The organism is Corynebacterium phoceense (assembly GCF_900092335.1).
Lineage (GTDB): Bacteria > Actinomycetota > Actinomycetes > Mycobacteriales > Mycobacteriaceae > Corynebacterium > Corynebacterium phoceense.
Map to the genome: position 1 here is coordinate 1564364 of NZ_LT596208.1, position 57316 is coordinate 1621679.

Below are 57316 nucleotides of genomic sequence, written 5' to 3' on the forward strand. Positions count from 1 at the left end.
ACCATCTGAAACAGACAAAAATAAAAAGTACATTGGCACACTATTGAGTTCTCAAACATCATCCGTACACTCAATCACAACCCTTAACGAGTTGCTCTCAAGCGACTTGTTCAAACTTAGTGATTGGCTTTGACTCTGTCAAATCCGAATCAACGGAGTTTGCGTTGCCGCCTCGCTGGCGACTCGGATAAATATAGGCCCGGACCTAGATTCAAACAAATCGCGAGGTCAGGGCCTTAAAAATCTAGTGGTAGCACGCCATCAAACCATTGGGTCCTTCGATGACTTGGATGGGGGTTTCGAAGATATCGGTGAGGATGTCGTCTTTCATGATGGACTCGGTGGGTCCGAACTCCACGATCTGCCCGTCCTTGCACGCGCAGACATAGTCCGCATAGCGCGCGGCGAAGTTGATGTCGTGGAGGACGACGATGATGGTGCGGCCGAGGTCGCGGGCGGCGACCTGAAGGTGCTTCATCATCTCCACGGAGTGCGCGATATCCAAGTTATTGAGTGGCTCGTCGAGGAGGACGTAGTCAGTCTCCTGGCAGAGCACCATGGCGACGTAGGCGCGCTGGCGCTGGCCACCAGAGAGCTGGTCGAGGTAACGGTCCTGGAGTTCTTCCAAGTGGAGGAAGCGGATGTACTTGGAGATGATCTCCTCGTCGCCGGCGGTAATGCGCCCCTGCGTATACGGGAAGCGGCCAAAGCCCACGAGCTGGCGCACGGTGAGTTTGGTGACGAAGTGGTTCTCCTGGCGCAGGATGGACAGCACCTTGGCCAGTTCCTTGGACTTGGTCGAGGTGACGTCGTGGCCGCCCACGGAGATGGAACCGGCGTCCATGTCGAGAAGGCGACCAATCATGGTGAGCATCGTCGACTTGCCGGCGCCGTTGGGCCCCACGAGGGCGGTGATGCCGCCGGAGGGGATCTCCAGATCGAGGGGTCCGATGGTGAGCGACGAAGAGTAGGACTTCGTCACGTTCTTTAAAGAAATCACAGTCTGCCCTTTCGCAATATGACGAACAGGAATACGGAGCCGCCCACGAGCTCGATGATGATGGAGACCACGCCTTGGGCACGGAGCACGTGGTTCATGATGAAGTAGGCACCGGTAAGCACGAGGAAGCCAAGACCGATGGCCATCGGGAAGATATAGCGGTGATCGTAGGTGTCCACGAACTGGTACGCCAGGGTGGCCACGAGGAAGCCGAGGAAGGTCATCGGACCGACCAGCGCGGTGGTCGTCGCCATGAGCATGGAGACAAGGATGAGCGTGTAGATTGCGTTGTACTTGTGGTTCACTCCGAGGTTCTGCGAGACGTCTGCACCCAAGGCGATGACGTTCAGGCGCCGCGCGTTGAGGAACAACAGGACTGTCGCGACGATCACGATGGGAATGGCCACCGAGTAGTACTCGGTGGACGCGTTGTTCACGGAGCCAAAGAGACGCGCGGTGAGCACGTCGAACTCGGAGGGCGTAAGCAGGCGCTGCATGAAGGTGGAGAGCGACCCCAGTCCCCCGCCGATGACCACACCCACGAGCAGCATGGCGTGAAGGTTCTTCTCCGCACCGGTGAGCAGCCAGGAGTAGAGCAGGAGGGACAGCAGAATCATGATGCCCATCTGCATGAGGAACGTCCCGAAGTTGCGCGAGGCCGTGAGCCCCGCGGCGCCCAGGAAGAAAACGGTCGCCGTGTTGATGACGCGGTAGAGCGCCTCGAAGCCCATGATGGACGGGGTGAGGATGCGGTTATTCGTTACCGTGTGGAAGGCGACGGTGGCCATGGCTTGGCACACGGCGACGATGGCCATGGCGGTGACGGCATCGGCGCGGCGCTCGGCGATGAGCCAGAACTTGCGGGTGCCGAATGGCATGGGGTTGTCCCAGGCGAGCAGGCCGAAGGCAAAAACTAAAGNGGCGCTGCATGAAGGGGGAGAGCGCCCCCAGCCCCCCGCCGATGACCACACCCACGAGCAGCATGGCGTGAAGGTTCTTCTCCGCACCGGTGAGCAGCCAGGAGTAGAGCAGGAGGGACAGCAGAATCATGATGCCCATCTGCATGAGGAACGTCCCGAAGTTGCGCGAGGCCGTGAGCCCCGCGGCGCCCAGGAAGAAAACGGTCGCCGTGTTGATGACGCGGTAGAGCGCCTCGAAGCCCATGATGGACGGGGTGAGGATGCGGTTATTCGTTACCGTGTGGAAGGCGACGGTGGCCATGGCTTGGCACACGGCGACGATGGCCATGGCGGTGACGGCATCGGCGCGGCGCTCGGCGATGAGCCAGAACTTGCGGGTGCCGAATGGCATGGGGTTGTCCCAGGCGAGCAGGCCGAAGGCAAAAACTAAAGCCAGACCCCAAACGACGGACAGCGTTATCCAGTATTTCTTAGTGACCACGGTTGCTCCTCACGATGACGACGACGAAGACGACGGCGCCGATGATGCCGAGGATGACGGAGACGGGCATCTCGAAGGGCGAGATGATGACGCGGCCCACGAGGTCGCAGAGCGTGACAATGCCGATACCGAGGACGCAGACCCACGGCAGGTTGGAGCGCAGGTCGTCGCCGCGGATCATGGATACGACGTTGGGCACGATGAGGCCGAGGAACGGCAGGGAGCCGACGACGACGGTGACGACGCCGGTCGCGATCGCGATAAGGCCGGTGCCGATGAGCAGCAGACGGTTGTAGTTGAGACCGACGTTCGTGGCGACGTCCTCGCCGAGGCCGACGACGGTGAGGCGGTCGGCGAAGAGGAAGACGACGATGAGCACGATGAGCACGATCCAGAGGACCTCGTACTGCCCCGAGTAAACCGAGGTAAACGAGCCCATGAACCAGATGCCGAGCTGTTGGAGCATGTCCGTTTCCAGCGCGAAGAAGGTCGAGACGGCGGAGACGACGGAGCCGAGCATGATGCCGATGATCGGCACAATGAGCGAGGAGCGCAGGGTCACGCGGCGCAGGAAGAGGAAGAAGACCATCGTGCCGATGAAGGCGAAGGCCACGGAACCGACCATGCGCACAAGGATGGTCGAGCCAGGAAAGACGACCATCGTGAAGAGTAGGCCGAGGCCGGCCCACTCGGTGGTGCCCGTCGTAGACGGCTCGGTGAAGCGGTTTTGCGTGAGCAGCTGCATCACGAGGCCGCTCATGGCCATGGCGGCGCCAGCGAGCACGAGCGCGATGGTGCGCGGCACGCGCGTGGTCATAAACATGTCAAAGCCGTCGCCGTGCGAGAACAGGTCGTACTCCCCCGTCGCCAGCGAGGCGAGCAAGAGCGCGAGCACGCCGATGCCCCCAAGCACCAGCTTCCAGTCCCACAGGCGCCGGCGGGTCCGCGGCGCCTCGAGTGTGTCAGTCATGAAAAATCCTTAAAACCGGAGGGGCAACGCGGCCGCTCCGGTGAAGGGGTCTAGCAGGGATTACTTAGCCGACTCAAAAGCGTCAGCGATCTGGTTGAGAACCTCGGTGTAGGTGATGATGTTCTCGTTGGTGTAGGTATCCTCCGGGGCCGTGATGATATGGCCGTCCTTGACGGCGGCGACGTTCTGCAGCGCGGCGTTGTCCTTGATAAGCGCCTCGCCGTGGAGCTGGCCGTCCTTGGCGCCGATGGCACCGTCGCGGTCCATGATGAAGATCCAGTCCGGGTTGGACTCGGCGATGGCCTCGACGGAGATGTCGTCGCCCTCGTGGTTGTTCGAGCCGTTTTCCACCTCGAGGGACGGCGTGAGGCCGAGCATGTCGAAGTACGGGCCGAAGAAGCGGCCTTCGTGCGGAGCGATGTAGCCGATCTCGCCGCCGGAGGTGTTCACGGCCATGATCTTCTTGGACGGATCGTAGGCCTTCTTCGCGCGCTCGAGTGCCTTGTTGAAGTCGTCGACGAGCTTCGCGGCATCCTCCTCGTGGCCGAAGATCTGGCCCAGGGCCCCAGTCTGGCGGATGAGCTCGGCCGGCAGGTCCTTGCCGTCGCGCGGCTCGAAGTCGAGCACCGGCACCTCGTCGCCCACGAGCTCCTGGAGGTCCTCTTGGTACTGCTCGAAGCGCTGGCCGTTGATGACGATCTGCGGGTCCGCGGCGACGAGCGCCTCAAGGTCCGGCTCCTTGTGGCTGCCCAGGTTGGCCTCGACGGTATCGGCGTTGATCTTGTCCGAAAGCGTCTTCGGCACGAGCTTGATCGGCGCCGCCACGATGTTGACGCCCCAGTCAGCGAGGATTTCGAAGGAACGGTTATCCGTCACGGCCACGCGATCATATGGGAGGGTGAGCTCGTGGGAGCCGATGTTGTCTTCGATGGTGAGCGTGGTGGCATCGGCAGCAGTGGCCGAGGTCTCCATGGACTGAGAGGACTCCGTGGAGGAGCAGGACGCGAGCAGCGCGGCGGCGGTCACGGTAGCAACGGAGGCAACAAGAGTGCGACGAATCGTCATTGCGAGATAGATCCTTTTCATTTCCCGCCCAGAGCGAGATTAGGAGAGCGTATGTTTACGAAAGGTACCCTAACCAAACTTAGGCAAGACACGCAAGGGGGTACCCCCATCCATCGAAAGATGGAGTCCACCCCACGCAGCAGAACTCTCGGACGGGCTTTCTCTCCTCGGCCTNCCCGGAGCCTGGTCACCGGGCCGCCCACCTCCCCCGCCCCGTCGCCGTGGCCGCCCGCCCCGCCATCCGCCTGCGCCGGCGCATGTACCTGCAAAGGATCGTCGCCGACCTCGAGGACGCGGACGAGGAAGGCTCCTACTACTAAGCCTTATTTACCTGCGGGCACCGTAATCACGTGCACGCCCAGCTCGCGAATCTGCGCGAGAATGTCCGCTGGCGCGTCCGTGGTCGTGACCAGCTGATGCAAATCCTCGATATCGCCAAACCGAAACGTCGAGACATGATTAAGCTTGCGCGGCGCCACGGCCAAGATGCGTCGCGTTGCCGCGCGCATCGCGGCGCGTTTATTCTCCGCATCGTCATACGTTGTCGTCGCCAGCCCGTGTTCCAGCGACGTCGAACACGACCCCAGCACCACCACGTCTGCGCGAAATTCCCGCAAGGCGCTCGCCACCGCGACGCTGGACAACGCCAGCGTGTCCGGTTCGACCTGCCCACCCGGCACAAAGATATTCGCTCCCGGCTTCGCCCCGAGCGCCGCCGCGGAATGCAGGCTCAGACACATTGCCGTAATGGGCCGGCCAGCCAGCCGCTGCGCAATGGCCTGCACCGTCGTGCCGTTATCAAAAATCACCGCGTCATCATCTGCAATTAACTCCGATGCCGCCCGCGCAATCGCCGCCTTCGCCTCCGGGTCTTCTGCCTGCCGCGCCCGGAAAGGCTTGGGCGTTCCGCACCGCTCGACCCGGCGCGCCCCACCATGCGTGCGCACGAGCAACGACAAAACACAACTTTCACCCCACATAGCCAGCATCCCCCTGGCAGAGGTCAGGCCAGACATGGTGAAACAATCCCAGAAGCGATAGCCCCGGACGAGGACCGCATTAACCGAAAAATTCGGCAAATGCTTCAGGTGCGAAAGCATTCTCCATGTCTTTGGGGAAAGGTACGACAGCGCGATCGATTGAGGCAGCCAATTCGTTGAGCTTCAGCTGCGTCGCAGCCAGAGTGCGCGGTCCTGCCCACGACGACAGAATTTCCACTTGCTGCTCCTGAGTCGCTGGTTCAGAAAGCATATAAACGCCCCGTACCGCAGCAACGATGTCCGCGTCATCTCCAGTACGATTCACGCAGACCTCGAGTCCAATTGCATCGTCTGCGAGATGTACTCCGAAAGTCATCGTTACGTTGATGGGAATCTCTTCCCCATTGCTGCTGAAGCTTTTTGCTTCAGCGCTGACTTTCGCTACGGAATATGATTCGGAGATTATCAGCTCCGTCCCCTCACCCATGCACCTTGCTCCTTGTTGTCGTTCTAAAAGACGGTCCGCGGCGCGGAGAGAACTCCGATGTTAACGGATCCCCAGTAGCGATAACCTTCATCTGAAAATGGGTCGTACTCGGGGGCGAGGGAGAATGCACCGCGGACGGTTCAACTTCTTGGAAGCTGTGAACCCAGGCCGACATGGAGAGCTCAGCCCCACGGCCTTGGCATACCGCCGAAGAGTAGACATCGTAAAATTCGATTCGCCTTGCTCAAAAGCAACAATTACGTCGCTTTCTACTCTGAGCGCGGCCGCCACCTCGTCGATAGTTCGACCGCTATCTTGGCGAATTGCTCGCAAGTCATCAACCAGTTTAAGTTGAGCACGGGCATTGACCCGCCCGAGCGAGTTTCGACTTCTCATGGGACACCACCTCTCCGTCTACATAGCCTTCGGTCCCCACATAGCTTTTAGTCTGAGTATAAATTAGCTTTCGCGCAGGTACCTAAGACTAAATTGCTTATGGTCGCGAGTCCAGCGTCGCGCCTCATCAATCGCACCCTTGATGTGGGAATCTTGCTTGCCGCGTTTCACTTTCTTTTTGCGCACCTTTTTCCCACGCAGGCTGGAGAACAAGACATCATCGGTCGGCTCACTGGTTTCGGCATCATTCAAATCATGGAAATAGGATCGCCAGAGAATTCCGTCTTCTTCGTTGAAGGAGGGGCCTGACCCCTGGAAAGTAGACACGTCGGGGGTTAGCTATGCTGCTTGGGTCAGTGTAGCTGATGTGAGTGCTTCGAAGTCATCGGGGGCTAGAAGGTTGCACCAGGAGTGTCGTCTGCGTGTGTTGTAGCGCATGCACCATCGGAAGACTTCCTGCCGGCAGATAATGGGATTATCAAAGACTTTCCGATCACGTAGCACTTCACGTTTTAAGGTGGCGTTAAATGACTCTGCCAGGGCATTATCGGCACTAGTTCCCACCGCGCCCATGGATTGGCGCACACCAAGTTGGGCGCAGTGGTCCCTAAACGCCTGTGAGGTGTACACACTTCCATGATCAGAATGGAAAATAGCCCCGTCAAGGCTTCCGCGGACTGTGCTGGCATGGGACAAAGCCTCGATGACCAGTGAGACACGCATGTGGTCTGCGAGTGCATAACCTGCAAGTTTTCGTGAATAGGTGTCAATGACCGTGGCAAGGTACATGTTCTTACCGCCCTTACACGGCAGGTAGGTAATGTCGCCGACATACACACGGTTCGGCTCGTCAGCGGTGAATGTACGGCCTACTAAATCTGGCATGACACGGTGACCAGGCTTACGCCTAGTGGTGATGCATCGACGCCGTTTGCTAAAGCCTTTTAGCCCCATGGATTTCATGATGCGTGCGACCTTCTTATGGTTGATCGGGCCGAAGTCCGTATCGTCGTTGAGGCTTGCAGCGATGCGTTTAGCACCATAAAGCCCGTTCTCATCATCGAAGATGGCCTTGATTCTTGCACCAATAAGGGCATCGGAATACATCTTTAACCTGCGATTTTCGCGGGTGTTGACCCATTTATAAAACGAGGAGCGATTGAGCTTTAACACATGGCACATCCGCTTGACCGAATACTCGGTTCGGTGGTCATAGACAAACTGGAAGCGGATCACCAGCGTGTCTCTTCGGCAAAATATTTCGCGGCCTTGCGCAGAATATCGCGTTCTTCGCGCAGCTTCGCGTTCTCTTTTTCTAGCTGGCGGATTCGCTCGGAATCAGTCGTCTCCTTGGCGTTGTCGCGCATGGCCTTCGTGCGGGCACGTTTGCCGGTGCCGTATTGCTGAAGCCAGGAGAAAAGCGAGGAACGATTGACTCCAAGCTCTGCTGAAGCCGCGTGAAGTGAAAGGTCCTCATTGTTTTCATAGAGGGCCACAGCATCACGTTTGAACTGTTCGGAGTACCTAGGCATGGTGGTAGATTACCTTTCTTCCCAACCCAACCGGGCTGGATATCAGGTGTCCACCAAACAGGGGTCAGGTCCGAGCTTCCTTGAAAACGAATTTCTCCGTACCACGGGATTTGCCCACTTGCTGCACGCCAACGACGCAGTGTTCTTTCCCCCACCGGACAACGATAACTCCCACGTCCACGACCAGTCTCCGCATTGTCAGCAACCGGAAGTCCACGTTGAACCGCTCGATCGAGAAGCTCATCATACAAATCAGCCGCAGCTTCATCGTTTTCGCACAGCTGCTCGTATTCAGATTGATAGCGAGGCGCCTCATGTACTCGGGCACCCGGCTCATTCAAGCGGCACAGTTCATCATCCATGTAACGGTCCTCTTCTAATTCCAAAGGTCTTGAATTGTGATAGTTAATTTTAAACGGCGCACTCGACATGAGCGCCTGCCCTTGAATCCCCGTTACGCACCCAGGTCCGTCAGGAATTCACCCCTGAAGCCTCACCGCAATCCGTCCCCAACGTTCATGCCAATCTCGTCCTCAGCTCACAGCTGCGCAGCGCTCGTTCCACTGCCCCACTTTTGTCAGCCTTTCACAAGGCACTCTCACAGCGATTATCTTCGTTAACGTTAAAGCGCGCCCCGCTCCAATGCCGAAGTCACTGAAAGACGAGCCCTCCCGCGCCCTCACAGCAGCTCTTGTATGGACCATCAGGAAAACCTATGCCCACGAATAGAGCCGCCCGTACGCTACTTCGACTAAACGCCTTCTCCTTGGCCAGAAACAAGCTCACATCGACACCAGTTCTTGTTATTCTCACCTCATCATGACCGCGTCCCACTCACCCCAGGCCTCCAGCCCAAACAACACCGAACTCGACGCACTACGCCTCCGCGTCGAAGGGCTGGAACGTGCCCTCCTCGCCCTCGCCGGTGTTTCCTCCGTCGAGGAACTCCTTGAGCAGCACGCAATTCCTGATGCACCAATCAACCTTGCGCAGCCCACGGAATCTCTACCCGACGTCCCTGTTTCACCAACACCAGCCGCCCGCACTCGGATGTCAGGCGAAGTAACAAAAGACTCCTCCACCGCGGAGAAAATGGCGCTCTACATGTCGCGCTTCCGCGGCCGCCAGGACATCCACGCCATCGCGTGGACGAGCAAGGACGGCCAGAAGAAGGCCTGGTTCCCCGCCACGCGTCACACGAAGTTCAAGGATGACCCATCACCGGAGAACCTCCGCCCACTCGACGCGTCGGTCATCACCAAGCATCTCACCCGCACCGAGTTCTTCGCCGGACTCTACCCCTTGCTTCCCGATGACACCTGCTATCTCCTCGCCTGTGACTTCGACGACGGCGACTTCCAACAAGACGCCCTCGCCTACGCCGAACAATGCCGAGCCCACGGACTCGATCCGCTCATCGAGGTCTCTCGCTCCGGCGCCGGCGCCCATGTCTGGATCTTCTTTGAGACCGCGGTTCCCGCGCAGCTCGCCCGCCAGGTTGGTCTCGGTTTACTCGCAAGCTCTCCACGTCCCGTGAAGTTCTCGAGCTACGACCGCTTCTTCCCTGCCCAAGATCGGCTGCCCGTCAACGCGCGCGGCCAGGCCCAGCTGGGCAACCTCATCGCCCTCCCGCTGCAGGGCAACCATCGCCAGAAAGGCACTACCGTCTTCGTCGACGACGATTTCCATCCCTTCGACGATCAATTCGCCGTTCTTTCCTGCACCCGCCTCGCCACGCAGCACCAACTTCAGAAGATCCGCGATGCGCTCTACACCGACCACGATCCCGAGAAACTCCCCTCTCCACCCTGCAAGCAACAGTTAAAGAAAATCGCCAAGACCAACAAAGCCAAAAGCGACAAAGACCGGAAGGCCTCCGTCACCCACGACGCCCTCGTCCACATCGCCACCGCCAACCTCGACACCGCCACGCTCAATGCCCTGCGCCACCTGGGTGTCTTCCCCAACCCCGAGTTCTACAAGCTCCAAAATCAGCGCTTTTCCACATGGGGCAAGCCCCGCGTCATCGTCCGCTATCAGGAAGACGCCAGCCCACACGGCAAGCACGAGCTCCTCCTCGACCGTGGTCTCCTCGAGCCAGCCATCGACATTCTCAAAGAAGCTGGCTACACCATCACCCGGCGCGGCCACACGCCCAAGCCGCCGAAGATTGACGCCACCTTCACCGGCGAGCTCACCCCGCCGCAGAAGAAGGCACTCAACGACATTTCAGCCCACCACACTGGTGTCCTCGTCGCCCCACCCGGCACCGGTAAGACCGTCATCGCCTGTGCACTCATCGCGCGCCGCCGCGTTCCCACCGCCGTCATCGTCAAAACCAAGGAACTCGCCGCGCAGTGGCACGATCGCCTCACACGTTTCCTCGACGTCTTACCTGGCACCAAAGCCAAGCCCACCCACGTCGTGGACATCGTCAGCGCCGTCGCGCTCGGCCGCAAGGACACAGACGCTTCTTTTCTCGAAAAGTACGGTCACGTCATCGTCGATGAGTGCCACGGCGTCGCAGCACCGGGACTGACCGCTGCACTGAGCAAGCTCAACATCCGCTATTGGACGGGGCTGACCGCCACGCCCTACCGTTCCGATGGTCTCGATCGCCTCATCACCATGCTGCTCGGACCCATCCGCCACACCATCGCGCCCCAGCGCACCACCCGGCGCGAGTACCACCCTCACCTCACCGAGTTCACCCACGAGATCCTCGGCCCTGTCGACATGACGGAGATCTACAACGCCCTTGCTGCCGATGCCGCCCGCAACGCCCTTGTCATCTCCGTCACCGCCGCCACAGCGCAGGCTGGCCACAACGTCCTCGTCCTGTCCAACCGCCGCGCCCACGTCGCCGCGCTCACGGAGGAACTTCGCCACCAGCTCCCCGATGCCAACGTCTTCTCCCTCACCGGCGGCCTCACCCCCGCCGAGCGCCACGACCTCCACGCCCAACTCGACGCCTCGACACACTTCGTCCTCGTCGCCATGGACAAAGTCGCCGGCGAGGGCTTTGACCTCCCCACCATCGACGCCCTCGTCCTCGCCTCCCCCATCTCTTTCAAGGGCAACATCATCCAGCGCATCGGCCGAGTGACCCGCGGCGAGACCAACGCCACCGCCACCGTCCACGACTTCAACGACTACAACTGCCCTCCCCTGGCCACAATGTTCAAACGCCGCCAACGCGTCATCAAAAACGAAGGCTTCGACATTATCCCCGTCACCGGCACCCCGGACACACCGCTTCCGCTCTCGCCTGCCGACGTCTCCGCCCCCAGGACCGCAGGTAGCTGAGACACCGAATGCACTACGGAGCGTGACATTTTCTCCGCTAATTGCCCAATGGTAGCTTCGGCAATGCAGCATACAGCGCCTCGCACTGCGGACATGCCGGCAGCGAGTCTGCGTCTTGTGTGGGAACGAAATAGACTCCACACAAGGAACGCACACCAGTCCCATCTATGATCTTACTTGCTAAATGTTCACGGTGTGTGAAATGTGCGACGGCCCCGAGTTCTACCTCCGCGAGGGTGCGCATCACATCATGCGTTTCTAGCTCGGAAATGCGCTTGTCGAGACTCCCCGGCTCTTCCATTTGATGAAACGCGTCCCCAACACGATCCCAGCCTTGTGCGGGCGGGTAGACCGAAGCCAATACACGAACGATGAGCTGCCAATAGAGCTCCTCGTTGAAGTTGACTCCACGCTGCGGAAAGAACTCAACGATGACTTCATCTGCGGCGATGCGGTCCTCGCCCCGCACCAATTCCACGTACAACTCGACGGTCGCGAACCTCCCCAATCGCGCTAGCGGATGGTTCACGTCAAAGCGCGCTATCCCACCGCCACAAATCTCCTGCAACGCAACCAGCACCTCACGCTGGATATTGAGTTCCCACTCCGTACGAATACGCGCCGCCGTCTCCAACTTCAGCAAACGTTTATCGTCTTCCGTCGGCAATAGCCGAGTAATAGTACCGTTGTGCTCCTCACGCTCCACAAATTTATAGAAGTCGTCATTGTCCTCATGACCACCTTTTGCACGCCCTGCAGCAACCAGCCAGCACACTCCTGTTCCAGGATCGGTCCACACCCCGCCTCGCCACTGAGACTGCTTTATCTCCAGCAGACGAATGGAGACAGCACTCCCAATAGCGCCCACGTAGTTATCGGCGGACGCTGTGTCGGTGAACGATTCGGCGGTCTTCCTTATGATCGGATGTGCGAGCTCGCTTAACGGCAATAAATCTTCGTAACGCTCATCACCCACCGCACGCATGACGAACGATTCTTGCCAGCCGTCCCTCAAGTCCTCTTTAAGTACTCGAAGCGTGGGACGCCCGCGTCTACTATGCATAGCCCTTTTCGTACCGCAGAACCAAAACTAGAGCAAGTCCGCAATCGTTGCATCTACTGCACGCGTGGTTTGCTGCTGGCGTGCCAGACGCTGTGCCAGTTCAATACGATCCGAATCGCGCTGCTGCTCGAATAGGGCGAGGTCGACTACACGAATGCGTCGATGCGTGCCTACCTTAAAGTAGGGAATTTTTCCCTGATCGAGAAGGCGATTGAGAAATGTACGGCTCATACCGAGCTGCTTAGCTGCCTCATTCGGCGACAACGCAGCATCTTCCTCTGCGCTCAGCAGATTGCCACCGTTACGAAGCACCTCTGCAATGTTCTGCATAAGAGTACGTACAACCGGCGATTCGCTCGCTTTCGCAAGCGCGTCAAACTCCTCCAGCTGCTGAGGAGTCATCTTTTCGTCCTGGAGAATACGCATGGTCAACCTCTGCTTCAACACAACATAGTGTGTAGCAATCTCACTACACCATCTGTCGTAAGTGACACTACCGTTAAGACGGGAAAGTGTAAAGCAGTTTGACATGACACTCCCTGTGACATTTAAACCCTGATACCTGTTCGAACGCTTCGGCATCCCATGCCGGTCGCGTCCGCTAGCGTGGTGTAACAACGTCCCGCCCTAACAAGGCCGTCATGACGGCATCCCAATCCGGCTTGGATGACGACACTGTGGAGTTCTTCGTCGACGGCGAGGGCTTCAGCTTCGCGGATGTAAACCCGGACGAGGATTCCTCACATACTTTCACCAAGATCTCCAGCAAGACTTTCAAGTTCGGTGATCCCTCCGAGGCCGTCGCGGCGTCCACGTTCACGAACAACGTCGTCGATACCCCGGAGCTGACCATCCATATTCACGACCACCGCGTCGTTCCCGCCGGCGAGCCTGGCAAGGACCAGGGCTCGGCTCCCATCATCCTGTTCGAGTTCACCGCCACCAATAAAACGAACGAGCCGCACATGCTGCTCCTACTCTCCGGCTACTTCCGCGCCCTGCAATCAGAGCAGTTTGCCGGTGCCCCTTCCTCACCAAGACTCCATCGGCTCACTTGTCAACGAGGTCCCCATGGGCGAAAGCGTCGAAAGCGCCATGGCGTTCGTCCGCGAGGACACCACCAGGCCCGTCGAGCTCATCGTCCACGACCGCCTCTGCACCAGGGCGCTCGGCCGAGCCGCCTATCCGGTCAGCTAGCCTCAGCTTTCCGATGCCCCCTTACCCCAGCCCGGCACTCCCCTCACCGCTTGTCATCATCGCTGCTCCACCGCGAAGCACATCGCCGGGTATCCGTTGGCCCCGCTCTTAGTTGCCTAGACCCCAAAACAAAAAGAGGAAGCGCCGCAATCGAAGCGTTTCCTCTTTATCTATCTGTCGGCTTTCCGCCTCACTTGGCTTCGCAGCCCCGAGGTATCAAGCCAGCAATCTAGTGCTTATTCACACGCAACACCATCGTTGTCGCGGTCGAGAGCCGAACGGTACCCCGGCTCGCCGCGGTACAGCGGAGCCTGGCCAGCAGCCCGCACGGCCGCACAGTTTCGGTAGTACGTCGACGCCGGTGCAGGAGCCGGCGCCGGAGCGTTATGCACGCGAGCCGGGACCGGCGCAGGTGCGGGAGCCGGTGCAGGCGCTGGCGCAGGGGCCGGTTTGGGAGCCGGAGCCGGTTTGGGAGTGGGGGCCGGTGCAGGCTTGGCAATCCGCGGCGGATTCGGGATAATCCCCGGCAGCGGATTCGGAATCATACGCTGCTGTACGGCCCAGAACACTCCGCCGCCAATCAGCCCGAGCAAAGCAACGACACCAACAATCGAGCCAACGATGATGGCCACGTCCGGCTCGTCATTTTCATTCGACTCATCAGAGTCGGATTCCTGGTTCGCATCGTTTCCATTTTCAGGGCTCACCACGGTCGAATTTGTTGAATCGTCGGTGGTCGAGGGATCAAGATTCTGCGCATACGCCGGAGAGACAGCGCCGAAAGAGAGGGCCGCTGCAAGCAGGAGGCCGAGAGATTTCTTCTTCACAGAAGGTATTATGACTCTAGTCAGCCATTTGCCAGAAATTGGCACTTCGGGGCTATTTTTGCAGCGCACAACCGCAAACTTTTCGCTCGCTCAAGACGCTTACTGTCGAGATTAGACCGCACAGCGTCCCAGACGCGACCTAGGGCCGCTTATCCCAACCGACCCCGCACCTTCTTCCATGCCATAGCGACATAGCTACGGTTAAGCACCAATGCAAAGACGATCATCACGGCCAAAGCGATGTTATTCCAGAGAAAGCTCCCTAAATAGAAAATCGCAATCACAAAAAATGAGGCCACCACCAAGGCCACCACATCCCGGAGGTTGTAGCGAATCCGCACTGCTTTCCGGGTGTCCCACGCACGGACAAGGGCAACGACTGCAAACGACACCGTCGTCGCTGTCGCCGCGCCCAGAATACCGATAAACGGAATGAGCGCAACGTTGAGGACCAGGTTGACCACGGCGCCGAGGACAGTCGTCACCATCACGCGTCGGCTCTGCATCTTCGCTACATACACGGCATCGTAGATTCCGGCGAGGACGTTGATGACTACGCCAGCCACGAGTACCGGCACCACCACCAGGCCGCCGGAATATTCGTCCGAAATCATAAGTTTGAAAAGGAGCGGCATGCCGGCAATGAGGACGAGACCGCCGCTACCGAAGAGCTTGAGCGCCGAGTTCGCGACGCTGGAGAAGAATTCATCGCGGTCAGGGCTCTTGATATTGACTGATGCCGACTCGGCCCAAGACATCGTGAAAACGCTATTGGGCGCGTTGAGTACGGTGACAAACTTCGCGGAAGCCGCGTAAATGCCGTTGGCACCCGTGCCAAGAAAGAAGGAAATAAGCAGACGGTCCGCCGCATTATTAACCCACCATGCAAGCCCATGCGGGATAAGCGGAACGGAATAAGCAAGCATCGCGCGACATTGAGACTTCGACCGCAAAGACGGAACGACGAGTGTCCACATGCGCAGTACGAAAAAGAGGTAGAACGCACCCAGGGCATTGGCGATAATAAGCGCGCTGAACACGCCTGCCACCGCCCAATGGAACACGCGAACAAAAACCAGCGCCCCCACAAGCGTTACCGCCGCGGTGATGATATTGGACATCGCGTAGTGGAGGTTAAAGCCAAGACCACGCGAAATCTGGCCGAAGTTCTGCAGAAGTGTCATGCAGATTCCCACGCCCACCACGAGCAAGAAATGAGCCGGGCGGAAAGCGAGCCACACCCCTGCCGCGACAACCACCACGAACAATAAGAACAGCCCTAAAAGGGCAAGCGTATTCGTCACGATCCGCTGTTGTTCCTCACGTGAGTCACGCGCATCGATAAGGAAGCGGAAACTCGCCATGTGAATCTGGAGTGTGAGTACCGGAATCACAAGCGAGAACGCCACCGTCATAAGGTCAACGAAGCCGAACTCGTCCGTTGCCAGAGCGTGCGTATAGAACGGCAGAAGGATGAAACCGACAATCTGGGCGGAAAGACTGCCCAGCCCCAAGATCAGCGTGTTCTTAAAGAGTTCGCCACCCTTGCTCATCGATGTGCGCCCCGTGCTTTCCACTCATGAATCGCGACCGGTAGCCAGGCCCCTGCATAACTAGCCGCGGCATAGATACGCAGTTGCGGCAAAGACTGTGCATCAGAAAGCACCACGCGTCGGTACCGCTTCATCAGCGCCAGAGCAGACCGACGCTCCGCAGCAGTGGAGGCTTCGAAGACCATGTACAACGCTTCGGCACACAGGCGATTATCAAAGGCCGCGGAGAGCTCTTCCTCACGCCGGGCTTCGATCTCTGTGACTAGGCGCATCCGGTCTTCACGGCGAACAGAATGCATCGTGCTGGCGTCGTGCTGGCGGTAGCCATACAACGCATCATCCACAACAACGACGTGCGCAGCCTGCGACATCACGTCAAGGTTCATGAGCAAGTCCTCGCCTACGCAGACATCGTTATCAAACGGCTCCTCGCCTACGGCAGAACGCACAAACATCTTTGCCCACGGACCATTCGGGATCCGCTGGTACAACAATTCAGCACATGTTTCCTCGCCCGACAGCGTTTGCGCGGCGGAGGAACCAAGTTCAGTCGGCTCAAACGAAGCTGAAAACGGCGCATACCCCGCGCACGCGATTTCAGCGTCGGCAGTCGAAAGAGCCGCCAGCAAGCGCGCCACCATGTCCGGATGTGCAGCATCGTCGCTGTCGACAAAGCATACGTACTTGCCGCGGGCCTCCTGGACTCCTCTGTTACGCGCCGCCGAGACACCTGCGTTTGGCTGCGCAATAACACGCACGCGTGCATCCCGGCGCGCCACCGCAGCGCACACCGCAGCAGTTTGATCCGTCGAGCCATCATCAACAACGACGATTTCAATTTCCTCATGCGTCTGCGCCAGCAGACTGTTGAGGCATGACTCGATGTACTCCGCAACGTTATATGCGGGCACGATGATAGACACTAGGCTCATCGCGTGGCCACCTCGCGGTCAGCCCACTGTGCGTAGGTGTCGTAGTACTTGTCCATCACGGCCGCGGGTTCGAGCTGATCCAGGATCTGCGCAGTCTCGGCAGAAGGGTACTCCCCGAGGACTGCGTCGCGCAGCTTCGCTGCGAGCGCCGGAACGTCGTTGAATTCCACCAGATATTCACGCAGCTCGCCCGGCATAGCCTCACGCGCGCCGAACGGCACATCAAATGCGACCACAGGGCAGCCGCAGAAGTGAGCCTCAATAAGCACCATGGAAAATGCTTCGTATTCAGAGGGGTGCATGAGGCACGCCGCCTTGCGCATGACCGCAAAAGGATTGTCGACAAAGCCCATCAGCGTCACCGAGTCATTGAGCCCGCGCTTGTCAATCTCCACCTGGAGCTCGTCGCGCATTGGTCCCTCTCCCAGCAGTTCATAGCGGTAGCCTTCAGCAGCGAGACCGCTTTCGTCAAAGGCGGCGATGCCTGCGGCGAGGTTCTTGCCCTCCACATAACGGCCAACGGAAACAATGAGCTTCTCACGCTCCACCTCTGGTCCGCGCTGTTCGGCCATCCCATCGAAGTCCAGGAGGTTATAGATGTAAGTCATCGTCGGGCTCTTCATTTTGAAGTTTTCCCGAATCTCCTCATCGAGAAGCTGCTGAGAGACTGCGACTACGCGACGGTGGTTGTAAATGAACCGGCTCATGCGTGCGCTCATGCCCGTCCGAGAGACTCCAGCCATGCCATGGTTGACATAGATGAAGTCCGCGTTGAATCGGCTCAGTCGCGTGACCAATTGCGCGAACGGCAGGTGTACTGTCGCCAAGTCAATGCGGTAACGGGCCCAGTCATCCTCGAGGCGACGGTTAAGACCCCACACATAGAACGGCAGCAAGAATCGGGCGCCGCGCTTGCCGATGCCCCGTACTTCCACGTTGTCCGCAAGCGCGTATGCGTCGCTGGGCTTTTCGGCAAGGAGGTAGACAATAACTTTCTCATCCTCTCGCGCGCTGTTCGCCATATTTTGCACAACGCGTTCCGCACCACCATGCGCAATACCATTGATGACGTAGATAGACGCGGGCTTTTGCTGCTTGTGCGGAGCCTGCCGGATTGCCAGCGGAAGAATGCCCATGACCAGCACAGAGAACGCATGAGACATCGTTTCATAGGTAAGGAAGGTGCCCAAAAACGCAATCGTGATAAACACGATGGTCACGTGACCATTCATTAATGGACGTCGCACTGCAAGGTAAAGCAGGACGAGACCAATAATGCCCAGCTCGACCGCAGTCTGAATCACCGAGCTATGGATTTGGACGTACCAGTCCACAGGAATGTTCGCCGATCGCGCTGCAGTGAGACCACTGCCAATGATAGGGCTTTGACCGACCCATTGGAACGCACCATGCCACAAAAGAGAACGTGTGTAGAGCGTTTCAGTGGGCAGCTGAATCAGGTTAAATCCTGCAGCAATGGTCCCAGCAAAGGCTCCGAGAAGCATGAGCTCCTTGGCCAGTGCACCGACAATAAAGCGATTGACCAAAACGAGAAGAAGCGCAAGGACGAGCATCACTAGGACAGCCTTGGACAGGCTCATGACGTAACCAAATGCCGCAATGGGAACAACGATGAGGTTGAACCAGTTGCGGGTTCGTTTGATCTCGAAGATCGCGACGCCCGCCCAAATAACCATAAATAACGAAGCAAAGTTGGGGTCTTGCGCATACCCAGCGAATCGGAAATCGCCCAGTGGCGTCGAGGAAATGCCATCGGAACCCTTCCCCTCATACTCACTGAAGTAGTTTCGCAGATCGAGACCGCGGTACACGAGGAACATGCTAAGGAAGAGGAAAGCGCCCGAAATGTGTGTGCTCACGCTCGTTGCTCGCCACGTCAACCGACTCCGGAAGGCAATGACCGTAAACCAGAAGAACAGGTTCAGCGCATTGGCTAGCGCCACAGTGAAGAACTGGTCCTGAACCAACTCAAGGTCACTGAAACTCCACGCCACGTTGCAGACCATCGCGAAGACGAAGTACCACAACAGATAGTGATTGGCACCAGCCACCCGCAATCGCGGCCACCGCTTCTCCCCCACGCACCGGATAAACCCGATAAAGAAAGTAAGGAGCCCTAGGCTGGCAGGAACAAGCCGGGTATCCTGGCCGAACACGAGCAGTTCTCGGTTAAAAGTGGCGAATATAAACGAAAACAGAAAACCGTTAAATATCCAAGCTTCTACACGCTGCAGCACGGCGCGCTCCTCACAGTGAAAGTCAACTCCGGAGTCCACAAACATGGACTGCATATCGGTATGTCGAGTAGTTAGTCTTTACTAAAAATACACTAAAAGCGGCCGCAAAGCTGTGTCAGCCCAAGTAGCGAGCACCCAAAATCGGACGTGTTCAGCAAAACTCTGCATTAAGCACCCCGCACAACCGGCGATCATGTACAGACACGCCAGTACAATCACACGGTTTTCCGAGCCTGAGGATTGCTTAGGAACTCAAACCCGCTATGCTATTAGGGACTACTGCACATCTCATGGATGTATAGAGCGACACACAAGGCGGCTCATACATCCACACTCAATCTCAAGGAAACTATGCGTACCATCGTCACCGGCGGCGCCGGCTTCATTGGCTCCCACTTGGTCGACCTTCTTGTTTCGGAAGGACACGAGGTTCTCGTCATTGACGACTTGAGCAGCGGTCGCCGTGAGAACTTGGCTCAGCACGATGGTTCCAAGCAGGTCACGCTCGTAGTGGCTGAATTGCTCACCATGGATATTGACAAAGTCGTGGGCGATTTCCGCCCCGAGGTCATCTTCCACCTCGCAGCCCAAATCGATGTCCGCAAATCCGTCGAGGATCCCATTCACGACGCAGAGCTCAATATCCTGGCGACTATCCGCTTGGCGGAGGCCGCACGTGCCGCTGGTGTCCGCAAGATCATCCACACCTCCTCTGGCGGCTCCATCTACGGTCTGCCAGAGACGTTCCCCGTCACTGAGGACACCCCAGTGGATCCGCATTCTTTCTACGCGGCATCGAAGACCACCGGTGAAATCTACCTCAACACCTTCCGTCACCTGTACGGTCTCGACTGCAGCTTCATCGCACCGGCAAACGTCTACGGTCCCCGTCAGAATCCGCACGGCGAGGCCGGCGTCGTCGCCATCTTCTCGCAGGCACTGCTCGATGGTAAACCCACCAAGATCTTCGGCGGTGGTACCAATACCCGCGACTACGTGTATGTCGGTGACTTAGTCCGTGCCTTCTATGCTGCATCAGGAACTGAGGGAAGCGGCATGCGTTTCAACATTGGCACCTCGGTCGAGACCTCAGACCGTGAGCTTCATAGCATGGTCGCTGCAGAGGTCGGCGCAGCCGATGCTCCTTCGGACGAACCCGCTCGCCTCGGCGATCTTCCCCGTTCCTCCCTTTCTTTCGAGCGCGCACGGACGGTTCTCGGGTGGACCCCACAGGTTGACCTCAAAGAGGGCATTGCCCGCACCGTCGAGTATTTCCGCACGGCTGAAGCCTAAGTCCCTGCACACCACCGGCTCCCGCAAGAAAGTATTCTCTCCATGAAGCATGTGCTCTACCGTCACATTCTCAAGCGCGGCCTCGACATCGTCGGCGCCACCGCGCTTGGCCTCGCGACCGCACCCATCATGGCTGCGACGGCCGTTGCCATCAAGGCAACCTCCAAGGGGCCAGTAATCTTCCAACAGGAACGCCTCGGCAAGGATGAAAAGCCGTTCAAGATCTACAAGTTCCGCTCCATGTACACGGAAGCGCCGAGCCTTCCCCCGTACATGCTCAAGGATCCGGATGCCTTCATCACGCCTTTGGGCAAGTGGCTGCGTAAGTCCTCCATTGACGAGCTTCCGCAAATACTCAACGTGCTCAAGGGCGACATGAGTTTCGTGGGCCCGCGCCCCGGCGCCGCCAAGAATGAGGAGGACCTCCGCCTCGAGCGTCGCAAACGCGGTGTCTTCGATATCCGCCCCGGCATTACCGGCTGGGCACAGGTGAACGGCCGCGATGAGCTTGCCGCCAACCCCGTAGAAAAAGCCGAGTATGACTCTTTCTACGCAAAGCACATCTCGCTGTTTATGGACCTGCGTTGTCTCTTCAACACAGTATCCACAGTGGCGCTGCGTGACGGCTACGTCGAAGGCAGCTCTGCTCAACCGCGCCGACGCAAGGTGCTCTTCCTCATCCACACGCTAGGCGGTGGCGGCGCGGAAAAAGTCCTCGTCGACCTCACGGCAGCGCTCGATCCCAAGCTGTTCGATGTCACCGTCATGACGGTTATCGATACCGGTATCTACAAGGAACAGCTGGCACCGCACGTCACGTACAAGACGATGATCAAGATTCCGTCCTTCCTAAAGAGGCGGACCACGGACTCTTCCGGCACGCTCAATGCTGAGGCAAGCGCGAAGACCAAGCTCGCTGCGAGCATCTACGCCAAGCTCTGGTGGTTTATGCCCGCACAAGCCATCCATCGCGTGTTTATTCACTCGCATTATGACGTCGAAGTTGCTTTCCTCGAAGGCATCCCTGCAAAGATCATCAGCGGTTCTACCGATCCCCGCGCCCGCAAGCTGGCCTGGATCCACACCGACTTCGCGAAGAACCACAAGTCCGCGCAATTCTTCAAGACTCACGACTCCGAGCTTCGTCGCTACGGCCGCTTCGATAAGATCATCTTCGTCTCCGAGGAATCCCGCCAAGGCTTCATCCAGGAGGTCGGTGAGCCCATCGATTCGATGGTCACTCCGAACCCCATCAATATCGCCCGCATCGAAGCACTCGGCGAGACTCCCCTCGATGCTTCTTCCGCCGCTACCTACAGCCCGGATCATTTCGACCTCACCGTCGTCGGACGCCTCGTCCCTGTCAAGGCCATCGATCGCCTCATCACCGTGGTGAAGGACCTTCGCACCGAGGGCACCGCAATAGACCTTCACGTCGTCGGCGATGGTCAGGAGCGTACAAATCTCCAGGAGCTTGCCGCTGATGCCCCCTTTATCCACTTCCACGGCTACCAAACCAACCCCTACCCCTACATCAAGAACTCAGACCTGTTCCTCATCCCGTCGCACGCAGAAGGCTTCAGCACCGTCATGCTCGAGGCTCTTCTCCTCAGCGTCCCCGTCATGTCAACCCGAGTCTCCGGCAGCTCGTTCCTCGAAGACGAGCAAGTCATCGACAACACCACCGATGCCCTCCGCGCCGCCCTCCACTCCATTGTTACCGACGAAGATGCCGCCGAGAACATCGCACGAGCCTCCACCGCCGGCCGGCAGAAGGTAGTGGACAGCGTGTCGGCCAACCTGCACGCCATCGAAGGTCTATTAAGCAATTCCCTGAATGCGCAACCCTAGCCCAATCCAAATCTCCTAGACACAGCATCTACTGTTGGGCCTTACACCCGTTGAGTCTCGGGAAACCACGCACGTCCCCAAACCCGATTTCTGAGACATCAATGCCAAACCTCTCTTGCTCAACATCAAGCATGAGGAACTCCTCAGCTCCGAGCCCGAAGTTCACAAGCACCTGGACGTCATCCTCAGCCGCTCCCCTATGCCACCTTCACCGGCGAGGACTACACGCTCAATGGCCAAGCCGAGTTCCGCGTCTTCGACTACTTCTGCACCATGTTCGACATCGCCGGCGCCGCCCTCAACAACAAGGCCGCCAGCATGGCTGGCCACACAAGCTGTCAGGAAGGTCGACAACAAAGCACTCACTAAGATCGTCTGGTACCCCGTCGTCAAGAAAGTCGCTGTCATGCTCGGCCAGAAAATCACCAGACAAACCGTCGGCTCCGCCGTCACCAAAGTCGTCCCCGTCCTCGGCGACGTCGTCGCCGGCACGCTTACCTATGGGCCTGACCCCTGGAAAGTAGACACGTCGGGGGTTAGCTATGCTGCTTGGGTCAGTGTAGCTGATGTGAGTGCTTCGAAGTCATCGGGGGCTAGAAGGTTGCACCAGGAGTGTCGTCTGCGTGTGTTGTAGCGCATGCACCATCGGAAGACTTCCTGCCGGCAGATAATGGGATTATCAAAGACTTTCCGATCACGTAGCACTTCACGTTTTAAGGTGGCGTTAAATGACTCTGCCAGGGCATTATCGGCACTAGTTCCCACCGCGCCCATGGATTGGCGCACACCAAGTTGGGCGCAGTGGTCCCTAAACGCCTGTGAGGTGTACACACTTCCATGATCAGAATGGAAAATAGCCCCGTCAAGGCTTCCGCGGACTGTGCTGGCATGGGACAAAGCCTCGATGACCAGTGAGACACGCATGTGGTCTGCGAGTGCATAACCTGCAAGTTTTCGTGAATAGGTGTCAATGACCGTGGCAAGGTACATGTTCTTACCGCCCTTACACGGCAGGTAGGTAATGTCGCCGACATACACACGGTTCGGCTCGTCAGCGGTGAATGTACGGCCTACTAAATCTGGCATGACACGGTGACCAGGCTTACGCCTAGTGGTGATGCATCGACGCCGTTTGCTAAAGCCTTTTAGCCCCATGGATTTCATGATGCGTGCGACCTTCTTATGGTTGATCGGGCCGAAGTCCGTATCGTCGTTGAGGCTTGCAGCGATGCGTTTAGCACCATAAAGCCCGTTCTCATCATCGAAGATGGCCTTGATTCTTGCACCAATAAGGGCATCGGAATACATCTTTAACCTGCGATTTTCGCGGGTGTTGACCCATTTATAAAACGAGGAGCGATTGAGCTTTAACACATGGCACATCCGCTTGACCGAATACTCGGTTCGGTGGTCATAGACAAACTGGAAGCGGATCACCAGCGTGTCTCTTCGGCAAAATATTTCGCGGCCTTGCGCAGAATATCGCGTTCTTCGCGCAGCTTCGCGTTCTCTTTTTCTAGCTGGCGGATTCGCTCGGAATCAGTCGTCTCCTTGGCGTTGTCGCGCATGGCCTTCGTGCGGGCACGTTTGCCGGTGCCGTATTGCTGAAGCCAGGAGAAAAGCGAGGAACGATTGACTCCAAGCTCTGCTGAAGCCGCGTGAAGTGAAAGGTCCTCATTGTTTTCATAGAGGGCCACAGCATCACGTTTGAACTGTTCGGAGTGAGCGTGTCAAGTTGTTTGTGTGTGGGGCTGGGTTTATAGGTATTTGTCGAAGCGGTCGGGGTAGGCCACGGCCATTTGGTTGATGGCTTGTTTCCAACCGGAAACTCGGGCTCCTTCCATGAGTCTGCCGGCTGTCGCGGAGACCCGTTTGCCCTCCTTTGCCCTCTTTGCCGCTCGTTTATCTTCAATGTTGCAGATCATCAACCACAGCGTCTTCAGCGCGGATTCATCATTGGTGAACTGCACCCTGTTGCGGGTAGCTTTACGCAGCTCATTATTAAACGATTCAATGGAGTTCGTCGTATAGATGACCTTTCTCGCTGCTGGCGGGAACTGCAGAAACGGGACAAACCGCCCCCATGCGTCCTGCCAGACCTTGACTGAGCGTGGATACTTCTCACCCAACTCGGAAGCCTCGAATTCGGCTAAAGCTGCCTTGGCTGTGGACTCGTCTGCGGCGGTGTAGACCTTCTTCAACGCGGCGGATACAGCCCGGCGATCACCGTAGGCCACCCACCGGTTCGCGGCACGTATCAGGTGCACGATACAGGTTTGCACCATAGAGTTCGGCCAGGTTGCCTCTACTGCTTCTGGTAGGCCTTTCAGCCCGTCACAGCAGACGATAAAGACGTCTTTGACGCCACGATTGGAAAGGTTGGCGCACACTTGCGCCCAAAAGGAGGCACCTTCTTCCTTGGCAATCCACAATCCCAAAATGTGCTTGATCCCGTCGAGGTCCACGCCGATTGCCATGTACGCGGACTTGTTGACAACTCGGCCTCCATCGCGGACTTTAATGCGTAGTGCGTCCAGGAAAATGACCGGGTAGAACTCGTCTAGCTGGCGGTTTTGCCAGACCATGACCTCATCCAAGACGGCGTCAGTAACCGCAGAAATCGTCTCATGAGAGATATCAACCCGCATCGCAGTTGCCATGTGGTGCTGGATATCCCTAATGGTCATTCCACCGGCGTACAAGCTGACAATCATGTCATCAACGTCAGTCAAGCGCCTAGAACCTTTAGGGACCATAGTCGGCAAGAATGTTCCCGCCCGATCCCTAGGGACATCAACGGTTACCGGCCCGTAGTTCGAATCCACGGTCTTTGTGTACGACCCGTTGCGGTGATTGTCTGTCCCAGCTGCAGCTTTGCCGCTCCTGTCGCCGGACTCGTAGCCAAGGTGGGCATCCATTTCAGCATTCAAACCTCTGGTGATTGAGGCTTGCAGCATGCCCCGAACTAGGTCGTTGGCATCCGTTGTCGATGTTGGGGTTGCCCGCAAATCGTGGACACGTAGTGGAGCTACCTAGTGGTTAGGCAGCTATTTCTTTTCTGCTGTTGATTGAGCCGGTGTGGTTCTCGAAGTCGACGGGGCTGACCATTCCGAGTGCAGAGTGCCGGCGCCGGCGGTTGTAGACGACTTCCATCCAGTAGGCAACGGCCTTGCGTGCAGCATCACGGGTAGGCCATCGCTTACGGTCGTAGAATTCAGTCTTTAGCGTCGACCAGAACGACTCGGCCATCGCGTTATCGAAGCACACGCCAGTGCGCCCCACAGACTGAGCGATGCCCAGGTTGCGGCACACTTCCCAGAGCTTCTCACTGGTAAATTGCGTTCCACGGTCAGCGTGAAACACCAGCCCATCAGGAACGTCACCGCGTAGCGTATGCGCCATCCGCAGGGCCCGTTCAACCAGGTGTGTGTCTTGAACGCTATCCATTGCCCAGCCCAGTACCCTGCGGGAATGACCATCGCGGACCGCGCACAAATACAGCCAGCCCTCACCGGTGCGAAGGTAGGTAATATCCGACATCCACACCCGGTTGAGCTGACCAGTATCAAACATGCGCTTGACCAGGTCAGGAAGAGTTGACTTACGCTTGGATTGAATGGTTGTCACCGGGACAAAGGCACGCGGTGAAATCCCTTCAATGCCCATCATGCGCATCCGCTTCGCCACAGTCTTACGGTTAAGTGAAATGTAGTAGCGCTCGGCGAGCTCTGCGGTGATCCGCGGAGCACCATAAACCTCATCGGAGTCTTTCCAAATCTGATGAATCTTTCGGTCAACATCATCGTAAAATGCTGACCGATCATCCTTTCCGGATAGTCGTTTCTGCTGCGCATGGGCCCATTTGTAGTATCCAGACCGAGACACTTTTAATAGCCGTGCCATGCGTTTGATGCTGTAGTTTGCCTTCTCCTGCTGCATTAGTTCGAACTTTTCTGCTCGCGTTGCTTCGCGGCGAAGAAGGCTGTCGCTTTTGACAAAAACTCATTATCCATCTTGGCTTCTGCCAACTCACGGCGCAGACGAGCATTCTCAGCACGAAGATCAGCCTCACTCATCCCATCTGAGGATCCTCGGCGTTCACGCTCGAGTTTGACCCACCGGCCTAAAAGCCCGGCGGAAACACCGATTTCCTTAGCCACATGAGCGATCGGTCGCTCTGACTCGATTACCAGGTTTGCGGCTTCACGCCGGTACTCCGGCGTGTATTTCTTGCGCTGTTGACTCACAATGAACATCCTCTCTTACGGACACAAGATCCGTACAAATAGGGTGTCCACTAAACGAGGGTAACCTCAATGTGCCTAGGTCATCAATCAGTTTCGCGATTTCGGGGTTAGCAAGAAGCTTCTTTTCAATCGCGTCAATCTTGGCCTTATCGGCCGGATCTCGTCTTGTCACAGTAGTCATTCTGGCTTATCTCCTTATGCAGGTTGGAAACCCACACACAAACCATCAGACACTCTCTTCGGAGTACCTAGGCATGGTGGTAGATTACCTTTCTTCCCAACCCAACCGGGCTGGATATCAGGTGCCCACCAAACAGGGGTCAGGTCCTATGCCGCCTTCCGTCCCATGGGCCAACGCCTCGCCAACGACTTCGTCAACGACGTCAACAACACCTTCGACCTCAAAGACGACCCAAAGAACGAACTCAACGCCGAATTCCTCCAAGAACTCGAAGAACAAGAAAACACGATCATCGAGGGGCGAAGTCATGGACTAAGTTAGTTCCTGAGATGAGGCCCAAGGACAAAGAGGGCGACCATCATGGGTACCTTTCGAATCAACTTCTACCTATCCTCGAAAGAACTACATCCATAATGGCCGCTGGCCCTGAGTCTATCGACCCGACCGCGTATCTCGAAGAGCTACTCACCCAAGCATCGCCCGATCTGATGCGTGAAATGCTCGGTGATTTCATCAACCAAATTCTCTCTGCCCAAGCCGATACTGTCTGCGGCGCTGACTGGGGCACCACCAGCGACAACCGCGTCAACCACCGCAACGACTACCGCCACCGACCACTGGATACACGGGTCGGCATCGTCGATGTGTCTACCCGCAGGATGAACGACCTGGTCGCCACCCTCGGCATCGATGAATCTATCGAAGTCACAAGTTAGTGAGATGGCCAACGACTTGGATTCGATAGTGGAGGATTTCCACACCCGGCCACTGGATACCGGCCCGTACTACTACCTCTCGTGCGACGCGCTGACGATGAAAGTCCGGGAAGGCGGACGCGTGGTCAAACGAGTGTGCTCCTAGCAACCGGTGTCAACAATGACGACTACCGAGAACTATTAGGCATGCAAAATAGCTACCGCTGAGTCCACCGGCTCGTGGCCCGGCTTCCTCAGGGACTTAAAAGCCCGCGGTCTAGGTGATGTCTACCTGGTGACAAGTGACGCTCACGTAGGAATTCAAGCAGCGGTGTCTGATGTGCTGCCAAATGCCTCCTGGCAACGGTGCCGCACTCACTTCGCTAAGAACCTCTCGTCCATGGTGCCAAAGACCCAGTGGCCGACATTATCGGCGACGTTCCACACGATCTTCCAACAACCCGATGCTGAAGCGGTGTGGGCTCAGGCTCGGGAAGTGGTGGAATTCTGCCAGGCGAAATTTCCGCATGTGGCAAACTAGCTCGAAGAACAACTTGATGATGTGTTGGCGTTTACACACACCGAAGTCAGTGTGGACCAAAGTCTGGTCGAATAACCCCACCGAACGGCTCAAGCGCGAGATCTGCCGGCGCACTGATGTTGTCGGTATCTTGCCCCACCGTGATGCTGTGATTCGCTTAGTCGGGGCCGTCCTTGCTGAGCAGCATGATGTGTGGATTCAGCAGAAACGCTCCATGCCGTTGACAAGCCTAGAGCAAACCAAGGCGTTGATCACAGCCAATGTCATCGACGCCGACACCACCACCCCGGCAGGCAAGGAGATTGCAGCCTAATGACCAACCACGCCCAGGCCCGTGCCGGACCCGATCCCTGCTCACAGATCACCGACGATTCGAAAGAACTCATCCACCACCTACACGGACCTGACCCGCTTCACGCATCAATTTGCCTTTCAGCCCCAAATATCAAGGTCTCCGACCTCCCCCGCGGCCCCGGTTTACAAGGATGCTGGCCTTGCTGATGGAACCGGTTTTCTACCCATTATTCTGTGCAGATCACAGGCAACAGGCACCCACGAACGAGACCTGTTGCCTGATCGACCCCTGGCTGCCATCGTCGAGAAAATCCCTACTTACCAGGCGATTTGTTTCAATCAGACATCACCGATATAGTTTATTCACGTCGCAAGGGAACGCAAGAGATTCCCCGTGATATTCCTCCATAGCTCAGTTGGCAGAGCATTCGACTGTTAATCGAAGGGTCACTGGTTCGAGCCCAGTTGGAGGAGCACTCAACGAAGCCGCCTGAAAGGGCGGCTTTCTTCGTTTTCCTCTGGCTCTGATGCCTAACCGGGGCTAAGTAGCCAAAGGCCTTTCTAGTTCCCAGGCCGTATTGGAGGGGCACGAGACGTCGAAAGCGAGAAGTAGGTAGGCTATGTTCCGCATACCTACTACTCAAACCATTAAGGAAGCTCCCCACAGATGATCCAGTTTGTTGTTGGCGCCGCGGCAGGCTACGTATTCGGCACTAAGGCGGGCCGAAAGCGCTACCACCAGATCAAGGATGGTTACGAAAAGCTGGTGAACTCCCCTGCCACCAAGACGCTTGTTAACGGCACTCGTCGGGCAATTGCCAACCGTCTCGATCCGGAACCGAGAATGAAAGAGGTCAAGGATCTCTCACGCGGACGGCGGAATTCGGGTCAATTCGACAATTCGGATACCGTGTACGAACCCGACCAAGATTAGTGGTTTAGGCTGATATTAGTGTGCATTGCACACTAGTAGCCAGAATGAGCACTGCCCTGAGGGCAGTGCTCATTCGAATTTTTGGGTTAAGTAGCAAAAAGTGACGGCGGATTACTGGCCGCGTCGAAAATGGTTAATTTCTTAGTTCTGCCCACTGCGGAACGCGCGCTCGTTGAGCTCCCTGCGAGCTTGTTCTAGCGCAACCAGATCCGAGAACAGGGAGTTGTACGCTGCTTGGTCGTCAGAGGGGCGCATGCGACCGAGCTGGGCCTTGATGAGAGCAATCTGGTCGCCGACGCGGGACTCCTGAAGACGCGAGAGCACGGAGTCGGTGTAGACGTTCATGTCGACGTCGGTGGGCAGGATTTCCTCGACGGCGAGCTCGGAGATGAAGCTCTGGGCGGTGACGTCGGGCATCTGCTCGCTGACTCGTGCGACCCATTCGACGGGGGGCATCGTCAGCGCGGTGGCAATGCCGCCGGCCTTGGTGATGGCCTCGCGCACGGCGCGGTAGGCCAGGTTGGTGTAGCTGGCGGCATCGATGCCATCGAAGTACTCACCGGCGTTCTGCGGGTACTGGAGGGCGATTTTCAGCGCCTCACGCTGCGGCCAGAGATGAGTGTCCTTCGGGTTGGGGCGATGGAGCACCGGGACGTCCTGCGCCGCAGGAGCCTGCTTGGAGTCGTCGAAGCGACGAATGGTGCGCTTCTCCTTCTTAGGTGCACGGTGGGCCTGCTCGACTTGCTGGAGGACCTCCATGGGGTCAGGCCAGCCAACCCACGCGGAAAGGCGGCGTGCGTACTCGTCGCGCAGGGGCTTGTCCCGGATGTCGGCGACGACGGGGACGGCGCGGCGCAGGGCTTGGAGGCGGCCCTCGGCAGTGTCGATGCGGTAGCCGGTGATGATGGTCTGCACGACGAACTCGAACATGGGGATGCGGTCTGCGATGAGGTCGCGGACGGCGGCATCGCCACGCTTGATGCGTAAGTCGCAGGGGTCGAGGCCCTCGGGGGCGACGGCGACGAAGGACTGGCCGGTGAACTTCTGGTCGCCTTCGAAGGCGCGCATAGCGGCTTTCTGGCCGGCTTCGTCGCCATCGAAGGTGTAGATGAGCTCGCCGTTGAAGTAGGAGTCGTCGAGCATGAGGCGGCGGAGGATCTGGAGGTGGTCCTCACCGAAGGCGGTGCCACAGGAGGCGACGGCGGTCTTGACGCCGGCGGCGTACATAGCCATAACGTCTGTGTAGCCCTCGACGATGACGGCCTGGTGGCCCTCCGCGATGTGCTTCTTGGCGAGATCAATGCCGAAGAGGACCTTAGTCTTCTTGTAGAGCATCGTCTCTCTGGTGTTCATGTACTTGCCCATCGGGTCATCATCGAAGAGCTTGCGGGCGCCGAAGCCGATGACGTTGCCGGCGAGGTCCTTGATGGGCCAGATGAGGCGACGGTGGAACATGTCGATGGGGCCGCGCTTGCCCATTTTGGACAGGCCGGCCTTCTCCAGTTCCTCGAAGGAGAAGCCCATGCGGATGAGGTGCTTGGTAAGCGTGTCCCAGCCCTCGGGAGCGTAGCCGCACTGGAAGTCGTAAATGATCTCTTGGGAGAAGCCGCGGTTGAGGAGGAAATCTCGGCCAGGTGCTGCCTCGGGGGTTTCGAGCTGCTTGCGGTAGAAATCGTGCGCCGCCTTGTTCGCCTGGATAAGGCGCTGACGCAGGCCTGGCTTTTCCTCACGGGCGGCGGCACTACCCCCCTGGTAGGTGATGTGGTAGCCGATCTTCTGGGCGACGGCCTCGACGGCCTCGGGGAAGGTGAGCTGCTCCATCTCCATAAGGAAGTTGAAGACGTCGCCGCCCTTGCCCGTGGAGAAGCAGTGATAGTAGCCGCGCTGCGGGCGCACGTGGAAGGACGGGGTGCGCTCGTCTTTGAATGGGCTCAGCCCCTTCATCGAGTCGTAGCCAGCAGGCTTTAGTTGTACGTACTCCCCCACGATTTCCTCAATGGGTGCACGTTCACGGATCGCTTGAATATCGCTGTCCGGAATCCTGCCTTTCGCCATGGGTAATAGATTACCTGCACTGGCAAATCAGCGACCGATTTCTTCATGGTGCTATCCGTTTGCAATGATGGGGGTATGGCGCACTCTACCCCCTCGAAGAAATCACTGCCTGCCGTCATCGGCGGCGTGGTGCTGGTCCTCGTAGCGGGCTATTTTGGCATCGACTTGAAGGGCGATTCAGGGGCTTCGTCGTCGGCGACGTCTGCTCCTGCCTCAGCATCTGGGACGGCGGAGACTGAGGGGGCATCGGAAAGCTCATGTGCTTTGGACACGCTGCCGACTGAGGCAGCGGAGACGGTCGACGATATCCTCGCCGGCGGGCCGTACGAGTACCCCGACAACGACAACGTGCGGTTTGGCAACTACGAAGGCGTGCTACCGAAGGAGTCGCGGGACTACTACCGCGAATACACCGTGGACACGCCGGGCCTCAACCATCGCGGCACGCGCCGCATCGTCACCGGCGGCGGCTCCGACACCGACCCCGACGTCTGGTACTACACCGACGACCACTACGAAAGCTTCTGCACTATTCCCGACGCGGAAGGGTAACCATCATGAACCGAGTTCTCATCACCGAACCGCTGCGCACGCGCGAGGAATTCTTTGCCGCCCTGGGCAAGATGCACTTTGTGGGAGACTCCCCTGCTCCCAGCAACCTCGACGCGCTGGCCGATTTTGTGCGCGAATTCCGCGTTGACGTGATTGTGGCCGCAGATATGGCGCTCGAGCTGCATGACTACCAGGATCTGGTGAGAGTGTTGGAAGCTGAGGGTGTGAAGTTGGTTCGCTAGTCCATGAAGCCGGAAAGCTCGGCGCTGCGCTTGGCCAGGCGCTCGAGGCGTGACTCGGTCATGGAGGCGATTTGGTCGATGATGACGCGGTCGCGTTCGGCGTCGGAGTCGGCGGCGAGCCACCAGCCGGCGAACACGGCGTCGAGGGAGCCGGGGGCGCCGGCGACGAGGTAGTCATAGACGCGGTAGATGCGCTCGCGTTGGCGGTCCTGACGCGCGAGGTGCGCGGGGACGTCCATGACATAGAGGACCGCGATGGTTTTGAGCAGCTTGACCTCGGCTTGGGCGAGTTCGGGGACGACGAGGTGGCCGTTGGTGCGGCCCAGCTTGTTCTCGGCGAGGAGGTCTGCGTTGGCGGTACGGGTGGCACCCACGGTGGCGCCGACGTAGCGGCCGACGAGCTCGGAGGTCATCTTCTTGAGATCGGTGTAGGCGCGCAGGGAGTAGTCGAAATCGCCGATGGCATTGATGACGTCGAGACGGCGGAGGGAATCGGCGGCATCGAGAAGCTCTGCTGCATCCCCGCCGAAGGCCTGGGCGCCCTTTTCGGCGAGGGTGGCAAGCTCCACCAGGTCCCAGAGCACGGACAAGGAGATGCGGCGGGAGATGATGCCGTCTTCGACGTCATGGACGGAGTAGGCGATGTCGTCTGACCAGTCCATGACTTGGGCTTCGATGGGCGGAAGGCCATCTGTGTGGCCTTGGCGGACCCACTCGAGGATGTGGGCGTCCTCGTCGTAGCAGCCGTACTTGCGGTTCGTTGTGCCGTCCGGGTTGGTTTTGAGCTTGGGATATTTGCAGGCGGCGTCGAGGGCAGCGCGGGTGAGGTTAAGGCCATAGCTTTCCTCGCGACCGTTCACGGTCGCGACCACTTTGGGCTCGAGGCGGGTGAGGATACGCAGGGTTTGGGCGTTGCCTTCGAAGCCGTTCTGGGCGACCTCGTTGAGGGCGGTCTCGCCGTTATGTCCGTAGGGCGGGTGGCCGATGTCGTGAGTAAGCCCGGCCATGTCGCAGAGGTCGGGGTCCAGGCCCAAGCCGCTGCCGATGCCGCGGGCGATCTGGCCGACCTCGAGAGAGTGGGTAAGGCGGGTGCGGGGTGTGTCGCCGTCACGGGGTCCGACGACCTGCGTTTTATCGGCGAGGCGGCGCAGGGCCGCGGAGTGGAGCACGCGGGCGCGGTCGCGGGAGAAGGCGCCTCGATGATCTGGGCGAGCGTCGTGGGCGAAAGAGGAGCCTTTGGGGGACTCGTCGAAGAGGCGCTCGGTATCGGCGGGTTGGTAGGAATACATCGAGGTTAAGCCTAGCGTTTATTCGCGTTCGAGCTGGTCGTGGCGCGCGCTCCAGTTGGGGCGCATAATGCGCTCGAGGCGGTGCAGGGCGGGTGTGAGGCCAGGAATGACAAGCGCGAGGATGCCGCCGACTTCGTGGATGACACAGCGGAACCAGGATGCCTGTGGGAAGTGGATGGGGCAGTCTTTGGCGGTGACGGTTGCAGCGCGGAAGCCGTGGCGACGGGCGATGAGCCAGGCGCGCGGCGCGTGGTAGGGGTCGGTGACGAGGGTGATGTCCTTGATGTCCGGGAAAGCGCGCTTGACAGCGTCGAGTTCTTCGCCGGTGGTGTGGCCTTCGCGCAGAGCCGTGATGTGGGTGGCGCCGCGGACTTCGAGGTATCGGGCGGCGACGCCGGCTTCGGTGAAGCGGTCGCCGGGCAGGTTGGAGCCGGTCGTCACGAAGTGGCGGTCGGTGCCAAGCGCAAGGGCGGCGTTGAGACGGGCTTGGAGGACCTTGGAGGGGCGGCCGTCATACTGGGCGGCACCCAAAATGACGATTGGGCCGAGTTCATGTTCCATTAGTGGGTAGTCTAGTGGCATGACTTTTTCGCGCGTTGGACGCGCGGCAATGGCCGCGCTACTCATCGGACTGGGCACGGGAGCACCGGCGGTGTTCCTGGGCACGGCGGTCGCACAGGCGGCGCCGGCGGCTTCCTCGATCACGGCGAAAGTGACGGATGACTCGGGGGTGCTCTCGTCCTCGCAGAAGTCCGACTTGGAGTCGCAGATTGCGCAGCTGCAGTCCTCCGATCAACGTTTGCTCTACGTCGTCTACACCACGGGCCTGGATTCCCAGGTCGAGTCGTACGCGGAGTCGATTGTTGACTCGCGCGGTACGAATACGGCGGCGTTCGTTGTGGATACTCAGGCGCGCAAGGCAACGGTGAGCGTGGGTTCCGAGTGGCCGTCGGGCTCGCAGGACAAGCTCTTTGAGGCCGCCTATGATTCGCTCGCTGCCAGCGATTGGGCTGGGGCGGGCAGCGCTGTGGTGGAGGCGGCATCGGGAAGCTCGGGCTCGGGTGATGGCGCGCTATGGCTGGGTGCCGGCGGTGCGGCTGTGCTCGCGGCGGGCGGCGGCGCGTATGCGATGTCGAAGCGGAAGACTAAGAAGGAGACCGCGGCGACGGTCGAGTCCGCGCGGGAGATCGAGCCAACGAACACGACGGCGTTAGCACGGTTGCCACTGCCCGTGTTGGAGGAACTCGCGCAGGAAGAGCTCGTGTCCACAGATGAGTCCATTCGCCGTGGCAAGGAGGAGCTCGACATTGCGATTGCGGAGTTCGGGCCGGAGCGCGCGCGGAAGTTTACGGCGGCGATGAATCAGTCCACCTCGACCCTGCAGCGTGCGTTTGCGACGCATAAGCAGATTGAGGCGCAGCGTGGGATGCCAGAGGCGCAGAAGCGTGAGCTTTTGGTGTCGATTGTGTCCTCGTGTGGGCAAGCGGATGATGCGTTGGATGCGCAGGCAGCTGAGTTCGCGTCGATGCGCGACTTGTTGGTCAATGCTGGTTCGAAGCTCGATGAGTTGACGCAGAAGACGGTGGATTTGAGGGCGCGTATGCCGCAGGCGACGGCGACGTTGAATTCGTTGCGGGAGCAGTACTCGGAGGAAATGCTGCAGTCGATTGCGGATAATCCTCAGATGGCGTCTGTGTCCTTGGATGAGGCAGAGAAGTCCTTGTCGTTGGGTCGTTCGTTGCAGTCGAAGCCGGCTGGCCAGCAAGGCGGACTCGTGGGGGCGATTCGTGACTCCGAGCACGCGATTGAGGTTGCGGACCGGTTGCTGTCGGCTGTGGAGAACGCGCAGTCCACGATCACGACGGCGCAGCAGGGTCTGTCCGCGCTCATTGCAGAGGTTGATGGCGAGATTTCTGAGGCGCGTCAGATTGAGGCGCAGGGTCAATCCCAGGGGACCTCGGCGGACTGGGCGTCCTTGGAGGCGTTGTTGTCGGAGGCGTCTGCTGCCGCTGAGGCGGCGCGTGCGGGTGGCGCGGCGGATCCGTTGGGGCATTACACGACACTGATGTCCCTGGATGGACGGCTCGATGAGGCGCTGGATACGGTGCGTGAGGTGACGCAGACGCATGCGCGCCAGCTGGATATGTTTGCGCAGCAGATTTCCGTGGCCTCGTCCACGATTCAGGCGGCGGAAGACCTCATCTCGGCGCGTGGTCGTTTGGTGGGCGCCTCGGCGCGTACCGCGTTGGAGGATGCGAAGCGTCTGCATGCGCAGGCGTTGCAGCAGCGTGACCGTGATATCCGTAGTGCCTTGGATTTGGCGCGTCAGGCAGTTGCCGCGGCACAGGAAGCGCAACGCCGTGCGCAGAACGATATCGATGACTACCGCCGGCGCCAGCAGCGCCAGCAGATGGCGTCCGGTGCGGGTGACCTCATCACGGGCATGGTCATTGGACAGATGCTCGGCGGCGGTGGACACCGTGGTGGCTACGGCGGAGGCTTTGGGGGCGGCTTCGGTGGAGGCGGCTTTGGGGGCGGTGGCGGTTCGAGGACGGGTGCGTTCTAGTCCTCGGGTGTTGTCCACAGGTTGCAGGGTCATGGTTGCCCACTAAATTGTGCAAGACGGCGGTTATCCACAGGTATGCAGGGTACATGCTTGCGGGTGGCCGCCGTTGTGGGTTTTCTAGGGGTATGAACCTCATTGCATTGCACGAAGCAACACACGAAACACTGGCATTGGTCGCTGCGGGACAGCTCATTCAGGTCGCGGGCGGGTACGCGTGCGACCGCGCGGAGTGGGAGGCACTCGCCTATCACGAACAACAGGAGTGGCGGGTGCGCGCGGCAGGATTATCGGTCCGGGAGGCGGTGCTCGTGGGGAAATCCGCGGCGCGTATCCATGGATTATGGGTCCTATCGGCGCGTGAGGAAGAAGTCGAGCTCACGTTGCCGGCAGGCGGCTTGCCGCGTCGGACGCAGTGGAGCACGGGATATCGGTATAGGCGATTGATCTTGGCGGATGACGATTATCGAGAGATTGACGGTCTGCGGGTGACGTCACGGCCGCGGGCGTGCATCGATACCGCGCGCTTCCACGGCTTCGCGGACGGTCTGGTGGCGATGGATTCGCTGCTGCGGCAGGGGTACTACCGCGAGCATGTCTCACTTGTGATTGCACGGATGGGGCGGTGTAAGAACATCACGGTCGCGCGACGGTGCCTCGAGTTGGCAATATCGACGTCGGAGTCGCCGTATGAGTCTTTCGCGCGGGCGCTGCTCATCGAGGGGCTTCCGGGAGCGGCGGTTCGGCCGCAGGTACGGGTGCTGCCGGGGGTTCGTGTAGACCTGCTCGTGGACGAGCACGTGGTCGTGGAGATTGATGGCGACGTGAAATACGACGGGCAGACGTATCGCGGGACTGAGGAAACCATCGTGGCGGAGCGAGCGCGCGAGAAGCAGCTCCACAACGCGGGGTATCAGATGGTGCGCTACTCCCCTGCCCAATTACGCCGGGAGCCGGAGCGCTTCATCGCGGAGGTATCGGCGGCGCTTGCGCGGAAAGCGGCGTAAAAGAAACAAAGGCAATGTGCCGTTGGCACTATGCGCTGGTCGTGGAATTTGGGTGAATTAAAGCGACCAGCGCATATGGCTATTGGGACATTGCCTTTGTCGGGGATAGGTCGATGTGGAGGCCGTGGGGGTGGTTGCCGATAGTTACATGCGGCGGATGTGGCCGGAGTTGTCAGCTTCCATGCAGCACCACGTGAGGAAGACGAAGTCCACGTCTGGGATGGGCATGTCCTGCGGGTGATCGAAGACCTCGAGGGTGGAGCCGTGGGGGCGGGTGCGGGCCACGACGTTGCCGGCGGCGTCGATGATGGCGCGCTCGCGGCGCAGCCGCCGGGTGCGGTTGAGCGTGTAGCGACGGGTGCCGCACACGGCGGAGAGCCGGTTGACGGAGAAGCCGGTTTGGGCGACGGTGAAGACCTCGCCGTCGGAGGTCGTGGCCTTGATGACCAACTGCATGTCGTCGCGGGTGACCTCGGTGAGGATTTGGCCGTGGGCGAAGTGGATGACGTGCTCACGCACGGCGGCGGCCTCGGCCCCGCCGGGGTCCGTGAGGCCGTCGTGGCGCCAGGTCCAGTATTCAGTCGACATGGTGACCTAGCCCAGGAACAGCGCGCCGACGGCGACGAGGGACGCGAGAACGAGCGTGGCGATCCAGGCGATGGCGCCGCTGGAGGTCTTCGCCTCAAGGATGAGACGCGTGAACCAGCTGAGAGCGGCGACTTCCTCGACGGAGAGGTCGTGGTCGGTGTAGTCGCCCTCGAATTCGAGGATGGCCTCGCGCACGCCGCGGTTCTTCGAGGTGAACTGGGCGACCTTCGTGCCGGAGGCATCCTCGATGATCCAATTGCCGGAGGTCTCGCAGATGAACGCGAAGGTGCGGCCGTCGAGGGACGCGTCGAGCCGCTTGTCGCGGCTGGCGTTGCCGGCGAGGCGGAAAACGCGGTCATCGGCAAGCGTGGCAGAGGCGCCGAGGTCCGAGGCGTCGAGGCGCCAGTAGGCGTCAGCAACGGTGGCGGAAGACTCGGTGAACTCACCGATCGGCTCTGCGGCCTCCGCGAGGAGACGCGGTGCAGAGCGATCGGTGCGATCCCAGCTCGTGTAGTGCATGCTTAGCAGCCCACCAGGCGGGCGGCGAGGTAGGACTCGAGCTCGTCGATCTTCACACGCTCCTGCTCCATGGAGTCGCGCTCGCGCACGGTGACGGAGCCGTCCTCGAGGGAGTCGAAGTCGTACGTGACGCAGAACGGGGTGCCGATCTCGTCCTGGCGGCGGTAGCGGCGACCGATGGCACCGGACTGGTCGTAGTCCACGTTCCAGTTGGCGCGCAGCTTGTTGGCCAGCTCCTGGGCCGGGGTGGACAGCTCTTCCTTCTTGGAGAGCGGAAGAACGGCGACCTTGACCGGCGAGAGGCGGCGGTCGAGGCGCAGGACGACGCGCTTGTCGGTGCCACCCTTGGCGTTGGGGACCTCTTCCTCGTCGTAGGCATCGACGAGGAAGGCCATCATGGAACGGCCGAGGCCGGCGGCCGGCTCGATGACGTAGGGGATCCAGCGCTCGCCGGTGGTCTGGTCGAAGTAGGACAGATCCTCGCCGGAGCCCTCGGAGTGGACGCGGAGGTCGTAGTCAGTACGGTTAGCAACACCCTCGAGCTCGCCCCACTTGGAGCCGGTGAAGCCGAAGGCGTACTCAACGTCGACGGTGCACTTGGAGTAGTGGGAGAGCTTTTCCTTGGGGTGCTCGTAGAGGCGGAGGTTCTCCGGGTCGATGCCCAGGTCGACGTACCAGTTGTAGCGGTCGTCGATCCAATACTGGTGCCACTCTTCGTCCTCGCCCGGCTTGACGAAGAACTCCATCTCCATCTGCTCGAACTCGCGGGTACGGAAGATGAAGTTACCCGGGGTGATCTCGTTACGGAAAGACTTGCCGATGTTGGCGATGCCAAACGGCGGCTTCATGCGCGAGGAGGTGAGGACGTTTTTGAAGTTGACGAAGATGCCCTGGGCGGTCTCCGGGCGCAGGTAGTGCAGGCCTTCCTTGTCATCGACGGGGCCGAGGAAGGTCTTGAGCAGGCCGGAGAAGGCCTTGGGCTCAGTCCAGTTGCCCGGCTGGCCGGTCTCCGGATCGTTAATGTCAGCGAGACCGTTGGGAGCAGGGTGGCCGTGTTTCTCCTCGTAGGCCTCGAGGAGGTGGTCAGCGCGGTAGCGCTTGTGGGTGTAGAGGGACTCGACGAGCGGGTCAGTGAAGACCTCGACGTGGCCGGAGGAGACCCACACCTGGCGCGGCTGGATGACGGAGGTGTCGACGCCCACGACGTCCGAGCGAGACTGGACCATGTGGCGCCACCACTGGCGCTTGATATTTTCCTTGAGCTCGACACCCAGCGGGCCATAGTCCCATGCGGAGCGGGAACCGCCGTAAATCTCGCCGGCCTGATAGACCAGGCCGCGGCGCTTGCACAGGCTAACAACGGTGTCGATGACGGATGCCATGATTCCTTTTACACTCCTACGGATCGGATTCGCGGTTGAGGGCGAATCGTCGGACGCTTGCAATAGCCTCCTATCCTAGCCTGTACGGGGGCGGACCGGCAGGAAGGGGTGGAGGGAAACAGTGCACGTCCCTAACACTATGGGTGAAATGCGTAAACATTATCCCTAGCCGCAGGTGAATAACACCATTGAGAAAGAGTGGAAAAATTCACCCAGACTTTTCCAATGTCCCACAGTAACTTCCCAGCTAGGGCAAGTATGCACAAAAATGGTCTATTGATATAGTGTCTAGGTCATACACGTCGACGGAGGATTTACCGTGCCCAACACACTACCCACTGCAGACGAGCTGAAGAACGCTGAGCATCTGTTCAGCGCACTCGACTCGCCGCTGCGTCTGCGTATCCTCATCCTGCTGGCCGATCGCGGCCACTTCGTCCACGAGCTCGTGGGCAAGTTGGAGAAGTCGCAGCCGCTTATTTCCCAACACCTGCGCGTGCTCAAGTCCGCGGGTCTCGTGCGCTCCGAGCGCTCGGGCCGCGAGGTCATTTATTCACTGTCCTCGCCGAAGTCAATCCGCCTTATCACCACGGCCGCAAAGCTCGAAGAAGAGCTCATGGCAGCAAGCGAGAACTGATTTTCAAGTTATATGCGTTAAGATCACCGTATGACTGTGCAGTCCAATATTCCGAAGCTGGGTGCGCGCAATACGAAGCAGCGCACTGCCGTCGTCGAGGTTCTTCGCGAGATGGATAAGTTCGCTTCGGCCAAGGACATTCACCAGGAGCTGCAGGCGCGCGAGGCCAAGGTGGGTCTTACCACCGTCTACCGCACCCTCCAGTCCCTGTCCGAGATCGACGCAGTGGACGCGCTTCATATGCCCACAGGTGAGACGCTCTACCGCCACTGCGAATCGAGCCACCATCACCACCACCTCGTATGCACCAAATGCGGCCGCACCGAGGAAATCGATGGCGGCCCCATCGAGGCCTGGGCAAAGGAAATGGCCAGCAAGTTCGACTTCGAACTCACTGGCCACGACGCCGAGGTCTTTGGCATCTGCGCGCAGTGCCGCGCGAAAGCAGCTTAACGCTAATTCTTTTTGACGCCGCCGAAGCGGCGGTCGCGGCGGGCGTATTCCTCGACCGCGGCGAAGAGATCCTCCGGCGTGAAATCTGGGAAGAGCTTGTCCTGGTAGACCATCTCCGCGTACGCGGACTGCCACAGCAGGAAGTTGGACGTGCGCTTCTCGCCGGAGGGGCGCAGGAACAGGTCTACGTCAGGCATCTGCGGGTCGTAGAGATACTGCGCGATGGTCTTCTCATTGATGGCGCTGGGCGCCAGCTGACCGGATTGGATATCAGTGCCGAGCTTGCGGACGGCATCGACAAGCTCGGCGCGGCCGCCGTAATTGACGCACATGGCGAGTGTCATGCGGGTGTTGTCTTTGGTGAGCTCTTGGGCGGCCTCAAGCTCTTTGATGACGCTGCGCCAGAGGCGGGGGCGGCGGCCAGCCCAGACGACGCGGACGCCGCGCTCGTTGAGCCAGTCGCGCTGGCGGCGGATGACGTCGCGGTTAAAGCCCATGAGGAAGCGAACTTCCTTGGGGCTGCGGCGCCAGTTCTCCGTGGAGAAGGCGTAGGCGGACAGGTACGGGATACCCATGGCAAGGCAGGCGTCGACCGCGTCGAGGAGGACCGCCTCTCCCCTCTTATGACCTTCCGTGCGCTCCATGCCGCGCTCTTGGGCCCAGCGCCCGTTGCCGTCCATGACGAGGGCGATGTGTTTGGGGAGGAACTCCGCGGGGATCTCGGGCGGAGTGAGGACTCGGTTGGGGTCAGGCGTAATCACCCGCCCGATCTTACTCGACTCGCTATTGGTCCATGACCGCCAGTGCGGTCACTTTGCGCTCGATGTGCCACTGGAGGTGCGCAATGGCGAGCCGGTGGCCTTCCGCTTCCTGTACGGGTGTGGGTGTGCTGGGGTGTCCGTGCGCAAGTAGCCAGAGGTGATGGAGGGTCTCCGGGTCGACCTCGGCGGCGCCGGGCGGGCGGCATTCGTGGCAGGCGGCGCCGCCGATGGCCGGGTGGAAGGCGTGGTGCGGGCCGGGTTTGCCGCACTGGGCACAGTCGAAGAGGCTCGGCGCCCAGCCGGAATGGGCCATGGCTTGAAGGAGGAAGCGGTCGAGGACGCGGGTGGGCGGCTCGTGTTGGAAGTCGCGGAAGGCGGCGACGAGGGCCTCGTAGAAGTAGGGGTCGGTGTCGAGGGCGAGTTTCTCGGCGGCCTCGAGGGCGGCGCAGGCGGCGGTGTAGCGCTCGTAATCGTCGATGATGTGCGCGCCGTAGTAGCCCACGGTGTCTGCTTGGGAGATAGTGTGGAGGTTGCGCCCCTCGTAGAACTGCACGTCGAGGTCGACGAAGTGCTGAAGGCGCGAGCCGAAGCGGGACTTGGCGCGGCGCACGCCCTTGGCGACGGCGCGCACGAGTCCATGGTGGTGCGTGAGCAGCACGATAATGCGGTCGGCCTCGCCGAAGTCGTATGTGCGGATGACGACGGCGCGATCCCGGAAGTTGGGGCGACCACCGCTGCTTTTCGGGCGCGAGGTACGAGCGCCCGCGCCTGTGGGCTTAGAAGCCAAGGCGTCCCAGGAATTTCGGGTCGGACTGCCAGTTCTTCAGGACCTTGATGCGCAGGTCGAGGAAGACGTTTTGGCCGAGCAGCGCGATGATCTTCTTGCGGGACTCGCCCATGATGCGGTTGAGGCGGCGGCCGTCCTTGCCTTCGATGATCTTCTGCTGGCCGGGGCGCTCGAGGTAGATGATCGCATGGATGTTGAGGACGCCGGGGCGCTCGGGGTTGGGCAGCATTTCGTCGATGCCCACGGCGACGGAGTGCGGGAGTTCGTCCTTGAGGCCGGCGAGAGCAGACTCGCGGATGAGCTCGGCGATGCGCTCTTCCTGGCGCTCGTCCGTGACGTGGTCGTCCGGGTAGAACTTGGGGCCTTCGGGCAGGGCGTCGCGGATAACACCGACGAGGTCTTCGACCTGGGTGCCGTCCTTGGCGGAGACGGGGATGACCACGGCGTCAGGGTCGTGCTCGGTGAGCAGCTCGTGGAGGGCGAGCAGCTGAGCGCCGACCTGGTCACGGGAGCCCTTGTCGAGCTTGGTGACGATACCGATGATCTTCGTCTTCGGGGCGACCTCACGGACGTTGTCGAGGATCCAGCGGTCGCCGGGGCCGATCTTCTCGTCGGCGGGGATGGTCAGGCCGATGACGTCGACGTCGGCGTAGGTGTCTTTGACGATCTCGTTGAGGCGCTCGCCCAGCAAAGTGCGCGGGCGGTGGAGGCCTGGGGTGTCGACGACCACGATCTGGCAGTCCTCGCGGTGGACGATGCCGCGGATGGGGCGACGGGTGGTCTCCGGCTGGTTGGCCGTGATGGCAATCTTCTCGCCCACAATGGCGTTGGTGAGCGTGGACTTGCCGGTGTTGGGGCGGCCTACAAATGACACGAACCCAGAGCGGAAGCCCTCGGGCGTGTCGGTGTAGTCGCGGTAATCAAGTGCTGCCTCGTCGGGCAGGTTCTCGAAGGCGGCATCAAAGTTGTCTGCAGGAGTGGCTGCGGGTTTGTCGGCCGGGTTCGATTCGTGAGGGTCTGTATCGTTCATCGTGCCCACATCATACCCGCTCGGCGGGGGTTTTCACGATCCCTGCTAGAGATCCTCGACGTCGGTGACGGAGAACTGGAGCTGCGGGTGCTCGAAGTAGTCCTGGGCAGCGATGAGGCACAGCTCGTCCGACTCGGCCTCATAGGTGACGTTGAGCAGGTCCCAGACGGAGGACGCGGTGGCCTTGAGCGCGGCCTTCGCGTCACGAGTCTTGGCGTAGTGGCCGGTAAAGAGCGCGGCGGTGACGTCGCCGGAGCCGTTACGCTTGAACGGCAGGCGCGGGGTCGCAACGATAAAAGCGCGGTCGCCGTCCACGGCGAGCATCTCGATGGAATCCTCCGGGGTCTCCGGGCGGTTGACGGAGGTCACGAGCACGGTGCGGGGGCCGATCTCCTGGGCGACCTTGACGGCCTCGAGGGTCTGCTCAAGGGTGCCGGTCTCGTGCTCGGTGAGGTAGCCCAGCTCAAACTGGTTGGGCGTAATGATGTCCGCGACGGGAACCACCTTGTCGCGCAGCAGCGGCGGGATCTCGTCCGAGACGAAGCAGCCGGACTTCGCGTTGCCCATGACCGGGTCGCACGCGTAGAGGGCGTTGCCGTTGACGGCCTTGATGCGGCGCACGGCGTCGACGATGGCGCCGGCGATGTCCGAGCCGCCCTGGTAGCCGGAGAGGATGGCATCGATCTTGGGGAAGGCGCCGCGCTTCTCGATGCCGTCGACAATCGAGGTCACCTCGGTGCCCGGAATCATCGGTCCGCCCCAGTCACCGTAGCCGGTGTGGTTGGAGAAATTCACCGTGTGGATGGGCCACACCTCGTGGCCTGCGCGCTGAAGCGGGAACACTGCGGCGGAGTTGCCGACGTGGCCGTAGGTGACGTGGGACTGAATCGACAGAATATTCATGGGGCTTATTGTGCTACGAAGCACGGACGCGTACCAAGTATTTGGCGAATTACTTGTCGGTCTTCGTTGTCTCCTCCCCCAGGGCGGCGCCGATGAGGCCGGTGAACAGCGGGTGCGGGCGAGTCGGGCGCGACTTATACTCCGGGTGCGCTTGGGTGGCGACCATGTACTTGTGGTCGGGGTACTCCACGAACTCGACGAGGTTGCCGTCGGGCGAGGTGCCGGAGAAGACGAGGCCGGAGCCCTCCGTGATCTGCTCCTTGTACGCGTTGTTGACCTCGTAGCGGTGGCGGTGACGCTCGGAGACCTGCGTGGTGCCGTAGGCCTGGGCGACCGCGCTGCCCTCGGCCAGGACGGCCGGGTAGGCGCCCAGGCGCATGGTGCCGCCCAGATCTGCCTCGCCGGCCACGGCCGCTTTCTGCTCGGCCATGGTGGCGATGACTGGGGTGCTGGTGGTGGGGTCGAACTCGGTGGAGGAGGCATCGGAAAGCCCGGCGTGGTGGGCGGCCTCGAGCACCATGGACTGGAGCCCCAAGCACAGGCCGAGGAAGGGCACGTCGTTCTCGCGTGCGTAGGTCACGGCGGCCAGCTTGCCTTCGATGCCGCGCACGCCGAAGCCGCCGGGGACGATGATGGCATCGAGGTCCTCGAGCTCGCTCGTGTCCTCGGCGATGGTGTCAGCGGCAATCCAGCGGACGTTGGCCTTGGCGTGGAAGGCGAAGGCGGCGTGGCGGGTGGCCTCGGCCACGGAAAGGTAGGCGTCCGGCAGGTCGATGTACTTGCCCACGATACCCACGGTGACCTCGCGCTGGGGGTTGTGGACGCGGTCGAGGAGGTCGCGCCACTGCGTCCAGTCCACGTCGCGGAAGGGCAGGCCCAGCTTACGGATGACGAAGGTGTCGAGATGCTCGCGGTAGAGGACCTCCGGGATGTCGTAGATGGACGGGCTATCCGGGCAGGAGGTCACGCCCTCTTTCTCGATGTCGCACATGAGCGCAATCTTGGCCTTGAGCGGGGCCGGGACCTCACGGTCGCAGCGCAGGACCACGGCGTCCGGCACGATGCCGATGCCGCGCAGCTCCGCCACGGAGTGCTGGGTGGGCTTGGTCTTGAGTTCCCCGCTCGGCGCGAGGTACGGCACGAGGGAGCAGTGGATAAAGAAGACGTTGTCGCGGCCCACGGTGTGGCGGACCTGGCGCACGGCCTCGAGGAAGGGCTGGGACTCGATGTCGCCCACGGTGCCGCCGATCTCGCTGATGACGACGTCCGGGGTGTTGCCCTCGGCGTCCGGTTCGCTCATCGCGATGACGCGGGCCTTGATTTCGTCCGTGATGTGCGGGATGACCTGGACGGTCTTGCCCAGAAACTCGCCGCGACGCTCCTTGGCGATGACGGTCGAGTACACCTTGCCGGTGGTGACGTTCGCGTTCTTGGTGAGGTTGCGGTCGAGGAAGCGCTCGTAGTGGCCCAGATCCAGGTCGGTCTCGGCGCCGTCCTCGGTGACGAAGACCTCGCCATGCTCGAACGGGTTCATGGTGCCCGGGTCCACGTTGAGGTACGGGTCGAGCTTTTGCATGGTGACGGACAGGCCGCGGGCGGTGAGCAGCTGGCCCAGGCTGGCGGCGGTGAGCCCCTTGCCCAGCGAGGAGACAACGCCTCCGGTGACGAAAATGAACTTAGTCGGCGTAGCAGACATGGGGGTCCTCCTTGACGGAGACGGACCTGCGTGTACCGCGAAAAATGCGACATCCCGCAGGTGAACTATTTACCTACGGGATTTCAGGATAACACAGAACGTGAAAATTCAACAATAAGAAGACAGATATTACTCCCCGTGCGGCTCCCCCACCGCCGGAATCCCACCACCGGGCACCTGCTTGTCCAGGTTCGCGCGCTCGGCGGCGTCCGGGAAGGCCTTAGGGCCGGAGGGCTTCGGTTGGAAGCTCAAGCCGCGTTCCTTCACGTCGTCGTACCAGTCCGCGAGCAGCTCGTTCTGGAGGCCGAACATTTCCTTCTCTTCGGCTGGCGTCGCGTGGTCGTAGCCCAGCAGGTGGAGGCACCCGTGGACGGTGAGCAGGGCCAGCTCGTGTCCCAGCGAGTGGCCGGCGGCCGTGGCTTGACGCTGTGCGAACTCGGGGCAGAGCACGATGTCGCCCAGCATGGCGGGGCCGGGAGCGGCGGCATCGGGACGCCCGCCCGCAGCCCCCGGGGTGATCTCATCCATGGGGAAGCTCATGACGTCGGTCGGGCCGTCGAGATCCATCCAGCGCACGTGCAGATCCGCGATGGTCGCAAGATCCACGGCGGTGATGGTGCACTCCGCGTCCGGGTTCACGTCCATGCGGCCGAAGGCGTAGGAGGCAACGTCGATGAGCATTTCTTCGTTGACGCCGTCGTAGCCGCACTCGTTCAAAAACTCGATGCTCATTCTTGGTCCTTCTTCCGTTCTTGCTCTGCGTCGAAGCGATCGTAGGCACCCACAATGCGACCCACAAGCTGGTGGCGCACCACGTCGTCGGCGCCCAAGTCCGCGAAGTAGATATCGTCAATGCCGTCGAGGATGCGGCGCACGATGCGCAGGCCAGAGACATGACCGCGCGGGAGGTCGACCTGTGAGATATCGCCAGTGACCACGATCTTTGAGCCGAAGCCCAGGCGCGTCAAGAACATCTTCATCTGCGCAGGCGTGGTGTTCTGCGCCTCGTCAAGGATGACGAAGGCGTCGTTTAACGTGCGGCCACGCATGTACGCCAGCGGGGCGACCTCGATGATGCCGGCCTCCATGAGCTTGGGGATGCTCTCCGGATCAAGCATGTCGCGCAGCGCGTCGTACAGCGGGCGCAGGTACGGGTCGATCTTGTCGTTCAAGGTGCCCGGCAGGAAGCCGAGCTTCTCCCCCGCTTCCACGGCCGGGCGGGTCAAAATAATGCGCGAGACGTCCTTATTGTGCAGCGCCTGCACGGCCTTCGCCACGGCGAGGTACGTCTTACCGGAACCGGCCGGGCCAATACCGAAGACGACCGTGTTGTTATCGATGGCGCGCACGTACTCGGACTGGCCGACGGTCTTAGGCCGCACGGTCTTGCCGCGGCGCGAGACAATATCCGCGGCGAGCGCCGCGGAGACCGACTGCGGGGCCTCGACGGCGACCATCTTCACGGCGTGCTTGACCGTCTCCGGGGAGATGGTGTGGCCGCGGCGCGCGATAGACTCGAGCTCGTCGAGAACCTTGGCCGCACGCGCGACCTCGTAGTCCGGTCCCGTGATGGTCACGGTCGTCCCGCGTGCGAAAAGGTCCGCATCGAGCTGATTGTTGAGGACCCGCAGGTTGGCATCCGCCGTGCCCAGCACGGCGGCGACATAGGCGGAGTCCACCTCTATCTTCTGAGTGATAATTGGCACGAGTCCCAATCTACCAGCGCGAGGTCTGCACCCCGATGGCGGCCAAGGCCACCATTGCTGCCGATGCCGTCCGCAAGACCTCCGGCCCCAGCTTCACCGCCGTAGCCCCCAGCTTAGCCAGCTCTGTGCTGCCGATGCCGCCCTCCGGCCCGATGAGCAGGTACACCGTTCCTTGTAACTCGACATCGCGCAGCGATGTCGTTGCGTCTTCGTGGAGGACGTAGGCAGTCTCGCCATTGATGAGCTCGGCGACCTGTGCGGTGCTTAAGGGACCGGTGACCTCGGGCACGCGCGCCCGGCGCGACTGCTTGGCGGCAGCGGTCGCCGCAGACTGCCACTTGGCGAGCGCCTTGGGAGCCTTCTTCGCGTCCCACTTGGCGATGCACCGGTCCGCCTGCCACGCGATGATCCCATCCGCGCCGGCCTGCGTCGCGAGGTCGACGGCAAGCTCGGCGCGCTCGGACTTGGGGATCGCCTGGATGACAATGACCTTGGGGTCAGGCTCGGGGATGGTCTCGATCTCGTCGACGCGCGCGACGAGCGCGTCCTTGCCGCGCACCTCGGTGACGGTGACTGTGGCGAGGCGCCCGGCGGCATCGGCAAGCTGGATGCGCTCGCCGGGCGCGACGCGCTTGACGGTGACGGCATGGCGGCCCTCGGGCCCGGAGAGCTCAACGATATCACTCTCGCTCGCGCCAGCGAGCGATTCTACGCGGAAGACGGCAAGGCTCATTTAGCGGCGGAACCTTGCGCGCAGGCGGTCGAAGAAGCTGTCTTCCTCGTCCTCGGTGTGGATGGCGGTGGTGTGCTCGGTGCGGTCGCGGACCTCTTCGAGCAGCTCGCGGGACTTGGAGTCGAGGTCGGTAGGCACGACGACGTCGACGTGCGCGAGCAGGCGGCCGCGGCCGTCCGTGCGCAGGCGCGGCATGCCCTGGCCCTCGACGGAGATTGTCTGGCCCGGCTGCGTGCCCGGCTCGATCTCGACCTCGAGGTCCGTGCCGTCGAGCTGCGTGACGGTGAAATTCGTGCCCAACGCCGCGTCGACCATGGGGACGCGGACCGTGACGTGCAGGTCGTCCGCGTCACGCTCGAAGACGGGGTGGCGCTGCGTATGGACCTCAACGAAGAGGTCGCCAGCCGGGCCGCCGCCGTGTCCGACCTCGCCCTGGCCCGACATGCGAATGCGCATGCCGTCGCCGATGCCAGCCGGGATATTGATGGTGAGGTCGCGGCGCTTCTTTACTCGGCCGTCGCCACCGCAGTGGCCGCAGGGGTCCTTGATGACTTCGCCGTAGCCCTGGCACGTCGGGCAGCGGTGGGAGGTCATAACGTTGCCGAGGAAGGAACGCTGGACCTCCTGAACCTCGCCGGCGCCGTGGCAGGTCTCGCAAGTCACGGGCTTGGAGCCGGACTCCGAGCCGGAGCCGTGGCACGTATCGCAGAGCACGGCCGTGTCGATGGTGACGGGCTTCTTCGCACCAGCAAACGCCTCTTCGAGCGTGATCTGGGTGCGCAGCAGCGCATCCGAGCCCGGCTGCACGCGCGAACGCGGGCCGCGAGACGCCGCGCCGCCACCGAAGAACTCGGCAAAGATGTCGCCCAGGCCGCCGGTATCGAAGCCGCCGGCGAATCCGCCGCCAGGCATGGACCCGCCCTGCTCCATGGGGTCGCCGCCGCGGTCGACAATCTGGCGCTTCTGCGGATCAAGCAGGACCTCCTGGGCGAGCGAGGCCTCGCGGAACTTCTCCGCGGCCTCCGCGTCGTCCGGGTTGAGATCCGGGTGGTACTTGCGCGCTAGCTTGCGGTAGGCCTTCTTAATCTGTTGATCGGTAGCGTCTTTGTCCACGCCGAGAATACCGTAATAATCACGAGCCACGGGAAATTACCAGTCCTTTACTCAATCGTCTTCGGGGATCGTTGCGAGTTTACTCGCCCGCCACGATGTCACTCACATAGCGTGCAACAGCAGAAACCTTGGAAATTGTTCCCGAATAGTCCATAAACGTCGGTCCCACGACGCCCATGCCGCCCAGCGCCGCGCCGTCAGTGCCGTACGCGGTGGCGACGACGGACGAGCCGCGCAGGCGATCCTCCTCATGCTCCTCGCCGATAACGACCGAGACGTTGCCCAGATCCGGGACCTTGGACAGCAGCTTGAGCACGACGACCTGCTCCTCGAGGGCCTCGATGATCCCGGGCAGGCGCTGCGGGAAGTCGCGGGCCACGCGCGTGAGGTTCGAGGCACCCGCAATGATGAGCCGGTCCGCGGGGTGCTCGACGAGCGTTTCGATGAGCGTCGTCGCACAGTTGAGCACATGGCCGCGCAGGTCGAGCGGCGCGTGCTCGGTAAGCTGCGCGAGCTCCACGGAGGCCTCGTCGAGCGTGCGGCCCTCGAGCGCCTGGTTGAGCAGGTCGCGCAGGCGCGCGACGTCGTCCGGCTCGATGATCTGGTCGAGCTCGACGTTACGCTGGTCCACGCGGCCGGCGTCCGTGATGAGCACGAGCAGCAGTCGCACCGGGGAGAGCGCCACGACCTCGCAGTGCTTGACGCGCGAGACCTTGAGGTTCGGCATCGCGACGACGGCGGCTTGCTTGGTAAGCTGCGCGAGCAGCCGCACGGAGCGGCGCAGCACGTCTTCCAAGTCCACGCCGTTCTCGAGGAAGTGCAGGATGGCCTGGCGCTCCGGCTTGGACAGCGGCTTGACGTCGTGGAGCGTGTCGACGAAGTGGCGGTAGCCCGCCTGGGTGGGAACGCGCCCTGACGAAGAGTGCGGCTGCGTGATGAGCCCGGCGTCCTCGAGGACCGCCATGTCATTGCGAATGGTCGCCGAGGACACGCCCAGCTGGTGGCGCTCGAGCAACGCCTTGGAGCCCACCGGGTCCTGGCTCGCAATGAAGTCCGAGACGATGGCGCGCAGGACCTCGCGGCGCCGCGCTTCGGTTGAGGTAGACATGCCCGTTAGTGTACTTCGTCGCCTCGTTCCTCGGCGACGAGCAAGTCGGTGATTATGCCGTCAGCGAGCAGGCGGCCTTCCTTTGTTACTCGCAGGCGACCGCCTGCGAGTTCGAGGAGACCGCTGTCGATGAAGCGGTCACGGGTCTGCGTCGCGTTGTCGCTTATCCAGTCCGCCGGGATGCCCTCCCGCAGGCGCAGGCCGAGCATCACCTTTTCCTCGTGGCGTTCCTCCGGCGTGAGCGTCTCTGATTCTTTGATGGGCATCTCGCCGTGCGCGAGGGTGTCGACGTAGCGGCGCGGATGCTTGACGTTATAGAAGCGCTCGCCGTCGAGGTGCGAGTGCGCGCCGGGGCCGGCTCCCCACCAGTTGCCATCGACCCAGTAGATGCGGTTGTGCTGGCACTCCCCGCCGGGCTTGGCCCAGTTGGAGACCTCGTACCACTGAAAACCTGCGGTTTCCAGAGTCTCGGAGATGAACTCGTAGCGGCGCGCGAGGACGTCCTCGTCCGGCGCCGGCAGCAGCCCCTTCTTCACCTTGCGGGCCATGCGGGTGCCGTCTTCGACGATGAGCGAGTACGCGGAGACGTGGTCGACGCCGGCCTCAAGGACACGGTCGAGGGTTTCTTTGACCTCGTCATCCGTTTCCGTGGGCGTGCCGTAAATCATGTCGAGATTCACATGCTCGAAGCCTGCGTCTTTCGCCTCACGCGCGGCGTCGAAGGCGCGGCCGGGCGTGTGGACGCGCTCAAGGATTCTTAAGACGTGCGAAGACGCGGACTGCATGCCCAGCGAGATGCGCGTGAAACCGGCGTCGCGGAGCGCCGCGAAGTACTCGGGGCTCGTGGATTCGGGGTTCGACTCGGTCGTCACCTCGGCGCCGGGCTGGAGCCCGAAGGTGTCCTTGACCTTGTTCACAATGCGTGCAAGGCCTTCCGAGCCAAGCAGGGAGGGAGTGCCTCCGCCGATAAAGACGGTATCGGCACGCTGAGGCGCGCGAGCAGCGGCCAGCTCAAGTTCGCGGTCGAGCGCGTCGAGGTAGGCGCCGATGAGTTCGGTGCCCCCTAATTCATTCGGCGTATAGGTATTGAAGTCGCAATATCCGCAGCGTGAAGAACAAAACGGGACATGGATATAAACGCCAAACGGAGGATTCATAGCGTTTTAGCCTAGCGTGCGTGTACGCTATTTCTCATCTTTTAATCTGCTACCTGAAGAAAGGCACTACCGAGGTGGAACCTCCGAGTCGAAGTCCCCGTTTCCTGAAGCTTAGGAGCGGGGTCTAGCCATGTGGACTGCAATCGGCATGATTGTCCTAGGCATTGTTGTCATTGGCATCATCATCGCGTTTAACGCGTATTTCGTGGCCCAAGAGTTTGCGTTTATGAACGTGGACCGCGCGCAGCTGCGCACCATGGCGGCACAGGGGGATAAAAAAGCAGAGCGCGCGCTCATGCTCACCCACCGCACCTCGTTCGTGCTCTCCGGCTCGCAGCTGGGCATTACGGTCACCGGCCTGTTGGTGGGTTATATCGCAGAGCCCCTCGTGGGCAACGGCCTGGGCGAGCTCCTCGGCGGCGTGGGCATCCCGCGCGCGGCGTCGGTGACCGTCGGCACGGTGGCAGCACTCGCCTTGTCGACGGTGGCGTCCATGGTCTTCGCGGAGCTGTTCCCGAAGAACTACGCGCTCGCCACGCCCATGAAGGTAACGATGGGCATTACCAACTCGACGAGCTGGTACTTGCGCATCTTCGGCCCGCTCATCCACTTCTTCGAGTACGCCTCCAACGGCCTGCTGCGTCTGTTCCGCATTGAGCCGGTCGAGGACCTCGATTCCTCGGCGACGACGGAAGACTTTGAATCCATCGTGGACAACTCGCACGAGTCTGGCACCCTGGACGAGAACACGTACATGGTGCTCGACCGTCTGCTCGACTTCCCGGAACATGACACGGGCCACGCGATGATTCCGCGTTCGCGCGTGGACGTTGTCGACCCGGACACCACGCTGGGCGAGGTGCGCGAGATGATGGCCGAGAACCACACGCGCTACCCCGTCATCGATGACGAGCACAACCCGATTGGCGTCGTGCACCTCTATGACGTGCTCGAATCGACACTGCCTTCCGACGCACACGTCACCACGCTCATGCGCGAGGCCGTAGTCGTGCCGGAGCTCATGGACCTGCCGGACACGGTGAAGGAGCTGCGCGATTCCTCCGAGAAGCTCGCGTGCGTCATTGACGAATACGGCGGCTTCATCGGCATCGTCACCATGGAGGACCTCGCAGAGGAAATCCTCGGCGACGTCACGGACGAACACGATCTTGAGGAAACCGAGGAAATCACGGAGACGGACGACTCCCACTGGATCGTGGACGGCGACACGCCCATCGATGAGATCGAGCGCGCCGTGGGCCACGACCTGCCGGATGGCGACTACGAGACCATCGCGGGCCTGCTCATCGCGCATTCCTCCTCTCTGCCGGAGGAAGGCGAAGAGTTCTCCGTCGAGCTCGAGGCCGAGCCGGAGGACTGGGTCGAGGGCGACGATGCCCCCACCCGCCGCCTCCACATCACCGTCCAGGAGGTCGAGCGTCACGTCCCGTCCTCCCTTGCTCTGGAACTTATCGAAGAGGAGGCCGACAATGACTGATTTGATCATCACCATCCTCATCCTCATCGCGTCCGCGTTCTTCGTCATCATCGAGTTCGCCACCATGGGCGCGCGCCGCAACCGCCTCGAAGAAACCGCGGAGACCTCCCGCACGTCTCGTGCCGGCCTGCGCTCCCTCAACGAACTCACCATCATGCTCGCCGGCGCGCAGCTGGGCATTACCGCCTGCACGCTGATCCTCGGTGCCGTGACCAAGCCATGGGTGCACCACTTGCTCATGCACCCGCTCGAGGCGCTCGGCCTCTCGCTGAGCATCGCGGACGTGGTCGCGTTCATCCTCGCGCTGTTCATCGTCACCTTCATCCACCTCGTCATCGGCGAGATGGCCCCAAAGTCCTGGGCGATTACCCATCCAGAGACGGCGCTGCAGCTCATCGCAGTTCCCGCGCGCGGCTTCATTTGGGTCTTCCGCCCGCTGCTCACGTGGATCAACACCATGGCCAACCACATGGTCCGCGCCGCCGGTGAAACCCCGGTCGACCGGGCGGGTGCGGCTGGCTACGACCCGGAGACGCTGCGCAATCTCGTCGAACACTCCCGCCAAGTCGGCACCATGGACGATGAGTCCGCGAACCAAATCACCGGCGTCATCGAGCTCGAGTCCGCCACGGCCGCCGACATGGCGCGCGCCCACGGTTCCCAGATCGTGCCGCTGCCCGCGGATGCGACGGTCGCCGACCTGCAGCGTCTCGTGACGTCCAAGCACATCATGCGCGTCCTCGTCTTCGACCGCGCCCGCAATGTCCGCGTGGTCCACGTCCGAGACACTCTGCTCGCTTCCCCGGACACGAAGGCGCTCGAGTTCTCCCGCCCCGCCGTCATCGTGACGCCCACCGCCACGGTGCAGCGCACGCTCGATCTCATGCGCGCCCGCGGCGAACAGCTCGTCATGGTCGGCCGCCCGAGTTCNGGGAGCGCAGCTGGTCCTCCATGGGGCCCGGCGAGACGTTCTTGCCGCCGGCGGTGACGATGAGGTCCTTCTTGCGCCCGGTGATGACGACCTTGCCTTCGTCGTTGATTTCGCCGAGGTCGCCCGTGTTGTACCAGCCGTCCTGGATGGACTTGGCGGTGGCCTCCGGGTTGTTCCAGTAGCCGTCAAAGACGATGTCACCCTTGATGAGGATTTCACCTTCGTCGTTGATCTTGATGGACACGCCCTCGAGCGGCGGGCCGACGGTGCCGATGGTCTGGTCTACGAAGTCGACGGCGGCGGCCGCGGCGACCTCGGTGAGGCCATAGCCTTCATAGACCGGCACGCCCAGGCCTCGGTACCAGTGGAGGAGGTCCGGGCTCATGGCGGAGCCGCCGGTAATCGCGTACTTGACGTCGCCGCCCATGGCCGCGCGAACCTTGGAGTAGACGAGCTTGTCAAAGATGGCGTGGCGGGCCTTGAGCAGGCGGGACGGGCCCTCCGGCAGGTCGAGCGCCTTGGAATACTCGATGGCAGTGGCCTCAGCGCGGGCGAAGATGGCCGCCTGCGCCGGGTTCGCAGAGGCCTTCGCAGCCGCGGCGTTGCGAACCTTCTCGAAGACGCGCGGGACGCCGAGAATGAGGTTCGGGCGCGAGCGGGCGAACTCAATCGTGATGGTCGAGAAGTCAGACCAGTGGTTCTGCGAGGCGCCGCCGATGGCCACGGCGAGCGAGACCGCACGGGCGAGCACGTGGGCAAGCGGCAGGAACGTGAGCACGTGAGAACCCGGGACGGCGATGGCGCCGATGGGGTTGGTGAGCAGGCCGCGGGCCTCCGCCAACCAGTTACGGTGGGTGATGATGCAGCCTTTGGGGCGGCCGGTGGTACCGGAAGTGTAGACGAGCGAGGCAAGATCCTCCGTCTTCGTCCCGTGAATGCGCTCCCAGACCTGGTCATCGGAGACCTCGCGGCCCTCGAACTTGAGGGTGGCGATGGCCGAGGAGTTGATTTCGAGCATGCGGCGCAGCTGCGAGGGCGAGCCCTTGATACCCGGCTGGCCGTCCTCGCCGAGGACGAGGTGGCGCATGAGCTCGGAGTGGTCACGGGTCTCGGTAATAGCGAGCACGGCGCCGGAGTCTTCGACAATCCACTGAATCTGGGACAACGAGGAGGACGGGTAAATCGGCACGCTTACGGCACCCGCGGCCCAGATGGCGAAGTCGAGCAGCGACCACTCGTAGCGGGTATTCGACAGCAGGACCACGCGGTCGCCGTGCTCAACACCCGACGCAATGAGGCCCTTGGCCACCTCGAAGACCTCGTCTACGAATTCTTTCGCGGTGACGTTAACCCACTCGTAGTTGGCCGGTCGGGTAAACATGACGCCGTGCGGGCGCGCCTTGGCGGTGTCCATCATGGCGGTGAGACACGTTTCGCCCGGCTCGATGGTAAACGGGGCGGGCGTGGTGGCTTCCTGCAGGGTCATGGGCGAAACTCCTTGTAGCGCGATAAATTTGCTATTCACCACTCTAGCAACGCTTCAAGATGGCACAATCGGGTTCGTGATTAATTATGAGCTGCTAAGCGAACTCGCCGGACGGTACGGCGTCGCCACCGGGTATACCTCCGCGGGCGGCCAGTACATCGTCACCCCAACCTCGTCTATTCTCTATACCCTCACCGCGCTCGGTGTGAACGTGAGCTCCGATCCTTCCGATGAGGAGCTCACGCGCCTGCTCTTCGAGGAGTACCAGACCCGTATGTCACGGCCGCTGCCTGCATGTGTGGTGACGACGTCGGGGCACGAGAAACGCTTCGACGTCCACGTCCACGCGGGCATGGAAGCCCGTGTCGAGATTCGACTGGAGGACGGCGGCACGCGCGAGGTCTACCAGGACGAGAACATGCAGCCGGACGCTGACGTCGCGGGCCAGATGTGGGGCGAGGCCACCTTCCACGTCCCGGGCGACCTGCCGCTGGGCTACCACGAAATTGAACTCGTTTCCGAGGGAATCGCTGCCACATGCCCGCTCATCGTGACCCCCACCCGCCTGTCCACCGTGGACCAGTACCTCGAGCACCCGACCGGCGGCGTCATGGCACAGCTCTACTCGGTGCGCTCCGCCGAGTCCTGGGGCATGGGCGATTTCCACGATCTGGGCGAGCTCGCCCAGACCCTCGCCCACGACGCTGGGGCGGACTTCCTGCTTATCAACCCGCTCCACGCCGCCGAGCCCTTCCCACCGGTCGAGGACTCCCCGTACCTGCCCACCTCGCGCCGCTACGTCAACCCCATCTACCTGCGCGTCGAGGACGTCCCGGAGCTGAACAACCTCTCCCCCGACGAGCTTTCCGATGTCGCCGAGCTCGCCGAGGAATTCCGCGCCCGCAACCAGTCGGCTGGGGAAATCGTGCGCAACGACATCTTCGAGGCAAAGCTCCAGGCCCTCCATGCGATGTTTGGGCACCCGCTCAGCGACGAGCGCGCGGTGGCCTTCGGCGAGTACCAGGCCCGCGAGGGCCAGGCGCTGCGCGACTTCGCCGTGTGGTGCGCAGAGCAGCACCTGGCGCGCGACACGGGCCGCCGCCACGCGATGACGGAAGGCCTCACCGAGCTCACGGATTTCTATGCGTGGCTGCAGTTCCTCTGCGACGAGCAGCTCGCCGCGGCGCAACAGAAGGCGATCGATGCGGGCATGGGCATCGGCCTCGTCACCGACCTCGCGGTGGGCATTCACCCGGGCGGCGCAGAGGCGGTGAGCTTGGCGGATTACCTGGCGCCGACGGCATCGGTAGGCGCCCCGCCGGACGAGTACAACCAGATGGGCCAGGACTGGTCCCAGCCGCCATGGCACCCTGTCCGTTTGGCGGAGGCGGGCTACAAGCCGTGGCGCGACATGATGGCCACGGTGCTGCGCAACGCCGGCGGCGTGCGCGTCGACCATGTGCTCGGCCTGTTCCGTCTGTACTGGATTCCGCGCATGCAGGCGCCGACGATGGGCGCGTATGTCGCCTATGACTGGGAGGCGATGCTCGGCGTGCTCACGCTCGAGGCCGAGCGCGCTGGCGCGGTGCTCATTGGCGAGGACTTGGGCACGCTCGAGCCGTGGGTCTTGGATGCGCTCGCGTCGCGCGGTGTCATGGGCACGTCCATCGTGTGGTTCGAGCACGCCTCGGACAATGTGAGCGCGCTGGCACAGCAGGACTACCGCGCGCTGGCGCTCGGTTCGGTGGGCACGCACGATCTGCCGCCCACGCTCGCGTACTTGGCTGGCGAGCACATCACGCTGCGCGCCCGCCTGGGCCTGCTCACGCGTCCGGCGGACGAGGAGCTCGCTGGCGAGCGCGAGTGGATGGACCGCGTCCTTGCCGTCGCCGCGCCGGGTGCCGAGACCGAGCGCGAACAGCTCGTGGCGCTGCACAAGTTTATGGCGGGCACGCCGTCGGCGCTCACGTGCACGAACCTCGTGGACATGGTGGGTGACCGCCGCGCGCAGAATATGCCGGGCACGACGCACGACACCTACCCCAACTGGTGCATGCCGCTTACGGATCCGGACGGCAAGCCGGTAATTATCGAGGACCTCGCGGGCCTCGAGCTCT

51 protein-coding genes, 1 tRNA gene and 4 pseudogenes (1 of these 56 only partly in view) are annotated in these 57316 nt (G+C 61.1%); 18 read left to right on the forward strand and 38 right to left on the reverse strand.

Annotated features, from left to right (window positions below; translation table 11 throughout):
* Positions 1-244: 244 nt before the first annotated feature.
* The 10 genes and pseudogenes from BN9444_RS11605 to BN9444_RS11640 form a co-directional block, all read right to left on the reverse strand.
* Positions 245-1000 (reverse strand): iron ABC transporter ATP-binding protein, encoded by a 756-nt coding sequence (locus BN9444_RS11605; protein WP_066487306.1) that lies wholly within the window; start codon positions 998-1000, stop codon positions 245-247.
* On the reverse strand, positions 997-1971 hold the full coding sequence (locus BN9444_RS11610; protein WP_068801960.1) for an iron chelate uptake ABC transporter family permease subunit: 975 nt from the start codon (positions 1969-1971) through the stop codon (positions 997-999). The genes BN9444_RS11605 and BN9444_RS11610 overlap by 4 nt, the downstream gene beginning before the upstream one ends.
* A pseudogene (locus tag BN9444_RS13920) lies at positions 1922-2401 on the reverse strand (iron chelate uptake ABC transporter family permease subunit); the annotation flags it as partial. The gene BN9444_RS11610 and the pseudogene BN9444_RS13920, both read right to left, overlap by 50 nt.
* Positions 2391-3371 (reverse strand): ABC transporter permease, encoded by a 981-nt coding sequence (locus BN9444_RS11615; RefSeq protein ID WP_068801961.1) that lies wholly within the window; start codon positions 3369-3371, stop codon positions 2391-2393. The gene BN9444_RS11615 and the pseudogene BN9444_RS13920, both read right to left, overlap by 11 nt.
* Before the next feature lie 60 nt (positions 3372-3431).
* Positions 3432-4436, reverse strand: coding sequence for a siderophore ABC transporter substrate-binding protein (locus BN9444_RS11620; RefSeq protein ID WP_068801962.1), 1005 nt, complete (start codon positions 4434-4436; stop codon positions 3432-3434).
* Positions 4437-4759: 323 nt separating this feature from the next.
* A complete protein-coding gene (locus BN9444_RS11625) occupies positions 4760-5536 on the reverse strand; it encodes a DeoR/GlpR family DNA-binding transcription regulator (protein WP_233423583.1) in 777 nt (258 codons plus the stop codon).
* A complete protein-coding gene (locus BN9444_RS11630; protein WP_066487316.1) occupies positions 5496-5903 on the reverse strand; it encodes a hypothetical protein in 408 nt (135 codons plus the stop codon). The genes BN9444_RS11625 and BN9444_RS11630 overlap by 41 nt, the downstream gene beginning before the upstream one ends.
* An 87-nt stretch (positions 5904-5990) precedes the next feature.
* Positions 5991-6299, reverse strand: a complete 309-nt coding sequence (locus BN9444_RS15600) for a helix-turn-helix domain-containing protein (protein ID WP_077210086.1) — start codon at positions 6297-6299, stop codon at positions 5991-5993.
* 63 nt (positions 6300-6362) lie between these two features.
* On the reverse strand, positions 6363-6626 hold the full coding sequence (locus BN9444_RS14370; RefSeq protein WP_141681547.1) for a hypothetical protein: 264 nt from the start codon (positions 6624-6626) through the stop codon (positions 6363-6365).
* 12 nt (positions 6627-6638) lie between these two features.
* A protein-coding gene (locus BN9444_RS11640) for an IS3 family transposase (RefSeq protein ID WP_369814861.1) occupies positions 6639-7831 on the reverse strand; the annotation gives its coding sequence in 2 pieces (ribosomal slippage) (positions 6639-7549 and positions 7549-7831; 1194 coding nt in all).
* Positions 7832-8650: 819 nt separating this feature from the next.
* On the opposite strand from BN9444_RS11640, the gene BN9444_RS11655 reads away from it, so the two are divergent.
* Positions 8651-11137, forward strand: a complete 2487-nt coding sequence (locus BN9444_RS11655; RefSeq protein ID WP_233423584.1) for a DEAD/DEAH box helicase — start codon at positions 8651-8653, stop codon at positions 11135-11137.
* Between the two features lie 37 nt (positions 11138-11174).
* Here BN9444_RS11655 and BN9444_RS11660 read toward each other — a convergent pair whose 3' ends face one another.
* The 3 genes from BN9444_RS11660 to BN9444_RS11670 form a co-directional block, all read right to left on the reverse strand.
* Complete coding sequence (locus BN9444_RS11660) at positions 11175-12122, reverse strand: DUF3039 domain-containing protein (protein WP_066487323.1); 948 nt, start codon at positions 12120-12122, stop codon at positions 11175-11177.
* Positions 12123-12227: 105 nt separating this feature from the next.
* Positions 12228-12626: a helix-turn-helix domain-containing protein gene (locus BN9444_RS11665; RefSeq protein WP_068802205.1), complete on the reverse strand. Its 399-nt coding sequence runs from the start codon at positions 12624-12626 to the stop codon at positions 12228-12230.
* Between the two features lie 314 nt (positions 12627-12940).
* Positions 12941-13165: a hypothetical protein gene (locus BN9444_RS11670; RefSeq protein ID WP_068801967.1), complete on the reverse strand. Its 225-nt coding sequence runs from the start codon at positions 13163-13165 to the stop codon at positions 12941-12943.
* 55 nt (positions 13166-13220) lie between these two features.
* Between BN9444_RS11670 and BN9444_RS14550 the strand changes: the two genes are divergently transcribed.
* A complete protein-coding gene (locus BN9444_RS14550) occupies positions 13221-13397 on the forward strand; it encodes a hypothetical protein (protein WP_154666916.1) in 177 nt (58 codons plus the stop codon).
* Between the two features lie 236 nt (positions 13398-13633).
* Here BN9444_RS14550 and BN9444_RS11675 read toward each other — a convergent pair whose 3' ends face one another.
* The 4 genes from BN9444_RS11675 to BN9444_RS11690 form a co-directional block, all read right to left on the reverse strand.
* Positions 13634-14224 (reverse strand): excalibur calcium-binding domain-containing protein, encoded by a 591-nt coding sequence (locus tag BN9444_RS11675; protein ID WP_068801968.1) that lies wholly within the window; start codon positions 14222-14224, stop codon positions 13634-13636.
* A gap of 149 nt (positions 14225-14373) precedes the next feature.
* Positions 14374-15777, reverse strand: coding sequence for an oligosaccharide flippase family protein (locus tag BN9444_RS11680; protein ID WP_068801969.1), 1404 nt, complete (start codon positions 15775-15777; stop codon positions 14374-14376).
* Complete coding sequence (locus BN9444_RS11685; protein ID WP_199872864.1) at positions 15774-16700, reverse strand: glycosyltransferase family 2 protein; 927 nt, start codon at positions 16698-16700, stop codon at positions 15774-15776. The genes BN9444_RS11680 and BN9444_RS11685 overlap by 4 nt, the downstream gene beginning before the upstream one ends.
* Positions 16701-16705: 5 nt before the next feature.
* A complete protein-coding gene (locus tag BN9444_RS11690; RefSeq protein WP_068801971.1) occupies positions 16706-19021 on the reverse strand; it encodes a glycosyltransferase in 2316 nt (771 codons plus the stop codon).
* Between the two features lie 297 nt (positions 19022-19318).
* Between BN9444_RS11690 and BN9444_RS11695 the strand changes: the two genes are divergently transcribed.
* Both BN9444_RS11695 and BN9444_RS14880 read left to right on the forward strand, forming a co-directional pair.
* Entirely contained in the window at positions 19319-20260 is a 942-nt protein-coding gene (locus tag BN9444_RS11695) for an NAD-dependent epimerase/dehydratase family protein (protein ID WP_068801972.1), read from the forward strand.
* A 42-nt stretch (positions 20261-20302) separates the two neighbouring features.
* Complete coding sequence (locus BN9444_RS14880) at positions 20303-22111, forward strand: sugar transferase (RefSeq protein WP_068801973.1); 1809 nt, start codon at positions 20303-20305, stop codon at positions 22109-22111.
* A gap of 540 nt (positions 22112-22651) precedes the next feature.
* On the opposite strand, the gene BN9444_RS11710 is transcribed toward BN9444_RS14880, so the two are convergent.
* The 3 genes and pseudogenes from BN9444_RS11710 to BN9444_RS11725 all read right to left on the reverse strand — a co-directional run bounded on the left by BN9444_RS11710 (position 22652) and on the right by BN9444_RS11725 (position 26367).
* A protein-coding gene (locus tag BN9444_RS11710) for an IS3 family transposase (protein ID WP_141681548.1) occupies positions 22652-23808 on the reverse strand; the annotation gives its coding sequence in 2 pieces (ribosomal slippage) (positions 22652-23565 and positions 23565-23808; 1158 coding nt in all).
* A gap of 60 nt (positions 23809-23868) precedes the next feature.
* A pseudogene (locus BN9444_RS11720) lies at positions 23869-25101 on the reverse strand (IS256 family transposase); the annotation flags it as partial.
* 49 nt (positions 25102-25150) lie between these two features.
* Positions 25151-26367, reverse strand: a protein-coding gene (locus tag BN9444_RS11725) for an IS3 family transposase (protein ID WP_141681489.1) whose coding sequence is annotated in 2 segments (ribosomal slippage) — positions 25151-26106 and positions 26106-26367 — 1218 coding nt in all. Because the reading frame shifts where the segments join, the coding sequence is not laid out codon by codon here.
* A gap of 337 nt (positions 26368-26704) precedes the next feature.
* Between BN9444_RS11725 and BN9444_RS14555 the strand changes: the two genes are divergently transcribed.
* From BN9444_RS14555 to BN9444_RS11750, 5 genes and pseudogenes are all read left to right on the forward strand, one after another.
* Positions 26705-26860: a hypothetical protein gene (locus BN9444_RS14555; protein ID WP_154666917.1), complete on the forward strand. Its 156-nt coding sequence runs from the start codon at positions 26705-26707 to the stop codon at positions 26858-26860.
* Positions 26861-26952: 92 nt separating this feature from the next.
* Positions 26953-27255 (forward strand): transposase, encoded by a 303-nt coding sequence (locus BN9444_RS15235; protein ID WP_077210088.1) that lies wholly within the window; start codon positions 26953-26955, stop codon positions 27253-27255.
* A gap of 4 nt (positions 27256-27259) precedes the next feature.
* Positions 27260-28088: pseudogene (locus tag BN9444_RS11740) on the forward strand (IS256 family transposase).
* A 382-nt stretch (positions 28089-28470) separates the two neighbouring features.
* Positions 28471-28543 (forward strand) — tRNA-Asn (locus BN9444_RS11745).
* A gap of 193 nt (positions 28544-28736) precedes the next feature.
* Positions 28737-29003, forward strand: coding sequence for a hypothetical protein (locus tag BN9444_RS11750; RefSeq protein WP_066511559.1), 267 nt, complete (start codon positions 28737-28739; stop codon positions 29001-29003).
* Between the two features lie 141 nt (positions 29004-29144).
* Here BN9444_RS11750 and dnaG read toward each other — a convergent pair whose 3' ends face one another.
* On the reverse strand, positions 29145-31058 hold the full coding sequence (gene dnaG, locus BN9444_RS11755; RefSeq protein WP_068801976.1) for a DNA primase: 1914 nt from the start codon (positions 31056-31058) through the stop codon (positions 29145-29147).
* Positions 31059-31133: 75 nt separating this feature from the next.
* Between dnaG and BN9444_RS11760 the strand changes: the two genes are divergently transcribed.
* Both BN9444_RS11760 and BN9444_RS11765 read left to right on the forward strand, forming a co-directional pair.
* Positions 31134-31610 (forward strand): guanyl-specific ribonuclease, encoded by a 477-nt coding sequence (locus BN9444_RS11760; RefSeq protein ID WP_066492356.1) that lies wholly within the window; start codon positions 31134-31136, stop codon positions 31608-31610.
* Between the two features lie 5 nt (positions 31611-31615).
* Complete coding sequence (locus BN9444_RS11765) at positions 31616-31852, forward strand: hypothetical protein (RefSeq protein WP_068801977.1); 237 nt, start codon at positions 31616-31618, stop codon at positions 31850-31852.
* On the opposite strand, the gene BN9444_RS11770 is transcribed toward BN9444_RS11765, so the two are convergent.
* Together BN9444_RS11770 and BN9444_RS11775 are read right to left on the reverse strand one after the other, a co-directional pair.
* The gene (locus BN9444_RS11770) at positions 31849-33141 is read right to left on the reverse strand and encodes a deoxyguanosinetriphosphate triphosphohydrolase (RefSeq protein ID WP_068801978.1); all 1293 of its coding nucleotides are present in this window, start codon (positions 33139-33141) and stop codon (positions 31849-31851) included. The genes BN9444_RS11765 and BN9444_RS11770 overlap by 4 nt on opposite strands.
* An 18-nt stretch (positions 33142-33159) precedes the next feature.
* Positions 33160-33702, reverse strand: coding sequence for a YdcF family protein (locus BN9444_RS11775; RefSeq protein ID WP_068801979.1), 543 nt, complete (start codon positions 33700-33702; stop codon positions 33160-33162).
* A 19-nt stretch (positions 33703-33721) separates the two neighbouring features.
* Between BN9444_RS11775 and BN9444_RS11780 the strand changes: the two genes are divergently transcribed.
* Together BN9444_RS11780 and BN9444_RS11785 are read left to right on the forward strand one after the other, a co-directional pair.
* On the forward strand, positions 33722-35707 hold the full coding sequence (locus tag BN9444_RS11780) for a TPM domain-containing protein (protein ID WP_068801980.1): 1986 nt from the start codon (positions 33722-33724) through the stop codon (positions 35705-35707).
* A 125-nt stretch (positions 35708-35832) separates the two neighbouring features.
* On the forward strand, positions 35833-36711 hold the full coding sequence (locus BN9444_RS11785; protein WP_068801981.1) for a hypothetical protein: 879 nt from the start codon (positions 35833-35835) through the stop codon (positions 36709-36711).
* Positions 36712-36855: 144 nt separating this feature from the next.
* Here the strand turns inward: BN9444_RS11785 and BN9444_RS11790 are convergent, their stop codons facing one another.
* The 3 genes from BN9444_RS11790 to BN9444_RS11800 are packed head-to-tail and all read right to left on the reverse strand — an operon-like array spanning position 36856 to position 39200.
* A complete protein-coding gene (locus tag BN9444_RS11790; protein ID WP_068801982.1) occupies positions 36856-37299 on the reverse strand; it encodes a hypothetical protein in 444 nt (147 codons plus the stop codon).
* Positions 37300-37305: 6 nt separating this feature from the next.
* Entirely contained in the window at positions 37306-37818 is a 513-nt protein-coding gene (locus BN9444_RS11795) for a hypothetical protein (RefSeq protein ID WP_066492380.1), read from the reverse strand.
* A gap of 2 nt (positions 37819-37820) precedes the next feature.
* Entirely contained in the window at positions 37821-39200 is a 1380-nt protein-coding gene (locus tag BN9444_RS11800; protein WP_068801983.1) for a glycine--tRNA ligase, read from the reverse strand.
* A gap of 319 nt (positions 39201-39519) precedes the next feature.
* Here BN9444_RS11800 and BN9444_RS11805 point away from each other — a divergent pair, with 319 nt between their 5' ends.
* Together BN9444_RS11805 and BN9444_RS11810 are read left to right on the forward strand one after the other, a co-directional pair.
* Positions 39520-39837, forward strand: a complete 318-nt coding sequence (locus BN9444_RS11805) for an ArsR/SmtB family transcription factor (RefSeq protein ID WP_066511531.1) — start codon at positions 39520-39522, stop codon at positions 39835-39837.
* A 30-nt stretch (positions 39838-39867) separates the two neighbouring features.
* The gene (locus BN9444_RS11810) at positions 39868-40290 is read left to right on the forward strand and encodes a Fur family transcriptional regulator (protein WP_068801984.1); all 423 of its coding nucleotides are present in this window, start codon (positions 39868-39870) and stop codon (positions 40288-40290) included.
* Positions 40291-40292: 2 nt separating this feature from the next.
* Here BN9444_RS11810 and BN9444_RS11815 read toward each other — a convergent pair whose 3' ends face one another.
* The 11 genes from BN9444_RS11815 to hemW all read right to left on the reverse strand — a co-directional run bounded on the left by BN9444_RS11815 (position 40293) and on the right by hemW (position 51284).
* On the reverse strand, positions 40293-41051 hold the full coding sequence (locus BN9444_RS11815) for an isoprenyl transferase (RefSeq protein WP_077210089.1): 759 nt from the start codon (positions 41049-41051) through the stop codon (positions 40293-40295).
* 22 nt (positions 41052-41073) lie between these two features.
* Positions 41074-41838, reverse strand: coding sequence for a DNA repair protein RecO (gene recO / locus BN9444_RS11820; RefSeq protein WP_066492389.1), 765 nt, complete (start codon positions 41836-41838; stop codon positions 41074-41076).
* Complete coding sequence (gene era / locus BN9444_RS11825; protein ID WP_066492394.1) at positions 41828-42868, reverse strand: GTPase Era; 1041 nt, start codon at positions 42866-42868, stop codon at positions 41828-41830. The genes recO and era overlap by 11 nt, the downstream gene beginning before the upstream one ends.
* A gap of 45 nt (positions 42869-42913) precedes the next feature.
* On the reverse strand, positions 42914-43771 hold the full coding sequence (gene pdxY / locus BN9444_RS11830) for a pyridoxal kinase PdxY (RefSeq protein WP_066492397.1): 858 nt from the start codon (positions 43769-43771) through the stop codon (positions 42914-42916).
* A gap of 49 nt (positions 43772-43820) precedes the next feature.
* Positions 43821-45467: a CTP synthase gene (locus BN9444_RS11835; protein ID WP_066511517.1), complete on the reverse strand. Its 1647-nt coding sequence runs from the start codon at positions 45465-45467 to the stop codon at positions 43821-43823.
* 129 nt (positions 45468-45596) lie between these two features.
* On the reverse strand, positions 45597-46199 hold the full coding sequence (ybeY, locus tag BN9444_RS11840; RefSeq protein WP_066492403.1) for an rRNA maturation RNase YbeY: 603 nt from the start codon (positions 46197-46199) through the stop codon (positions 45597-45599).
* The gene (locus BN9444_RS11845) at positions 46196-47173 is read right to left on the reverse strand and encodes a PhoH family protein (RefSeq protein ID WP_068801985.1); all 978 of its coding nucleotides are present in this window, start codon (positions 47171-47173) and stop codon (positions 46196-46198) included. The genes ybeY and BN9444_RS11845 overlap by 4 nt, the downstream gene beginning before the upstream one ends.
* A 10-nt stretch (positions 47174-47183) precedes the next feature.
* A complete protein-coding gene (locus BN9444_RS11850; RefSeq protein ID WP_068801986.1) occupies positions 47184-47906 on the reverse strand; it encodes a 16S rRNA (uracil(1498)-N(3))-methyltransferase in 723 nt (240 codons plus the stop codon).
* Positions 47907-49049 carry a molecular chaperone DnaJ gene (gene dnaJ, locus BN9444_RS11855; RefSeq protein WP_066492409.1) on the reverse strand — a complete coding sequence of 381 codons (1143 nt, stop codon included), beginning with the start codon at positions 49047-49049 and terminating at the stop codon, positions 47907-47909.
* A gap of 49 nt (positions 49050-49098) precedes the next feature.
* A complete protein-coding gene (gene hrcA, locus BN9444_RS11860; RefSeq protein WP_068801987.1) occupies positions 49099-50127 on the reverse strand; it encodes a heat-inducible transcriptional repressor HrcA in 1029 nt (342 codons plus the stop codon).
* Positions 50128-50132: 5 nt separating this feature from the next.
* Entirely contained in the window at positions 50133-51284 is a 1152-nt protein-coding gene (gene hemW / locus BN9444_RS11865) for a radical SAM family heme chaperone HemW (protein ID WP_068801988.1), read from the reverse strand.
* Positions 51285-51414: 130 nt separating this feature from the next.
* Between hemW and BN9444_RS11870 the strand changes: the two genes are divergently transcribed.
* Both BN9444_RS11870 and BN9444_RS11875 read left to right on the forward strand, forming a co-directional pair.
* Positions 51415-52782 carry a hemolysin family protein gene (locus BN9444_RS11870; RefSeq protein WP_068801989.1) on the forward strand — a complete coding sequence of 456 codons (1368 nt, stop codon included), beginning with the start codon at positions 51415-51417 and terminating at the stop codon, positions 52780-52782.
* Complete coding sequence (locus BN9444_RS11875; RefSeq protein WP_068801990.1) at positions 52775-53770, forward strand: CNNM domain-containing protein; 996 nt, start codon at positions 52775-52777, stop codon at positions 53768-53770. The genes BN9444_RS11870 and BN9444_RS11875 overlap by 8 nt, the downstream gene beginning before the upstream one ends.
* Here BN9444_RS11875 and BN9444_RS11880 read toward each other — a convergent pair.
* Positions 53715-55199 (reverse strand): annotated as a pseudogene (locus tag BN9444_RS11880) (AMP-dependent synthetase/ligase); the annotation flags it as partial. The gene BN9444_RS11875 and the pseudogene BN9444_RS11880 overlap by 56 nt on opposite strands.
* Positions 55200-55275: 76 nt before the next feature.
* Between BN9444_RS11880 and malQ the strand changes: the two are divergent.
* Positions 55276-57316, forward strand: partial view of a 4-alpha-glucanotransferase gene (gene malQ, locus BN9444_RS11885; protein ID WP_233423585.1) — the 5' portion only. The gene runs 32 nt beyond the window's last position; 2041 of the gene's 2073 nt are visible here — the first part of the coding sequence; its start codon is at positions 55276-55278; its stop codon lies beyond the right edge, outside the window.

What these genes read in the sequence shown, in the direction of transcription:
- BN9444_RS11750 (WP_066511559.1), top strand. Translation starts at nt 28,737, where the DNA reads ATGATCCAGTTTGTTGTTGGCGCCGCGGCAGGCTACGTATTCGGCACT.
- BN9444_RS11810 (WP_068801984.1), top strand. Translation starts at nt 39,868, where the DNA reads ATGACTGTGCAGTCCAATATTCCGAAGCTGGGTGCGCGCAATACGAAG.
- BN9444_RS11625 (WP_233423583.1), bottom strand. Translation starts at nt 5,536, where the DNA reads ATGCTTTCGCACCTGAAGCATTTGCCGAATTTTTCGGTTAATGCGGTC.
- BN9444_RS11680 (WP_068801969.1), bottom strand. Translation starts at nt 15,777, where the DNA reads ATGAGCAAGGGTGGCGAACTCTTTAAGAACACGCTGATCTTGGGGCTG.
- BN9444_RS14555 (WP_154666917.1), top strand. Translation starts at nt 26,705, where the DNA reads ATGGGCCAACGCCTCGCCAACGACTTCGTCAACGACGTCAACAACACC.
- hemW (WP_068801988.1), bottom strand. Translation starts at nt 51,284, where the DNA reads ATGAATCCTCCGTTTGGCGTTTATATCCATGTCCCGTTTTGTTCTTCA.
- BN9444_RS11695 (WP_068801972.1), top strand. Translation starts at nt 19,319, where the DNA reads ATGCGTACCATCGTCACCGGCGGCGCCGGCTTCATTGGCTCCCACTTG.
- BN9444_RS11790 (WP_068801982.1), bottom strand. Translation starts at nt 37,299, where the DNA reads ATGTCGACTGAATACTGGACCTGGCGCCACGACGGCCTCACGGACCCC.
- BN9444_RS11870 (WP_068801989.1), top strand. Translation starts at nt 51,415, where the DNA reads ATGTGGACTGCAATCGGCATGATTGTCCTAGGCATTGTTGTCATTGGC.
- BN9444_RS11765 (WP_068801977.1), top strand. Translation starts at nt 31,616, where the DNA reads ATGAACCGAGTTCTCATCACCGAACCGCTGCGCACGCGCGAGGAATTC.
- BN9444_RS11770 (WP_068801978.1), bottom strand. Translation starts at nt 33,141, where the DNA reads ATGTATTCCTACCAACCCGCCGATACCGAGCGCCTCTTCGACGAGTCC.
- BN9444_RS11620 (WP_068801962.1), bottom strand. Translation starts at nt 4,436, where the DNA reads ATGACGATTCGTCGCACTCTTGTTGCCTCCGTTGCTACCGTGACCGCC.
- hrcA (WP_068801987.1), bottom strand. Translation starts at nt 50,127, where the DNA reads ATGTCTACCTCAACCGAAGCGCGGCGCCGCGAGGTCCTGCGCGCCATC.
- BN9444_RS11690 (WP_068801971.1), bottom strand. Translation starts at nt 19,021, where the DNA reads ATGCAGTCCATGTTTGTGGACTCCGGAGTTGACTTTCACTGTGAGGAG.
- ybeY (WP_066492403.1), bottom strand. Translation starts at nt 46,199, where the DNA reads ATGAGCATCGAGTTTTTGAACGAGTGCGGCTACGACGGCGTCAACGAA.
- BN9444_RS11835 (WP_066511517.1), bottom strand. Translation starts at nt 45,467, where the DNA reads ATGTCTGCTACGCCGACTAAGTTCATTTTCGTCACCGGAGGCGTTGTC.
- BN9444_RS11775 (WP_068801979.1), bottom strand. Translation starts at nt 33,702, where the DNA reads ATGGAACATGAACTCGGCCCAATCGTCATTTTGGGTGCCGCCCAGTAT.
- pdxY (WP_066492397.1), bottom strand. Translation starts at nt 43,771, where the DNA reads ATGAATATTCTGTCGATTCAGTCCCACGTCACCTACGGCCACGTCGGC.
- BN9444_RS15600 (WP_077210086.1), bottom strand. Translation starts at nt 6,299, where the DNA reads ATGAGAAGTCGAAACTCGCTCGGGCGGGTCAATGCCCGTGCTCAACTT.
- era (WP_066492394.1), bottom strand. Translation starts at nt 42,868, where the DNA reads ATGAACGATACAGACCCTCACGAATCGAACCCGGCCGACAAACCCGCA.
- BN9444_RS11760 (WP_066492356.1), top strand. Translation starts at nt 31,134, where the DNA reads ATGGCGCACTCTACCCCCTCGAAGAAATCACTGCCTGCCGTCATCGGC.
- BN9444_RS11660 (WP_066487323.1), bottom strand. Translation starts at nt 12,122, where the DNA reads ATGCGTGCGGTGGGTGATGAGCGTTACGAAGATTTATTGCCGTTAAGC.
- BN9444_RS11850 (WP_068801986.1), bottom strand. Translation starts at nt 47,906, where the DNA reads ATGAGCCTTGCCGTCTTCCGCGTAGAATCGCTCGCTGGCGCGAGCGAG.
- BN9444_RS15235 (WP_077210088.1), top strand. Translation starts at nt 26,953, where the DNA reads ATGGCCGCTGGCCCTGAGTCTATCGACCCGACCGCGTATCTCGAAGAG.
- BN9444_RS11630 (WP_066487316.1), bottom strand. Translation starts at nt 5,903, where the DNA reads ATGGGTGAGGGGACGGAGCTGATAATCTCCGAATCATATTCCGTAGCG.
- dnaG (WP_068801976.1), bottom strand. Translation starts at nt 31,058, where the DNA reads ATGGCGAAAGGCAGGATTCCGGACAGCGATATTCAAGCGATCCGTGAA.
- BN9444_RS14880 (WP_068801973.1), top strand. Translation starts at nt 20,303, where the DNA reads ATGAAGCATGTGCTCTACCGTCACATTCTCAAGCGCGGCCTCGACATC.
- BN9444_RS11665 (WP_068802205.1), bottom strand. Translation starts at nt 12,626, where the DNA reads ATGCGTATTCTCCAGGACGAAAAGATGACTCCTCAGCAGCTGGAGGAG.
- BN9444_RS11800 (WP_068801983.1), bottom strand. Translation starts at nt 39,200, where the DNA reads ATGGCATCCGTCATCGACACCGTTGTTAGCCTGTGCAAGCGCCGCGGC.
- BN9444_RS11655 (WP_233423584.1), top strand. Translation starts at nt 8,651, where the DNA reads ATGACCGCGTCCCACTCACCCCAGGCCTCCAGCCCAAACAACACCGAA.
- BN9444_RS11615 (WP_068801961.1), bottom strand. Translation starts at nt 3,371, where the DNA reads ATGACTGACACACTCGAGGCGCCGCGGACCCGCCGGCGCCTGTGGGAC.
- BN9444_RS11780 (WP_068801980.1), top strand. Translation starts at nt 33,722, where the DNA reads ATGACTTTTTCGCGCGTTGGACGCGCGGCAATGGCCGCGCTACTCATC.
- BN9444_RS11785 (WP_068801981.1), top strand. Translation starts at nt 35,833, where the DNA reads ATGAACCTCATTGCATTGCACGAAGCAACACACGAAACACTGGCATTG.
- BN9444_RS11795 (WP_066492380.1), bottom strand. Translation starts at nt 37,818, where the DNA reads ATGCACTACACGAGCTGGGATCGCACCGATCGCTCTGCACCGCGTCTC.